The sequence below is a fragment of the Flammeovirga sp. SJP92 genome, from assembly GCF_001583495.1.
Taxonomy (GTDB): domain Bacteria; phylum Bacteroidota; class Bacteroidia; order Cytophagales; family Flammeovirgaceae; genus Flammeovirga.
This window is the reverse complement of record NZ_LQAQ01000044.1, coordinates 1-57,671: the sequence shown is the minus strand read 5'-3', so window position 1 is coordinate 57,671 and position 57,671 is coordinate 1. Positions and strand designations below refer to the sequence as shown.

Genomic DNA, 57,671 nt, shown 5'->3' with positions numbered 1-57,671 from the left:
CCCCCAATGGAATTACTAAATCAATGATAAACACTGTAAACATTAGTAATGTACATTGGATAATAGGGCTTTCTAAATAATACCTCATACAAATAATTCATCATCTATTCTAAGCTCACTTTTCAAAGTTTTTTTAAAGCTCAAAATAATCGTTGTTTTTTGGGTTACAAGTTACTAAGCGTCTTGGCTACAATCGAATGAGTAATAGAATGTAATTTTCGTTAATTCTTTCACGATATATTTGAAGATAACATTGAATACTAGATATTCCTAATTTTCACCAACTAACTATTGTACAATTCATAAAGGTTCTTTAATTACTCTTTCTTTGTATTGAAATAATCCTAAAAGAGGGCTTTTTTCACTGTTTTGTTTAAAATAAAAAATAATTACAGCGATATAGTCGCATTTTGAGGAGCTTTTATTGAGTATGATTAAACAAAAAAATAGAGTATCGAAAATAACTCTACAAGTATTTTATTATAAATTTATTAGAATAATTCAATTTATTAAATTGACTTTCTCTTGATTTTAGTAATTAGGATGTAAGTTATAATTCAGAATAATATAAAAACAGCTCATAAAATGAATTATGAGCTGTTTTAATTATATTAAAGGCAGTTTCAACAAATTACTTTGTTTTTTCAGCTACCCAATTTTTAGCATTTACAAATGCCTCGATCCAAGGTGATACCTCATCAGTTCTGTCTGATGGATAGTGTGCCCAGTTCCAAGGGAAAATTGCTCTTTCTAAGTGAGGCATCATTACTAAATGACGACCGTCTTCAGAAGCTAACGCTGCAGTATTGTAATCAGATCCGTTAGGGTTGGCAGGGTAAGAAGTATAACCGTATTTACCTACGATATTGTATTTCTCCTCTGCATAAGGGAAGTTGAATTTACCTTCACCATGTGCAATCCAAACACCTAAACGAGTATCTGCTAATGAGTTCAACATTACAGTGTTGTTTTCAGGAATCACCATATTTACGAAACCTGACTCAAATTTATGAGAGTTGTTATGCAACATCTTAGGTTTTTCATCATGACCTTTCGTCACTAAACCTAATTCAACCATCAATTGACATCCGTTACAAACACCTAAACTCAATGTATCTTCTCTAGCGTAGAAGTTATCTAAAGCTTGTTTTGCTTTCTCATTGTATAAGAATGCTCCAGCCCATCCTTTTGCTGATCCTAATACGTCTGAGTTAGAGAAACCACCTACGAAAACGATAAAGTTTACGTCAGTTAAATCTTCTCTCCCTGAGATCAAGTCAGTCATATGAACGTCTTTCACATCAAAACCAGCTAAGTGCATAGAGTAAGCCATTTCTCTATCACCATTCACACCTTTCTCACGGATGATTGCCGCTTTGATTCCAGAACGCTCTTTACGATCAGGGTTGATACCCAATGAAGAAAGCTTTCCTTCAAATCCTTCAGGGAATGAATAATGTAATGGAGCATTTTTGTAGCTCTCATAACGCTCTTTCGCTAATTCCTCACCACTTTGCTTTTGATCTAATAAGTAGGAAGTTTTCGACCAAACGTCTCTTAACTCTTCTGTATTAAATGCCAAAGTAGTTCCGTTGTAAGTCACTTCAGTTTGAGCACCTTCTACAGCTTGACCGATTACGTGGTAAGTAACACCCGCTTCTTTCATTACTGATTCTAAAGCTGCTTCGTCTTCCACTTGGAAGATTACTGAAGGAGTTTCAGAGAACAATACATTTGTCAAGTCCGCAGTAGAGATTGCTGATAAATCTACTTTGTACGCTACGTTTTGCTCAGGGAAAGTCATTTCCAATAAAGCAGTAATTAAACCACCTGCTGAAACGTCATGACCTGAAACTACGTTACCTGCTTTAATTGAAGTTTGAATTGCTTCGAAACCGTTCTTAAAGAAATCAGGTTTTGTTACTGTAGAAACTTTATCACCTACTTTATTTAATACCTGCGCTAATGATGAACCACCTAATTCATGACCACCTTGTGCAAGGTCTACATAAACCAATGATTTACCTACTTTAGCTACTGGCTCAACTACGTTTTTCAAATCGTCTACCTCACCTACTGTAGAAATAATCACAGTACCTGGAGAGTACACTTTTTCGTCACCGTACTTTTGCGTCATCGAAAGTGAATCTTTACCCGTTGGGATATTCACTCCTAATGCTACCGCAAAATCAGAACAAGCTTCCACCGCATCGTATAAACGAGCATCTTCACCTTCGTTCTTACAAGGCCACATCCAGTTCGCTGATAATGAAACATTACCTAAACCGTGTGCCAATGGTGCCCATACTAAGTTGGTTAATGACTCCGCAATTGCGTTGATTGAACCTGCAGCAGGATCGATCAATGCGGCTACTGGTGAATGACCAATTGTTGTAGCGATACCTGCTTTTCCTCTGTAATCACAAGCCATCACTGAAACGTTGTTCAATGGTAACTGAAGACTACCTGCTGTTTGTTGTTTTGCTACACGACCTGTTACAGAACGGTCCACTTTGTTCGTTAACCAATCTTTTGAAGCAACAGATTCTAACTGCAATACATCATTTAAGTACTCATGTACTTTTGAAGCTTCCACTTCAACAGCGGAGAAATTAGGAGCTACTTTTGTATCCTTCATGATTGTTTTTGGTGCTTTACCAAACATATAATCTAAAGGCATATCAATAGGAGCATTCCCTGTAGTTGTGTCTTTAAAAGTGAATTGCATATCGCCTGTCGTCTCACCTACTACGTAGAAAGGAGCACGCTCACGCTCAGAAACTCTCTTTAAAGTCTCAATATTTTTCTCGTTGATGACTAATCCCATTCTTTCTTGAGATTCGTTACCCACGATTTCTTTATTCGATAACGTTGGATCACCTACTGGCAATTTGTCCACATCGATCTGTGCTCCTGTTTCTTCTACTAATTCAGAAAGACAGTTCAAGTGACCACCTGCACCGTGATCGTGAATCAATACAATTGGGTTTTCGTCCGCCTCTGACATTGCACGAACCGCATTGTATACACGCTTCTGCATTTCAGGGTTTGAACGTTGGATTGCATTTAATTCAATAGAGTTAGAGAACTCACCTGTTGCTACAGAAGAAACGGCTCCACCGCCCATTCCGATACGGTAGTTATCACCACCCATCACAACAACTTTGTCACCTTTCTCTGGAGTATCTTTTAAGGCATCTCTTCTCTTACCGTATCCGATACCACCTGCCATCATGATTACTTTGTCGAAGCCATGTTTTTTAGCTTCTTCCTCATGCTCGAAAGTAAGTACAGAACCAGCAATAAGTGGCATACCGAATTTGTTACCAAAATCAGATGCACCGTTTGATGCTTTAATTAAGATTTCCATTGGAGTTTGATAAAGCCATGGTCTCTCAGCCATACCTTTTTCCCACTGACGGTTTTCTTCTAATCTTGAGTAAGAAGTCATATAAACCGCAGTACCTGCCAATGGCATAGAACCTTTACCACCTGCCATACGATCTCTGATTTCACCACCAGCGCCTGTAGCGGCACCGTTAAATGGTTCAACCGTAGTTGGGAAGTTGTGTGTCTCTGCTTTTAAAGAGATCACTGATTCGAAATCTTTCGTTTCAAAGAAATCCGGTTTGTCTTGCGTTGCTGGAGCAAATTGCTCTGCTACAGGACCTTTAATAAATGCTACGTTGTCTTTGTAAGCAGATACTAAGTTATCTGGAGTTTCGTCAGAAGTTTTACGGATCAATTGGAATAACGAAGTAGGTTTTTCCTCTCCATCAATCACAAAAATACCGTTAAAGATTTTGTGTCTACAGTGCTCTGAGTTTACTTGAGCGAAGCCATAAACTTCAGAATCTGTTAAAGGACGGTTTAATTTTTCACTTACTTCTTTTAAGTAAGTAACCTCGTCCTCACTCAATGCCAATCCCTCCTCTTCATTATAAGAAGCGATATCTTCGATATGACGAATTGGTTCTGGCTCTACATCAATTGTGTAGATCGAACCGTCTAATCCTTCATACAAAGCTTGTAGCATTGGATCAAAATCCGCAGATTTTTCAGATTCAACGTGAAGGAATTCCTCGATACGGATTATTCCCTCAATACCCATATTTTGAGTAATTTCAACTGCGTTTGTACTCCAAGGAGTTAACATTTCTTTGCGTGGTCCTACGTACCAGCCGTCCAAAGATGTTTTTTCTGACAATTTCGCATTGCCAAATAACCAAGAAAGTTTTTCTAGATTTTCTTTTGAAAGTGCCTGACCGGCGTGTACTGCAAATACATTGTCTGTATTGCCTTGGAAAAAGAGTACCATTTTGCCCAATTGATTTTTCAGAAGCCCAATAATGCCCCCAAAAGTAAGGGTTAATTTGCGATTTCTACACATTTGGACAAAAAAGTCACTAAAAAATTAAGTTAATATGAAGTTTTAGGTCTATTTAATAAAAAAATACATCCATTTACGAGGAAACGGATGTATTATTAACCTTCATTTATTATCGTTACTAAGTAATTAGTGTACTTTCAACTAATTTAGAACAATATCTACATTAGCAATTGATACTGCTTTTTCAGATTCTAAAAAGCGTATCAATTTGAAATTATCATTGGCAGGGTCTTTAATATCTTGTAAATATTGATTGGTGAAATGCTCAGCATGAACAATATTTCCATTGATATCTTTCCATTTAATAAATACGCCATTGATGGCTTTATCAGACTTCATTATTTCTCCTTGTAATACTAAAGCCGCTTTTCTTTCGAAAATTTTGATAATGTTGTCATTCACTCTAAAATAACTGTTATTGTATTCAGCATTTAGGAAGTGTACATCAGGTTTAAACTCGGTGGTTCTGATTTCTACCGTTTCGGCAGTATAAGGTATTGTTGTCACAACAATATCTGAAAATGATAAATAAGCTAGTGCAGTAAAAATAATTGCTCCAAAAGAACAGGCGACTATCAGTGTTTTAAGAGATTCTTTCTCAATGACTCTTCTTTGTCTTTCTTCCTTTTTTAAAGAACTCAATAATTGTAATGCTTTTTCGTCAAGAGGATTAACCTCTAGGCATTTGTTAGCAAAGCTGATAGATAGGTCTCTGTCTTCTTTTCTTTCTTCCTCGTAGTACTTGTTAGCATAACAAGAAGAAATCATAAATAGGGTTTTTGAATCAAAAGGGTTAATTGTAAGTGCTTGATCAAGTTCGAAAATTGCATCGTCCCAATTTTTGTATTTATGATATCCGATTGCCCTTGCTAAATGCGAAGAAAAAAGGTCCTGTAATTTTACCCACTCCCTATCTGTCACTCCAATTTCTTTTGCTGCAGCTTTCAGATCGCTTTGGGTAATTACGTTAGCACGACTTTCTTTTATTTCATAAATCCGTTGGATAAACCTGGATAAATGATCTGAACTCATTATAGTATCTCGCATAAGGATCGTTTTGGGTATTAGTAACGTACTTTATCTAAATAAATATAAACATTGTAGCGATGAGTTAATAATTATCTTATTGAACTTGCTTCTTCAATGAATTATATTCTTAGAATAGTATAATTTTCTTGCCGTAATTTATATTTCTAACAAAGAATGAAGAAAATTTATCCCTAATATTCTATTTTTGATAAAATTTAATGGAATTAATCAATTTTAATTATGGATCTATCTCCCATCAATGATTTACCTGAAAAAGGAGAAAAAATATTTCAAGTTTGGAAAAGGTATGCCAAAGAACACTTCCCCTATACTGACTTGTATATTGAAGATCTTAAAAATGACATCCTTCAGGCACTCGCAAAATCACTGAAAGATATTGAAAGAAAAGGGTATCATAAACATAGAGAAAAGAAGAGCTGGGTTGTGGGTGTTTTTATGGAAATCTTAGCTAAAAACATCAACCAATACTGGCATAACATTTTCATTATCAGAGATAACAAAGATTTTAGTGGCTTACTTTGGTTGAAAGCAATGTTGACACATTTAAGTGAAAGTCAACAAGGACAAATTGAAGTCAACCGTATTTACAAGCACTTATTGGATAAGCATTATCCTTTTGATCAATATGATGTTCCTTCAAGTGAAGAGGCCGATCAAAATAATCTTATTGCAGATTTAAATTATCAATCTAACTGGACTGAGTCTGAGCAGTATCTCACTTCATTATTGAAAGACAGGTTGGCTGTGACAATAGATAATAGAGGTCCAAGGCTCATTACAGCTGAGAAATTATATGATATTTTTTCAGTAGATGAAATCTATAATTTCACAGAGTTGAATCTATACATCTAAGTATAAATACCATGTATTCAATACTTTGCAACACTAAAGATAAATTCTTTTGATTGTATATTTTGAAATTAAAATAAAAATAATCTAACTTTGTGTCATCATCAAGAATCCTTGAATGGATACCAACCGAGTATAATCCACGGTGGTAAAAACGATGTGGTCCGTAGGAAGGACAAAAACCTACCCCCACTTAATTTTCACGTTTTTTCTTGATGTCATTCAATGATTATTCACTTTATAATCTGAAAAAAATGACATTAAAAGAAGAATTCTACACTCAGAAAGTCAAAGAACTTTCAACACTACGTAACGAAGCATTAATTGATACATTCAATGCTGAAGTTGGAAATACCACTTGGAGTAATCCAAGAGGAGAGTTTCTTGGTGCCCTCAATGATGAAATCAGTAAAAGAAATTTTAAGGATGACCGTTTGATCATAAAAAACGGAAGACTCTCTATCAAAAGGAGAGTAAAACTAATTGATAATCAACTTTCAACCCTTTAATTTTCTATTACCATGAGTTTAGCACAAGACATTTACATCCAATTCGTAGATCATTATTCAACTTTAGATGATCAGTCTCTAGTTCGAATTTTCAAAAAAGTGGGACATAAGGTTTCTCACCACAATCAAAGTCTAATTGCCGCTCTAAAAGATGTTTTAGAAGCAAGAGGATTAGTGGTCGCATAATTTATTCCTTTTTGGGGAGGAACATACCGTTCCTCCCTATTTGTTGAATATCATTATAAAAAAGGAGCTAACGTTACCATAGACCTGAAAATTATTCTTCATTCAACTTTACTTCACAAGTTTTGATCAATTTATTTCTTTACTTTTTTAATCACTTAACCAATATCTTTTATTCTTAATTCAAGACAATCATATTGATAATTTTACAATTGTCTATATTCAACCTACATATTTACAACACCTGATTTTATAAATACAAATAGCCATGAGATCAGCTTATCTTCTTTTTATTTTTACTATTTATTGTACTCAACAATCTTTTGCTCAAACTACATTTACTCCAAATCAAGAAGAATATTTGTCGCTTGAAGATTGGAAAAATGAGGAGAATTGGACCTATGTTGAAGGTGATAAAAATAATAACTGGCCTTCTGATAAGGATGTCATACTTGTTAATAACACAAAGCTCAAGCTTGAATATTTAAAAATTGACTTTGATCTTGATGAAATCAGCAGTCAGCTTACCTACGCTTTAATCAGACAAAACTTTCGTTTAGAAATCGGTAAAAATGGAAGTGCCTCTTTCAAGATTGTATTACAAGGTAATGTCACTACTGGCTTTGATGTTGATGGTGAGTTAAACATAAAAGAAGGTGTTGCTTTTGATGGTAGCCTTATCAAGTTCAATGTAAACGGTACATTGAACGTTGAAAATGATCTTACCTTTAACAATGCAAATAATCAATTTGTTGTAAATGAAGGAGGTGTTTCCAAGATTGGAGGAGATTTGAACTCATTGAATGGCGGAAACAGTACTTATTATTCAGATGGTGAACTTGTCATTGATGGTGATTTTAGAAATGAAGGCAAAGCAATATTAGAAATTGGAGAACATGGAAACGGTCGTATCAAAGGCAATGTCACTTCTGATAACGGTGGTGGTGGAACAATAAATGTTTACGGCATTTTACTCATTGAACAGTCTGTCGATTTTTTTGGAAAAGAAACAATTTACGTAGACGAAACAGGTTGTTTGATCATATCCGGAAATGTTTTTCTGACCTGTAACAAAAATATCAACCCCACTATAAATGGTAAACTTCAGTTTGGACCAGACACCAAGTGTACGATTAGTGACGATAGTAAATGCAGAGAAAATTCCCCTAATAATCAAATCTGTAAATTGATCAATGAAGAAGACCTCCCTGTTGAATTAACTCAGTTTTATGGTGTCGCCTCCTCGGGACGAAATACGTTATATTGGGAAACTGCTACTGAAATCAATAATAAACACTTTGAAATCCAGAACTCTGTAAACAATGACTTGTGGGTTACAATAGATACTGTAAAAGGAGCCGGAAATATTAGTACGCCCACATCTTATTCTTATGTCGATTCCATATCTCTTCTCCCTTATTACCGTTTAAAACAAGTTGATTTTGATGGAAATTCTACAATCTACGGCCCGATCAATATCTCGAACAATAGTGGGCAAATTTCTGCCAGAATGTATCCTAATGTTGTTACCAAAGGAACAAACATCAAGATTGAAATATTTGGTGTAAAAACGAATCAAACTGTAAAAGCTTTTATTATTTCATCAAGTGGTAAAATTATGGATGAAATAATACTAACTGTAGACCTTGAAGGTGATTTTATTACGAGTTACACCTTACCGCAATCTCCACCTGTTGGAATCTATGTTTTTAGAGTTATTACTGTTGATGAAGCAGTGGATATGAAATTTTATGTTTATTGATTTCACAACAAATTATATTATAGGTATTTCTCCATCATCTCTTTATGTTTCTTAAATACTTTTACTTTTTGCTTCCTCTCCTCTATCAAATCGGCTCTATTTAAAACAATCTCTTCTTCACAAACAGGAGGGTTGCCACAAGCCAATTTTTTCTCCCCATTTATTTCCACTAAACAGGAGTTACAAGTTCCAAATTGTCTTAAAGTTCTGTAACAAGGTGCTGTAATGCTTTTTTTTGCACTTCTAATAGTATCTACCAATGTCTTATCCCGATCATTAATTTCAACTTTCTCGCCATCAATCCATAAAAATTTCATTTCACAAAAATATACTAAAAAATGGAAATAAAACTTCAAAATAATTAATCATTTGAATAGTTATTACATACTTACATATTTTATAAAACGGTTATTTAACTATTACATTAATTCATATAATCGATTAAATATATATTAAATGAATATTTAATATATCATAGGATATTTACTTCAATATAGTTTATCAAAATAAAACCCTCACTGTGACCTTAACAAAAACGGATAGTGAGGATTTTATTATTTTAAAAATATTAAATATTGAAAAGTTTTAATTCAATAGAAGAAAATTTAAACTATTAGATTGATATTAAACAACACCTCCAAAACACAGGTATTTGATTTCTAGAAAGTCATCCATTCCATATTTTGATCCCTCTCTCCCATTACCACTTTCTTTAATACCACCAAAAGGAGCAACTGCGGTAGAGATCATTCCAGTATTAATGCCTACCATTCCATATTCTAGACTTTCGGCTACCTTCCAAATTCTCTTCATATTATTACCATAAAAATAGGATGCCAAACCATATTCAGTATTATTGGCGGCTTTAATTACTTCTTCGTCTGTTTCGAATTTAAAAATAGGAGCAACAGGACCAAAGATTTCTTCGTGTGCAAGTTTCATTTCAGAAGTTGCGCCACTAATAATAACTGGAGGGTAAAGCGTATTGGGTTTTGATTCACTTTTCGCACCTAATATTATTTTTCCTCCTTTACTTAGGGCATCATCAATCAAATGATTCACCTTACTTACCGCTTTCGAATTAATTAAAGGTCCAATTTCAACACCTTCATCCAATCCATTTCCTACTTTCAATAGACGAACTTGCTTGGTAAATTTATCAACAAATGCTTCATAAATTCCATCTTGAACATAAATTCTATTAGCACAAACACAAGTCTGTCCAGCATTTCTATATTTTGATGCAATTGCTCCCTGTACAGCATCTTCTAAGTCTGCATCATCAAAAACGATAAAAGGAGCATTTCCTCCCAATTCAAGAGATACTTTCTTCACAGTATCAGCAGATTGACGCATAAGTTGCTTCCCAACAGCTGTTGAACCTGTAAAAGATAATTTCTTAATGATTGGACTATCAGTCAAAACCTGCCCTACTTTTGATGCGTTTGTTGTTGTGATGATATTGAAGACTCCTTTTGGTATGCCAGCTTGCTCTGCTAAAACCGCTAAAGCTAATGCTGATAATGGCGTTTCTTCTGAAGGCTTTATGATTACAGAACAACCTGCTGCTAATGCGGGAGCAACTTTTCTTGTAATCATCGCATTTGGAAAATTCCATGGTGTGATAGCCACCACTACACCAATTGGTTGTTTAATGACAACTATTCTTTTATCCTCCCCATGACCAGGAATAACGTCTCCATAAACTCTACGGGCTTCTTCAGCAAACCATTCTACAAATGAAGCCCCATACTTAATTTCTCCTAAAGCTTCAGCTAATGGTTTACCTTGTTCAGCAGTTAAAATCTTCGCTAAGTCCTCCGCATTTTCTAATTGAAGTTCATACCATTTTCTAAGAATTGAAGCTCTTTCAGCAACCGTTTTATTTTTCCATTCTTGAAAAGCGTGATTTGCCGTATCTACTACCAAGGGTATATCTTCTACCTCTAAATCAGCCACATCTGCTAGTTTTTCTTGATTAAATGGATTGGTAACTTCAAAAGTGTGACTGTTTTTTGCTTTCACCCAATCTCCATTAATATATGCCTTGTCCTTTAATAAGGATGTGTTTTCTAAATTAATCATTCTCGAATTTAAGAATTAATGAGTAAAGTTTGTTTATAATGACCGTAAAGATTTATGCATTACTATTTATCTAAAAGTGGTCATAAGGATCTGCCCCACTTCTTCTACTTTCAATTATTTTATATAAATTATTAGTTGCAACTTGCAACTTATATGTATTATACTTCAACAATACAATAGTATTATAAAAGGTAGTTATATAATTCTACATTCAATACTTAAACTATTGTCAAAAAAAAACTATTATTTAGGTAGTTATCACTCTTTATGACCTTTACTATTGAAAAAGCTATTACCATTTTTAAATAAGTATCCATTTATCACCACCTATTCACTAACAGTTTCAGAGTTGTTATTTGGATACATCCTTCTATTTTTTATTACAAGGGAATATAGTGCAGAAGATGTGGGTTTATGGTTTATATTTTTCTCTATTTTTAATTTTTCAATCAACATTAGAGAAGGTGTTACCTATGTAGCTTTAGTAAAATTTTCATCTGGTAAAGAAAATGAAAAAGCTTACCAAACCTATAAAACGGTAATTATAGCAATACTTATCATTGAAACGTGTATTGGTTTACTGATTGTACTGACAGGGTTTCTTGATATTTTTCCCGACATTTCTTATTTCTTGATGGTCTACCCTATCTTTTCCATCACAAACAATTGTTTGAAGTGGGTTGAGAATATACATAAGAGTAGACATACCCTTTACAGGGCAGTCATCATTAATCTTATTTCATTAACCCTATTAGGACTGGGACTTTACTATGTTCATTATAATGCTTTAAATATACAAGAGCTTGTACTTGTGATTGTAGCAGTCTATGGTATTTCTTTCTTGATTGCCTTAACCACTATTCCATTTAAAGCCATATTTTTAAGTCCTTTTGATAAAAAGACATTTAAGGAAATAATGCATTATGCTAAACAAGGTACTTTGAAAGCATTGTTTGGGACAGCTTCATCAAAAATGACACTTTTCCTTTCTGCAGGAATAATTTCTTTAAAAATCACGGCCATGCTCGGTCTGGCACAACGTTACTTAGTAATTATTCTTTCCATCTCCAATGCAATTCAGCTGAGCTTCTATCCTAAAATTGTAGAGCTTTATGAAAGAGGTGATATGGAAGAATTTAAAAAATACTTTCTCCAAACACTTGGCAAAGTATATTTGATTATTCTACCCATATCAATTGGCTTTTTAGTTCTGATTAAACCCTTTATTGTTTTACTGCATGGAGATCAATATTCTGATTCATTTCACTTACTTGTCATATTAGTAATTACCTCTTTATTTGCTCCATTAGGTGCCTTTTTTGCAAGTTATACTAATGCCAAAGGTAAGCCTCAGTTGAGTACCAATATAGTTGTCATGAATAGTATTATCTTGATTGTTCTTTCTTATTTCATGGTTGCTTATATGGGCGAAATTGGAACTGTGTTACCTGCATTAGTAACTGAGATTATTGGGGCTGTAGTAATTTTCATCTTCTATTTAAGAAATGAGAATGTAAACCTATTAAAAATAATACCATTAATGCGACTAGAAGCAATCAACTTATTCTATCAATTCAGAAATAAGATATTACGAAATGCTTGAGATAAAAAAGAATAAATTCAAATAATAAATATTGAACCATCAAATAGGTGAATATGAAGAGACTCATGTTCACCTATTTTTTTTGCACCCTATTATGACTAACTAAAATAAGGTTCCCATTCCACAAAAAAGCCAAGTAACATTCATTGATTCTTGACAAGAAATAAGTTCTATTCTAAGAATTATTTAATAGACCTTACATAGGATATTGAGGGTTTTAGCATAAAAAAAGGGAATCTTTACTATACTTAATGTGTTTTTAAGGTTGAAAGAAGTTTTTTAAGTAAAACCAAATCTCATTTTTAATTTAAATCTTACATGACAACCTAAAAACAGCATGTGAATATCTAACTTTTTTATCCTTTTTATATTTGCTTTATTTTTTGAGGCCTGTACTGTGGTCAAAGATGATTCGCAATCAAATCCAACACCTGTTGCTACAACAAACAGTACCTTCGAAGAAATTAATGTACCTAGTTCTTTTGAATATAAAACGGTGAAGGCATTGACAGTTGATGTGAAGTCAAAATTTAATCCAATCCAAAGTGTGATCACTTTTTATATAGTGAGTAATAATGGTGATTACATTAGAGTAGGTCGAGCTCTTTCGGATGTAACTGGAAATTTAAATCATACGCTGACCATTCCATCTTTTGTTGATAAAATATACATCACTAAAAGTGCTAAAGGAGTAGAGTGGTACGAGATCAATACCATTTCTGACGATGAAACTACCGTTACATTTGATAGATTGAGCCAAAAATCATCTATTGCTCAAAGTTCAAACGCAAGAATTAATTCTTGTGAAGATATCTTCTTTTCCGTTAATGGTAGTGGTGAAGCTTTTGCAATTAATTTTGAAAGTAATTACAGTATAACGGACTACAGTAATCTAGTCGGAAAAAGTTTTGCGAATGGGTACGATCAGGAAAACGATATCATTTATTATGACAATACTGGAGATCTTTATGCTTTTGATAGAACCTCAGGTACATCCACTTTTATTGCATCATTGAATACAGCAAGTTCAAGTTTTCATAATGGGTACCCTAGAATGGCCTATGAACGGGGAAGATTATTTATTGCTTCCAACCAACATCTGGCCATTGTAAACCCGATAGATGGTACGGTATTGAAAAATTTAATTATTTCAGGTATTCCAACCGATAAACATGGTGCTGGAGACCTTGCATTCAGTTCAACTGGAGCTTTATACCAAGCTTGTAAAGGTGGCCTTTATCATCTAACATTCAATGCGGACTCTACGGCAGTATCTGCTTCAAGAATTAGTGCAGATGATTTTCCTTATTCTATTACAGGGGTTACTTTTGACCGTTTTGATAATTTATATCTGTCTACCAATGGTAGTAATTCTACAATCATCCAGATGGATATTAATGATGGTTCATATACTATTGCTCAGCAACTCAACAGAAAAGTAAATGACTTGAGTACTTTTAGATGTTCTGAAGATGATTTTGGTGGTGCTGATGCGGATGGAGATGGCGTAGTAGATGGTTTTGATGAATATCCAAATGATCCCGCTAGAGCCTTCAATAATTATAATCCAGGGAAAAATGGTTTTGGTACTTACGCTTTTGAAGATTTATATCCTGAAAAAGGGGATTATGATTTTAATGATATTATGATTCATTACAGACACAATTATGTTTCAAATGCAAGTAACAAGGTTGTTGAAGTTCTTTCTAAATATGAAGTCAGCACTGTTGAAGCCGCAATGCCTTCTGGGTTTGGTATTGAATTGCCAATTCATAGTGATTCCATCAGTGGTGTTAGTGGTAGTACTATTGCAAGTGGAGTCACTTCATTAAATATCAAAGGGCTGGAAAGTGGAATTGATGATGATAAACCAGTTGTAATTGTTTTTGATAATCATTTTGGACTTGTGCAAGGAAGCGGTCCTATTAGAACAAGTAACGAAATGGATATTGTCATCTCTTTTGTGAATCCAATACCTTTTGAAGATTTACCTGTAGCTGATTTTAATCCTTTCATTTTTGTCAATCAAAATAGAGCAAGGGAAGTGCATATGACGAATGGATCACCTACTCAGAAGTTTGATGTATCATTAAGATCTAGTGGTTCTGATAGTGGCAACTATACCACTTCAGCAGGTCATCCATGGGCATTACATATGCCTCATAAATTCCACCCACCTCATGAGAATATTGACATTACAAATGCTTATCTCAACTTCAGAACTTTTGTTGAAAGTGGCGGAACTTCAAATTCAGATTGGTATACAGATGATTCTGGGAATAGAGAAAGTACTCTGATCCACTTACAGGATTAAGTGCTTTTGTCCTAGACAATAAAATATATACTCAGACAAACTCTTTATCTTATTTATTAAAAAATGACCTCGCATTTAACAGTGCGAGGTCTTAAAAAATACCAATAATTAAATTGGTCCTTAACTGACAAATTTATATACATCCTTAGTTTTTCTAACACTTTCTTCCCATGTGAATTTTTTGACCCACAAACTTCCTCTCTTGATAAGGTCTTGTCTATAAACTTCGTCCTCTATTACATTTGATATTTTCATACTTAAATCATTGACTTCATACTCAAAAAAGTCTCCTCCATCTCCTACAACTTCTCTGAGTGAGCCACCTTTTGCACTCAATACAGGCACACTACTTGCCATTGCCTCTAATGGTGCAAATCCAAACCCTTCATACAAAGAAGGAAAAACAAGCAAATCACCTTCATGATAAAAATTGATCAATTGCTCATCTGGAATATACCCTTCAAAAATGACATTTTTGAGCTTCAAATCTTCTGCAATTTGAGGATATACAGTCCGTTCAGGATACATACCCGCAATTCTAAGTTTTACAAAAGGAAATTTTTTTTCTATGTTTTGAAAGGCTTCTAATAGCAACTGTAGGTTTTTCCTTTCCCCTAATCCACCTGTATAGATAATATTAAACTGATCTTCTTTTCTTTCTGTATTTTCTGAAGGGTAAAATTGATCGAAATTGATTCCATTATGAATTACATGAACTAATTCTTCTGGGTATTTGGCATGGATGATCGTATCTTTTTTGGCACTTTCAGAGACCACAATGATGGGTACTCGTCTTTCCTTAAAACGATTGATGGCCCATTTATAGTACTTCATAAACCATTGATCACCTTCATGAACATGAAGTAATGAAACATCATGCATAGTGACAACAAATCGAGCATCTTTAAAATATGACAACGCTAAGCCAGATAAGAACCAATGTGCATGGTAAATTTTATTGGGATTGAAAGATTGATTTAGGGCCTGTTTTATAAAAAGAGGCAATACATAAGGGTGTAGATTTCTGAAGGATTTGTAGAAATACCCCTTGATCCAATCGTATTGATTTTCATAAAAATGATCCGCATTACTTGGTTTAGAAGGCTTATAAAGCTGTATTGGAGCTGATTTGTACATTTCCTCTCCTAATTCAAAACTATACCGTCCTATTCCTGAAAAGAAATGCTGACAGCTCACTAAATTGATATGATCTTCCATTAGTAATCTAGAATTTTAAATTCAGTTCTTCTATTCAATTGATGTTGAGATTCTGTACATGAAATACAGTCTACAGCATTCACTTTTTCTCCATAGAATTGATAAACAAGTCTCCTCGTTTTTATTCCTTTTGCATTCAAATAACTGATCACTGACTCCGCTCTTCTTCTTGATAAATCAATATTATAATCATCACTACCTCTGATATCACAATGTGAACCAAGCTCAACTATCAAAGAGGGATTATTGACCATTATTCTATGTAAATCATTTAATATTACCTTCGCTTCAGGCGTTAAATAGGCTTTATCGAAGGGATAATAAATATTCTCAATTTCAAGGAGATCGTTTTTGATCATTCTCTTGAGATAAACATCCCTGCGAATCACTCCGTCTAAACTTACATTATTAGCATTTACACTAGCATCTTTTGCTAAATAGCCTGAAGCTGACACATTTAAATTTAAGGTTTGATCGGGTGCTTTATCACCAAAAATAAACTGATAATGACCGAATTGGTTTGATGAAGTTTTATTGAGATGGATGTATTTACTATCCTGCAATGCAATGGTAGCATTTGGTATCTTCTCCTTTGTATTTTCATCAATAATATCTCCCTCCATTCTGATTTGATTTCCTTTCACGAGATCAATGATGACATACATTCCACCAAACTCTTTTTCCAAGTATTCAGTATTGATAATTTTTGGGATATAACCCATCTGCATCGCTTCCACTTGACAAAAATCATGTAAGTCGATGGAGGTAGCATAAAAGCCTTTATCATCTGTAACTCCATTTGATATTTCTTCCTTTGCACAGTCAAATAAAATAACAGAAGAATTTGGCAATGGTTCTTTGGTTAAACTATCAACTACTAAGACAGATATGTTATCAGGTACCTCTCTGAATCGGTAAATATCATCTGCTCCTGTTCCTCCATCTCTATTGGAAGAGAAATAACCATTAAATTCTTCGATGTCATGATCTATAGCTAAACCGAAATCATCTTTTGAAGAGTTAAAAGGATAGCCCATATTCTCTACGGAAACTACCCTGTTATTTCTAATATTAGCTTTATAAATATCTAAACCTCCTAATCCAATATGTCTATCAGAAGAGAAAAATAATGTACTATCATTGTATATAAATGGAAAAACTTCATTACCAGAAGTGTTGATCATTTCACCAATATTATAGGGCGGGTCCCAACCTCCTGATAGATTTCTATGACTGACATATATATCTGTTCCTCCTTTTCCATCTGACATATCTGAAATAAAATAAATGGTATTACCATCTTTAGTCAAAGTGGGGTGACCAACAGAAAATTCTTTATTATTGAGTTCAAAGTCAGACATTTTTTGAAACTGGCCATCTTTATATTTTGCCGTCCGAATCTCTAAGTGATGAATATCAAAGTTCTCTCCATCAATCACTTCATTCTTGTCCACGTTGATAGTGACGTACAACATATTAGAAGATTTATCAAAATAAGATGGACCAACGTGATGATTAGAAAAAATATCTTTGTCTAGCAATTGTACATCGGTGTAAGCTCCTAGTTTTGATTTATCTACTTTTACCAAATTGATAAAAGAATAGCCATCTCGATTGTGTACCGTAAGTTTCTTTCTTAAAGGTCTTGAAGAACAAAAAGCAATTCCGCTGTCGAAGATCAAAGGACTGAAATCTTTCTGTTCAGAATTAAAAGAAAGCCCTTCTACAATTACATTGAATCTGTTTCTTTTTAGCTTCCTTAATTGATTGGACTGACAAGACAAATAAAGGTCCCTCACTTCATGATCTCTTGGGTTTTTAAACAAATACCTTTGAAAGGCCTTTCCTGCTTTATTGTACTGTTCCAATGACTTTAACATCAGCCCATAGTTCAATAATACTTCATCAGAAAGTTCCCAATTAAAGTTGACTAGCTTTTCATATACCCTTACAGCTTCAAGATACTGTAATGTATGCTGATAGGAATAAGCCAACTTATACTCTGAGATAATGTCTAATTTATTGACTTTCTCAAAGTAATCAATGGCAAGTATGTAGTCGCTTCTTTCAAAATACTCATTTGCTTTTTTCATAAATTTAGTATCATGAGATTGAGCAAATACAATAGTTTGAGATAATAGTTGAAGCAATAGAATAAGTACAATAGTAAATTTCATATTTAAAAATATCTTGGACTCACGATTACATTATTCGTTTTTGATTTTATATTGAATCCTATTATAATTTCGTGTGAACCTGAGGTTGCAGTTTGAATATCTGTTACTGGAATATCATAACCATACCCAAGCCTAAATCTCTTTCTTACATCCAATTGAGCCATCAATGCAAAACCATCTTGTGTTCTGTACGTTGCTCCAAGCCAAAGCATTTTCTGTAAAATAAAAGTGGCAGTGAGATCTAATTGAACATCATTGTTGGTCACGTACTTCAATAATGCTGATGGTACAAAATCTACATGATCCGAGACTTGAAAATGAACTCCCCCTTTTAAGAAATAATGTCTATACTCTTGTGCTTCAGATGTATTGGTGATTTTGTTTTCAAGGATATATGGGATTGAAAAACTTACGTAATATTTATCGCTGTAGAGGTATAGACCAAAGCCAGTGTTGATATTAGTAAGGCTTTCGTTATTAGACCCGAATGTAGGATCTGATGGATTTTGGAGACTGACATTAGTCCAATCGTGCCGATATGAGGTGGCAGAAAGTGCCAAACCAAATGACAATGTCAACTTTTCATTGAGTTGCGTCATATATGAACCCGCCAATTGCATGGTATTAGTGGTAGAAACTCCAATTTTGTCATTGACAAAGTTAATTCCCATACCAAATTTGTCAGCCACTTTAAATGAAGTATTGAAGTTAAAGGTATTTGGAGCTCCTTCATAGTCTACCCATTGCCACCTGTTTAATAATAGAAAATCAATTCCATCTTTGGTTCCTGCAAATGCCGGGTTAATGGCCAATGTATTATAAGCATATTGGGTGAACATTGGTAATTGTTGAGCCTTCCCCTCATTTCCAAATATGTATATTAGTCCTAGGATTATTAATAGTTTTCTCATCTTCTTATCGCTTCAGTACCACATACCCGTTAAATGTATTGGTTTTGTTATTTAATTCAATAAGGATTACATAGAAGTAAGTACCATCAGGGAGTGGTTCTCCATTATTATTGTTACCGTTCCATTCGTTGGCGTACCCCTCTTTTTGATAGATTTCTTGTCCCCATCTATTATAGATTTTCAATTGATTGTCTTTATATCTTTCAATATTTTCTACAACAAAGAAATCATTGATTAGGTCGTCGTTTGGAGAAAATCCATTGTAAACTGTTATATCAATTTCCTCTTCTATTACTGTTCCCTCTTGATAAATATCTACAATCAACAAGCCATAACCACACTCTTCATCATCATTACAAACACTGTAATAAACGTAATCTCTTTCTCCATCTGATGCAACTGAATCTGGTGCTGTATAAAGAATATTTAAAGAATCAACAGCTTCAGCATCTGCATTTTCTAAATCTGGAGAACCGTATAAAGAAGTGGTTGGAGAAGATAGGTCTATGTCAGTGACTTTATTTACCTTTTCTTCTAATGGCAGATTATAAGTTTCTCCTTCAAATATTTTCACTGAATCAATCCAATACAATGATGAGTTTTCAGATACATAACCATCATCGCCTATCAGAATAATCCCGATGGCTTCATCTTTCTTTCTAGGACTTCCATTATCATAGACTTCATAAGTGAAAATATCTACTCCTGAATAACCTTTGTTCGGGAAATAATGAGCTACAACTGATGTATCTCCGTCTGTAATTTCACCATCGAACAAGACTGATCCATTGAGAGGAGATGTTATCAGAGCGACAGTAAAATAATCTAGATGACCGTCAGTATCGTAGTCATTATCAAGAATTGGCAACTCTACTGAAACGTCAACATCAGTGATTGCAAAATCATCTTTTGCAACAGGTGGTAGGTTTGTCCTTGGTGTAGGATCATTATCAACTACTGTAATGACAACAACAGCTTGATCACAATCTACCGGAGTTGCATTATCACAAACTTCATAAGTTAACTCATAAGTTCCTTCAAATCCTTCCGGTGGTGTATGTACTATTTCTCCATCCACAACGTCAAATTCAACACCATCGATATCCGGCTCTTCAATAATTCTTAAAGACTCGGGATCAAGATCATCTTCGGGATGAAAATCATTAGAAAGTACATCGATTATAGCTAACTCTCCATCAGGAAGATCCAATGTATCATTAACAGCCAAAAGATCATCATCAAACACTGTGATAACAACTACAGCTTGATCACAATCTGCTGGAGAAGAATTGTCGCAAATTTCGTAAGTCAATTCATAGGTACCCTCAAAACCTTCTGGTGGGGTATGCACTAGTTCTCCATTGACGACTTCAAAAGTCACTCCGTCTATATCTGGCGTTTCAATAATTTTTAATGATGCAGGATTTAGATCATCTTGAGGATGCGTATCATTGGCGAGTATATTTATATTTACAGGGTCACCATCAGGTAAACTTAATGTATCATTGACTGCCACTGGATCATCATCAAAAACGGTAATAGTCAAAACTGCTTGATCACAATCTGGTGGTGTTGATTTATCGCAAACTTCATATGTAAGATCATACGAGCCCACAAAATCTTCTGGTGGTGTGTGTACGATTTCCCCATCTACTACTTCAAACTCAACACCTTCTATATCGGGTTCTTCAATTATTCTTAAAGTAGTAGAATCTAAATCATCATCAGGGTGCGTATCATTAGCTAATACATCAATACTGATTTCATGACCATCAGGCAAGTTAACGGCATCATCCACAGCGACCGGCAATACTGGAAAATTCACTAAGAAATAACCTGTGTCGCAATATATAGGAGTACCTAAATCACAAATTTCAAAGAAGGCAGTATCAATACCACTTGCATCTAATTGAGGTACAATCTTAATATGTCCATCATCCGAAATTGTAAAGAAAATATCATTAGGTGATGAAATGACTCTCAGGTGATCTGTATTTAAATTATCATCTGGATCAGCCCCTAAAACACTTAATGGAAGACCAGTATTTGTAAGTGAAACATCATATCTAATCAATGAATCTTTTAACGCTACTGGAGGTTGGTTTATACTACCTAACGCTATATAGATGACACCTGTATCACAAAGGTTAGTAAAACTTTCATTGCAGATTCTATAATCCAACGCTAAAGTGTCGAACACTCCGTCAGTCATTCCAACAGTGAGATCTGTACCGCTAAATGAGATCAGTGAAAGGTCATCTGGGTCAACAGGTGTAAGTATTTCCAAAGATGAATAATCAATATAATTATGATCTTGAAGTAAGCTGTCAATTGAAAATGTGACTGTATCATATTGAAAAACGGTAATCAATGTATCTTCTGCTACTGGCGGAATCAAGGCCTCCGCCCTAAATTGATCCAATGCTACATCAGGAGTGGACTCTAATTTAAATACAGCATCATTATAATCGTAATCACCGGCAGAAAGATCCACATTGTCTTCCATACATAGAAGGAAATCAAATTCTGTAGCGTCTGTTAGATCATTTGCAAAAATAATAGTCATCTGATTATAAAGTGTACCTGCGGTAAATGAGGAATTGAAATCACCATTGGTAAACAACATATAATCACCATCAGTAATTCCACCATTCCATCCTTGGGCCACCAAGAAAAAACCAAACACAGTGTTTTCGGGATAAGTACCCAAACTAATCCGCATTCCATTATCTACAATATCAGGACTGTCGATATTTGGAAAGATGATTGTGAGGTCTCCTATTTCACCAGAACTCTGTGGTATATCATCAATTGTATAAGTATAAAAGCCTAATGTATTTTTCCACCCTGCATCTTCATAAAGTAGAGTCACAAAGACCTCTCCTTCTTGTTTCAGATAAACATCAGTAGCATTTCTATCCAAAAATGCATTGCCAAAGATTCTCAATGAATCTTCAATTAAAGCTCTGGTTCTATCCACAACATCAGTTGGAACAGCAATTCGTCCATCTAAATATGAAGGTACACCATTTGCATCCCATGATCCAAGTGTCAAATAATCATATTGCGTTTTTAATGGGATCATTGCGAGCAACAATGTCAGAAATGGTATAAAAAGAAGTCGATATTTTTGGGTGGTAGTATACATTTATTGTCGGTTTACTTTCTCCCAGATAGAGGAGTGATTTCCTTGCAGAAACTTGAAGAAGCCCAGCAGAACGCAGTAGTTCATAAAGGCATAGTAATAAGGAAAGAGCAGTCCTTTTATCTGTACTTTGTTTTTCTTTAAAAATCTTCCCACTAATGCGGTAGCATAAGCGAGGATTTGTATGAGGAGAGTGTATTCATAAATCCCCCTCAGTTCATATGCTAGGTATATATTTAACAGTAAAAGCAATGGTAATGCAAAAGGGACAATCAGCCATCGTAATACTCTGTGTGAAATGTATTGAAACGACACCCATCCGTACTTGAAGAAGTTAAGCATAGGAATTAAAACCAACATAATTTGGAATCCTCCTGATGCAATACGCACTTTTCGTTTCATTTCATCTTGTACTGAAGCTGATGAAGTTTCTGTAGCATAGGCATTTTTTTCATAGGCCACTTTAAAACCTTTTTGAACGATATGCATAGTAATGAAAAAGTCATCCAAAATAATTTCTTTTGGAATCGAAGGATAAAGTGAAGTTCTTATAGAAAACAGTTCTCCTGCTCCTCCCATTACACTTGTCAGTTCGGCGTCCCATTCTTTTAGTTTTGATTCATAGCGCCAATAAGCTCCTTCTCCTTCTGAGGCGGCTCCGTTTGAAGATGGAGTGATTACCTTTTTCTCTCCACAAACACCACCAACATTTGGGTTTCTATAATGGCTTGTAATGTGGATTAAAGCATCCCTATTTATCATAGTATTTGCATCACAGCATACTACAATATCTGTCTTCACATACTTCATTGCTCTGTTAAGTGCTTCAGATTTCCCACATCGCTCTGGAGAATGCAAAAGCTCAACGCCTTGATCTTGAAATTTTCTAATAATGTCTGGTGTTTCATCTGTACTTCCGTCTGTTATGAAAAGTATATTTTTCTTGTTACCTGGATATTGAAGTGCTAATGTATTCTCTACTTTTTCTTTGATAATTGAAGCTTCATTATAGGCCGGAATAATAATGGTTATTTCAGGACAAGCTTCATCTGTCCAAGCAGAAAGGTCTTTTTTCTTTTTGAAAACTCTCTTAATCAATAGAATTGAATAAAGTAATACGGGATATCCTACTGCACTGTATAAAACAACAAATAGAAGTCCCCAGAATAATAATTGGTAATTAGCAGTCATTTCTAGGTTTTTTAACTATATAAACAAAGTACAAAATTTAAGTGGTAACTCTAAGCGTATTTGAGCCCATCTTTGGGTTGTGCCATGCTTTTATTGAAAAGATACAATAGTGCAGAGAAGAGACCGGCCTTCAATGCACTATTTAGCTTTTTATCTTTGTTGAGTAAGAAGAAATATCGTTTCGGAAATGATAACATCATGAAGAATAAAAAGAACCCGATAAAATAAATAATTGAGTAATTTCTATACATAAATAAAATCCTATTCCGCGTCATATAAAACTCTTTCAATGGACTTAATTTTCCTACTGTAATAGATTCTTTGTGTAAAATCATTGCTTTGCCATTGTATTGAATCTGGTATCCTGCTTTCCGTATCTTCTTGCACCAATCCATTTCTTCATAATACAAAAAGAACGTTTCAGGAATACCGCCAACCTCATCAATCACTTTCCTTCTTACCATCATGGCGGCTCCATGTCCAAAGTAAGTTTTCTTTACATTATCATATTGTCCTTTATCCTGCTCTCTTTCTCCGATCACTCTGTTCCTTCCCGTAAATGGATTGATCTCCGTAAAACCTGAATATTGAATGGTATTGGGAGTATAATAATATTGAATTTTGGGACAAACCATACCTACCTTTTCATCTTGCATTGAATCTAATAAAGGTTGAAATGAACTTTTTGTCACTATAGTATCGTTATTGATAAAGTATAGAAAATCTCCTTTAGCTTCATTTATTCCAAGATTATTTCCACCTGCAAAACCAAGATTCTCTTCTGAGGTTATGACTTTAACTCTTGAATCCATTCGTTCTAAAAGTGCTGAAATATCTTTTTGTGATCCATTGTCCACAACAATCCATTCTGACTCTTTAGGTGCAAATTGTATTAAGGATTTAATTAGTTCTAGCGTAACGTCTAATTGTCTAAAGTTTACGGTGATAATCGAGAGCATAATAATTATTGTTTAGGTATTTTTTCCCAGTTTTTGGTTTCGAAATTATATCTTTTGACTAATCGGATAGGGTTTCCAATAGCCACATGATAGTCAGGAATATCTTTGTTTACTACACTTCCTGCTCCAATCACACAGTGTTTTCCAATATGTACACCTTGTGTGATGGTCACATTAGCACCTATCCATGAATTTTCGTCTATTGTTATTTTTTTTGTATTGACACCTTGATCCACAATTGGCACATCGGGATCTTCGAAAACATGGTTTAAAGCAGAAGCCACAATATTTTGAGCAAATAGTACATTATCCTTTATTTCTACAGGTCCAATAATAGTATTGCCCATTCCGACAATCACATTATTTCCAATGACTAAATCCCCTACGGCATTATTTAGAGTCACAAAATCCTCAATGATTGTCTTTTTCCCAATAGTAACTTTATTAAACGGAAATAAGTCCAGGCGAGCAGAAGATCTGATCACAGCTTTTCTACCCCTCTTGATATAAAAAGGAAATAAAAGTACTCGTACCCAAAACCTTGGTCTGTAATAAAGTACAAGGGATTGGTGAATAAACTGTTTCAACCAGTCATTATTCTGAACATATAGTTTTAAGCTACTGAGCATTTCTATTTATTTTATCAAGGTAAATGTTATGAAATTGACTTGCCCTGTTTTCCCACTTATTATTCTTGGCAATTTCCTTTCTTCTCGCTACTTTTTCTTTGGAGTCTTTAAGTGCTTTCTTTAATTCCACCTCAAAAGATGGTGCATCATCATAAATATGAATCACTTCCTCAAAATCTTCTAAGTTTGTAAAAGGAGTTGTAAGTACAGGTTTACCCACACTCAAATATTCATTAATTTTCAAAGGATAAATACATTGTGTAAGGTCATTGCAAAGGAATGGAATAATACAAACATCTGAATAATAGACAAGATCTGGAACATCTTCCATTTTCTGAGGCCCTAAATAATGTACATTACTATATTCCAATAATTTCTCACCTCTGAATTCTCGCTGATTAATTGGTCCTATTAAAATTAATTGTAATTCAGGGTCGCTTTTTACAATGCTTTCTAATAATTTATAATTAATTCTCAAGCCAATATTCCCTACGTAAGTCACTCTTTTTCCTTTAGGAATACTCTTTAATAAATGCGATTCAAAATAATTTTCTCTTTGGAAAAAGTCGTAATCCGCACCATTATAAACCGTCTCAATTTGTCTAGCGTAAGGTTCCAATCTATACCTCAGGTCATCTGAAGTTGTAATTACTAAATCGGCCTTCTCCGCTGCTTTTTTCTCAGCAGTAATTCCATGTTTTGCAATATACTTTTCCCCTTCTATCAAATCCACACAATGATAAATTGACATTATTGACTTTTTCTTAGAAGAAATAGAAAAATATACAGGATTAAACGAATTGATATATACGAAGTTATCTTTAACATGGAAACGATCCAATACCGAATCAATCGCTTTCCAAATTGACTTACAATTTTTTGCTTTCAATTGATTGTATATTAATCCCGGAGGAAGGAAATTGATTGGAAATACAGGTTCGGGGCAAATATTGATGAAATTTGGATAATCATCAAATGGCTGAAAGTGATGAATTCCCTTTTTCCAAAGTTCTTTTCTTTTCTTGATTTGCTCCGCGAAAGCCGGATTTGTAAGGTCTTTTAATGTATATGGATGATCAACATAAAAAACCAATCTATCTCTAGACCACTTTTTAGCTAAAGAGATAGATGTAGCACCAAACTGTTCATCAACTCTTGTTAGTGCTTGTAATACAATGGGTCTAAAAATATGCATAGTTTATGATTGAAACTGTTTTTGGTATTTAAAGTTTGAAGCAAAATATTTTGGAAATAGAAGAATTAAATCAATCCACCAATAGAAAATTAATTTTAATCCCCCTAAAAATAGCTTCGGTTTGAAGAAGTATTTGAATGTACTTTTCAGATTCATTATTTGATGATAGAAAAATACTTCCCAGTAGATCGTAATCCATGGTGATGTATTTCTGTATTTGTGATATAGGTTGGTGTTTTTATAATAAAGTAAAAATTCACTTTCTAAAATCTTCATTCTTGATTTCATTTTAGAAAATGATTCTTGACGAGGCGGATGACAGACTTTCATCTCTTCTACAAAAACAATCTCTCCTACTTCTCTCATTCTCCAGGCAAAGTCTGCATCCTCATTGTGAGCATAAGGAAAAGTTTCATCGAAACCATTCAAATGCTCAAAGGTACTTTTCCTAAATGCTACATTACAAGTAGGAACTGCTGGATTGCCATCCAAATTTTCAATTTGATGAGTAAGTGGTGTTACTTCTTTTTTATAAGTATAAGTAAGACCTTCTAAGCCTACAATATTGGGATTGCCTTCCAAGTTTAAACGAATCACTTGTAGCCAATTATTGTCAGGAATACAATCATCATCCGTAAACGCTAAAATTTCTCCTACTGCTAATCTTGCTCCTGTATTTCTTGCTTTTGCAGGACCTGCTTTTTCAACTTCTAATATTTGCCAATTCTCTTGTTGGCCATATTTTGCTTCTAATTCTTTTTTAGTATCGTCTTTACAGGAATCACAAACAACTATCACCTCATAATCAGGGTAATCGAGATTATTTAATGCTTCAGCCAATGTTAGCATAGAAGACATTCTATTGTGAGTAGGTACTATAATACTTATTTTCATAACATTAGGTTTTCATAAATACTTTCAAGATCTTTCGTCGCTTTCTCCCATGTGTACTTTTTGGCCGTTTCAATGCCCTTCAATTCGTATTCCTTTTTGAGGTTTTCATCTTCCATCAATTTAATGATATTTTCGGCCAACTCTTCTGGTGCAGAAGTGGAAAGTAAAGCACCATTTTTTAGAACTTCACCCAAAGAACCTTCATTCGAAGATACTGTTGCTGTACCGCATGCCATTGCCTCTAGTGGAGGAAAACCAAAGCCCTCAAATTTTGAAGGGTATAAAAATGCATCTGCAGTCTGTAAAAATTGCTGTAAATCTTTATCATCTACATAACCAACAAAAGAAACATTTTGGAGCTGATATTTCTCAACTAATTCAGGAAGATTGGTATAAGCCGCATTGCCACTTCCAATTTCCATACTAAAATCCAACCCTTTCTCTTCCAAAATTCTAGCTACTTCTATTAAGGCCACTGCATTTTTATGTACAACACCCAATCCTCCCAAATATCTTATTGTGAATTTTTCGTTTTGGGTTTTGAAATTTTTATCCCAATAAAATGTTGAATGATCAATTCCATTATAAACCACTTTCACTTTATCAGGAGACACATTTGTCATGTTAACTAAATCAATTTTAGAAGTCTCCGAAACAGTAATAATCAAGTCGGATTGCTTGATTGAAGTATTTAACTGGTAGAGATAATATTGATGAATGAGTGGATTTGTATTTTTAAAATGAAGTGGAATTACATCGTGAATGGTGACAATATTTTTTCCTGTTTTATTTTTGTTAGACCAATAGAACCCTGTGAAGGCATCAATGTTATCCGCATGATAAATTGAATACTCCCTATGTTGTTGATTTAATTCTCTAGACATATAAAAGGGTGCTATATAGTTTCTTAGGTTTTTTAACGAGCGATGATGGTAATGGTTAGTAAACGGAAATTCAGTTCCCTTTTTTCTAGAGAGCAATATCTCTAAACCATTTCGGTACATTCCTTGGGCTAATCTTTCTGAATATTGACCAATACCAAACTTTCCTTCTAAACATGAAAGAAATTGAATATTCATTTTCTATTGGTTTTAATGATAATAGCTAAAAGTACTAAATAATATCAGGATCTTTTCTAAAATATAGAGATTGTACAATACAATGTTATATAGTGTATATTAAAGCTTAATTGATGATTCTAATATAATTTATTCTTCTTTTTGGATCATAGCTGGAATTGTTTTCAACATCAATCCTATATCGTAAAAGATATTATACTTTCTAGCATATTTTGTATCCAATTCTATTCTTTCATCGATGGACATAAATGCTCTTTTTGATTTTTCTACTTGCCATAAACCTGTAATACCTGCTGGAGCTGAAAATCTTAAGATGGATTTATCTTTGGTCATTTGCTCTGCCTCATATATTGGTAAAGGTCTATTCCCAACAATTGACATATGCCCAAAAAGTACATTAAAAAGCTGTGGCAATTCATCAAGACTTGTCTTACGAATGAGTGCTCCAACTTTTGTGACTCTAGGGTCATTTTTTAATTTAAAGAATGAAGATTTATTTTTCTCTTTGATGTAATCTTTATAAGAAACTTGATATCCGTTATCACTATAAAGCATATGTGGATCTTTATCCAAATTTATTCCTTTTCCTGATTCTTCTTCTTCATTATTGTAGGCATTGTCTTTTTGTAAAGAACTCACCATACTATCTGCGTCTACTCGCATAGACCTGAACTTATAGAATGGAAAAATGGCGTAATATCTTCCTACTCTTTTGGCTGAGTAAATTACCTTTCCTTTAGACTCCATTCGAATAGCAACAGCTATTACTATTAGCAATGGTGAAAGTAAAATAATCAATGTTGAGGAGACCACAATATCAAAAATTCTCTTGGTGAAATCATTAAACATTACATAAAGATTCTTCTTACGTTTAATTAATTTCTGAGCTGGAAACTCTACCATTTCATAGTCCTCCAAAACTTCAAACTGATAGATCACATTTTGAATGATGATATCAAGGTTTTCAGGTACAAAAGGTTTGGTAATGTACTCACTTACTCCTGATTTCAGGAGTTCCATTTTACAGTTGACATCAATTTCAGAAGTTAATACAACTATCGGCAGATTTTTATAGGCGTCATTTTTCTTCAGTTCCCCTAAAAAATCTATCATGCTTTCATCATGAATATGTAAGTCTGATAGTAACAAAGAAATAGATAATTTAGATAAGATTTCCTGAGCCTGTTCTACACTTCTTGCTTCAATTATTTCGTACTTATGTTTTAGAACATGTTCCACAAATTCAAACATAAATCGATCGTCTTCTAGATATAGTACTTTTCTCATTGTAGTGTGTAATAATTGTTTATCAAATAACAATGAATATTGATGAATGATTCAATAATGCTTTTTATTCAAAAATATCGTTTTAAAAATCATGCATGATCTTCAAATATTTCAATTCGTTTTTATTAGATGGAGTATTTTGAGTATTTTATAGGGTACTTCTAAAGTTAACTTCAAAGGGTATTTTTATTACTCATCAAATAATTTTTTAAGGTATTTTTGTCGCTTTGCAAATTTTCTTTTTTCTCTTTCTTCAAATTCAATTTTACGTTGATCATTCAACTCGACCCATCTTCTTAATTCATCTTCCAAGGCTAATTTAATAAGACGGCAGAATATGGCGGAGAAGAACCATAAGCCAACACTGAAAGGTAAAATCCCATTAATATCCTGTGCTTGTTCTACAACCATAAAAGCACCATAAAATGAAAAGAAGGTGAGTATTAAAAGTTTGTAATCTTGGTCCTGTAAACTCCATACTTTGACTTTGAAAAATGCGGGAAGTAACAAAGCAGCATAAAATGAGAGATAAACAACCAATCCGACATAGCCTGTCTCAACCATCACACGAACGTGACCTGAATCAGGAGCAAAACCTGAGAGCATTGTACCAGGAGAAAATTTCATACCCCAAATCCCTGTGCTCCCCAAACCACCACCAATAGGGTGTTTCGCCAACCATGGTTTTATTCTTTCCTGATTTCTTTTTCTTTCTTTATACGATTCATCTTCACTTGCATTAAAAGTAGATTGAATTCTTTGTATATGATAATTATTAGAGGGTGTCACAATCACAAAAGTCATTATTGCAACTAATATTGCTCCCACGATATAAATTTTAGTGTTCCCCCAAAGTCCAATTATGATTATAAAACCAATGGGTACAATTGCAAAACCTGATCTTGTACCTGACCAAACCAACCCTAAGAAAATAATTAACAATGCTATCATCATAAATATTTTCTGAGAAAGTTTCTTGTAAACAGGAATTAGAATTGCATAGAAATTAAACATTAATCCCATTAGTACACCAAAGTGAGCAGGTGAACCTGTTGTTCCAAAAGATCTCCAGCGTCCGTTAATATATACCAAATGTTTGGCATCATTAGCCAACACCCACATCATTTCAAAATTCAAGTACCCAAATAAAAATTGATAACAGCCCCAAGCTGCACAAATTGTTGTGATTACTAAGAAAAAATGTAATACTTTTAAAATCTGTTCCTTTGTACGGAACTGATAATAAGTAAGAACAAAAATCAGAGGATAAAACACATAAGGTCGCATGGTATAAAACCAAGCTGCTCTTGACGCAGCCCATGGGTTTCCTACTTGTAAAAAATTATATCCCATCCATGCATATACAAAATAAACGGGAAAGAACTTAAAAGTAGATTTGTAATCTTTCTTTTCGTAACACCTGAAAACGTGCCCAAAAAATGTAAATAAAATGGAACTATCAAACGAAATACCTATTGGGATTGAAGTCGGGATTTTGAGAGGTACTCCAATGAAAATAGAAAGTGTAAGAAAGAAATAGATAGCAAATTCAAGTTTTACAAAGAGGGAGAAAAATATAGGCATAGCCACACATACAAAAGCAAGTGCAATCGCTGTAGCCCAATTGGTTTTCATTACCAATACGCCTACAGTTAATGCAAAAGAGATCAAGCAGAAAACACCAAAATTGGTGTTATACCGCTCTCCTATCATCTTTTTAATTACTTTTTTGGCTACGCGCATCACTGTTCTATCTATTTATCTTTTCTTTCAGTATGAATAAAATTGCCTTTTGTCTGTCCCCCTATTTTAAGTATACTTCTGATGTTACTTATGATCAAAGAAGGAAACATTTTTAGTACTTGAAATGCAGCTCTCCATAATCTCTGATTGGTTAAGAACAGGATAATACCAAAGGATAGAAATAAAAAGGATAAAAGATTCAAGATTGAAATTTTGAAAGCAGCTAATTCAATGATCAGTAATGTTGGAACAATCAATAAATGTATGCTTCTTGGCGGGCGAGATAAAGCAAAGACATAGTCCAATAATTCCAACCTCAATGATGAAATACTTTTTAATACAAGTTGACTAAAATAAGTGGCTAAAGTCTGATATTGTTCTGCAAACCATCGTGTTCTCTGTGCTCCTAAAACTTCTATATCATCTGTTTTTTCTTCATAAACTATAGTAGAATTAGAGAAGCAAGCCTTGATATCATTAAAATTCAACAACCAATTGATTAAAAGGTTCTTATCCATACCTGGGTTGTTCTCATCTAATTTATTGATGCCTTTTATGAAAAGTCTTTTATCAACTAAAAAACCACTACCACTTAATTCGGGCAACCAACCCATTTTCACTCTGTATTGTCGCATCATCATATCATTCAATGATTCTGAGATTTGGTCATAAGAAGTCACACCATTCACATGTGATAAGGGCAGCCTTTTGCCTTGAATCAAATCATATTCATTACCCCTTAAAGCATATAATTTATAGAAGAAATCAGGAGCTATAATATTATCTTTATCCAACAAAATAATATGAGTTGGGTCAAACATTTTCAATTGATTATCTGAAGTAATTTGATGACAGATAAATTTCAATGCATGTACATAGGAGTTCCCTTTTTGATTGTGAAAGCTTTTATGATTGCACAAAAAGTCCATTTTCTGGTAGCATTGATCAATGAATTTGGCATTGGTATTTTGAAATAAAACATACGTTTTCATCTCCACTGCATTCGGAGGCTGATTATCACGTATGCTTTTCAATACTTCAAAAAATGTGGAATTTGGAGCATATGCGGGCAAAACCACCAACCACCTATCTTTCATTGGGAAAGACTGGGCTTCAGGTTCTTTATAAAATGAGCCGATGAAAAGTGTCATCATCCAATAAAAACTATAGCATAAAAAGTAAAAACTTATTATTTGAAAACCATAAAGGGCTAAATCAGGGTAATTAATATTCATTATCTTCAGTAATTATAGTACCTAAAATGTTGAGATGGGACTCATACATCTCATGTTGATTTTTAGCATCATCTTCATTAAATGGATAATGCAGTTCATACATATAGTATAAATCTGAGGACAGGTCCATCCATTCTTTCCACTCTAATGAACTGTAGATTGGAGGAGGTAAAATGAAAATGTATTTATATTGCTCTTTTAATCTTTTCAGCATTTTGAACCACTTACTAGGCAATGCATAATCGTATGGAGAAGCCGCATATTTGGAAAGATCTATCATGCCAGATGCTGTGGCTGTTTCCACATCAGCAAAGCTATTTCCAATAATTGGAGCATCTTCAAAATCTACATCAGGCATATCCCAATTGGCGTAAAGGATCAAAGTTTCTACCTCCAATACACGCAAAAAATCATACAGTTTCTTTACCGTATGATATTGCATCTTATTACTCCTTACATAGTTGAATAATATAATGCCTGACTCTTTTGTGTCAATTTCCAACACTTGTTTTCTAATTGATTTGATAACATCACGCTCAAGTGCATCTAACTTCTTATTCTTTTTCTGACACCTCTTCTGAACAAATTGATTCAGCTTCGGTATTTTCTGAACAATTGCATTGACTTTATGCCTTCGGCCTGAAACGAGGGCAACAGAACTAATCATAGTTTCATGTTCAAATTGGAAAGTCTTATGGAGATTTTTATCCAATGCTACTGTTGCAACTATGGCTACAATAATGAGCAGTAAACCGCCCATAAAAGTACCAACCACCAAAAGCATTCTTTTTGAACTCTTAGGTTTCAATGGAAAATTCGCTTCTTCTATCACAAAAAGGTCTTTTCCGGCATCTTTCTCCAAGACTAAAGCAACATTGAGCTTATCCAATAATTTGAGGTAATGCTTTTCTTTAGTATTGATTTTGTGCTTTAGGTTATCTACATGAGATATAATTCCTACCAATCTTTTCCCTTCACTTTTTACAGACCATAACTGAGATTCAACGACAGGAATCATTGCCTCTTCTTTTTCATATTCTATTTCTAAAACCACCAAATCAGAAACTATACTTTGCTTTGTTGCTGATGGGTCATAAGTAGTATTGATTATGGATTCATTGAGTGAATTTTGCAAGCGGCCTTCTAAGTGTGAAATTTCATTTTCAAGATTTGCTTGATAATCAAAAGGCAACTGATCGGCTTTAAACTGGTCAAATTCTCTACTTAATTTTAATGCTTGGAGTGAATCTTTCAAATGAACAATTTGTTCATGTAATTTTTGGTTTTGATTAGCATATCCATAATCTGTTTTCACTTCCAACTGATGCTTGATATAATCAATGGCACGGCGTCTTGCAGCATGATTTTTATTTAATGTCCCTAGCATTTTCTGCAATTCCAATATCCGTTCATTGACTGCATCAGAAGAAGCCTCTACATTAAAAACATTAAAATGCTCTTGATAGTTTCTTAATGAATCAAGTAGATAGTCTAATTCCTCTTTTGCTTTGTTAGTCGTTTCTTCTATGATCATTCTTTTTCCTGTCAGCTGATGACCTATTTCATTTTTGTATTCTTGTGTCCATTCTTCTGCCATTATTTTCACATAGAAATACGCCACTTTTGCCAATTTATCTTCAGCTGTTATGGTCATATATTTACTGGAACCAATTCTTGAAATCTTAATTTTTGATTCAACAGCATCTGGAGTAATTCCATTCTTTTCTAATAATTGAAGTATCACAACGTCAATGGGACGTTGCATGTCCAATAGTTTATTTTTCTCAATGAGATAGTCTATTCTCTGAATAATTTCATTCGGACCATAAAGGTTTTCATCTACAGCAAAATCAAAATACTTTTTATTGCCTACTCCATCTTTTAAAATACGAAGCTGAATTCTTTGTGTAACGTGCTGTAATCGAGCCACCTCAATAACATCACTAAATAAGAATCCATACTCAAACAGTTTGATTGATTTACTGTTTAAAGTCAAGTTCTCGTCACTGGTCAGTTCAAACTGAAGTTTGGATTTGGACTCGAAGCTTTTAAAGTCTGCTGTTTTGGTATAGACAAATACTGCGGCTATTGCCGGAGGAATAGTCCACAAGTACCATCTTTTTAAGACCTCAAATAATATGTAATATATAGTTTGCACTTAATATATTCTCGGTTACTCGGTGGTTAGAATTTGTAATTCCTTGTAGGCCATTTCAGAAGCGACTTCTGCTTCTATTTTGGCAATTCGCGTTTTCTCTAGGAGTTCCTCAATGGCGAGATAATCATCAATTTTAGCCTCACCCCGCAGGAACTTTTCTTTGACTAAGTTTAATATTTCAAGTTGATTGGACTCTTGGCTCGTTAACAATTTGAGTTTTTCTACAGCAAGTAAATAGGTGGAATAAACGCCTACTAATTCTCTTTCAAGTGCTTTCTGCTGACTGAAATATTGAAGTTCTTTTTTTCTTAGTTCATGCCTAGCAATTCTAATCCTATTGTTGAGTGATGCAAATGAAAAAAGATCTAAAGAAAGAGTCACTCCTATATCTGAAAAAGCAGAAATCTGTGTTGCAACACCATCAGAGGAGTATCTAAAACTACTTACGCCAATGGTAAAAGAAGCCAGCCAGCTTTTTTGAGTAGAATGTAATGCTTCTTTTGCGGCAAAAATATCCTCTTGCTGTATTTTTAATGAATAGGCGACGTCATATCTTAATTCCTTAAGTGAATCGAGTAGTTTATAATTTATATTAGTTTCAAACTGTGCATAAGTTTGAATTGAATATAGCATAAATAGTAATGATAATATGGTGGTCTTTTTGATATTCATTAATAAATGATAAAAGTTTAGGCTAAATTTCTAGGACCTCTTTTCTAATTGTTTAGTTGATTATAGAATTTGAGTACTATAAGAGTGACGCACATGTTTTGTGCTTTAATTAATTTAGCAAACTTTTAAATGAATATATACTCTATGCTGTATTTCAGTTTTATTAGAACATAGATTATTAGAAAAATACTATTTTCAGTATTACAGAAAAATTCTTATCCATTTTTTTAGGCATTAAATTTCTTTTTCAACCTTAAGAATGGCTTTTCAAAATAGAAAAATGAGAAATGCGAGAGAATTACTGTCAAAATAATACAAGTAAAGTTTATCAGTAAAATCAAAGAAAAATCACTTAAACCCAACTTATTTTCTAGCTTCATGACCAAAAACAATACAAAATTAATTGCAATCATATGATACATATAGACACCATAAGAGATTGTTCCTAGATAGTTCAAGAGTTTGTTATTGATGATAAATAATTTTTCATTTGAAATATTCAGAATAAATATTCCAAAAAATGGAAAGCTAAACAAGTGAACAAATACATCTTGGTTAAATACAAAAGCATCTGTAAAAAAGTATCCGAAAAACATAAAATAATAAACCAAACGTAGGATATCATTCTTAATGATCAAGTAATTGATCTTGCCTTCGTAATGAAGTACCGATAATAGTCCACCGAATGACATATAAAAATAAATAAAATGATATTTTCTAAGGAAATCGAACCCTGGAAGGAAAAAGAGAATAAAGCTGACAATAGTAAATACAATTAGGCCAATAATGAATGGTCTAGGTTTTGATATTTTTGCCAATGGTGCCACCATTAAGTAAAATTGCTCTTCAATACCGATAGACCATAAAACGAGTAAAATTGCTCCAGGGGCATACAGTACTTTAAATACATTTGGTAAAAATCCAATACACCAAGCTAAACCTTCTACGATGGAATATTCTACAGGATATTCAATATTGAATGCTGGAAGAATTAAGCTATAATACGTAAAGCCAAAAAGGAGCACCACATAATAGACGGGATAAATCCTCAATATTCTCCGAACATAAAACTTACGTATGGCCACATCACCCTTCTTCAACTCTTTATACAATTGGCCAATAATTAAATAGCCACTTAGTGTGAAAAATACCCAAACGGCTTCTTCCCCTTTATGAAAAATGGGCCAATCTGAAAAGGAAACTATATTGACAGTTTTAGAAATTTCGGGGATATGAAAAATTACAACACACAATGCAAGAAAACCTCTTAGGGGTTGTAAATTGGGCATTATTTTCTGATTACTCATTCTATTCTTAGCTAGTGAAATAGAAAGATAGAAACAATTATAAAAAATGACGGGTAAACGCAGTTGATACAGTATAATTATGCAATAGTTTCTACAAATAAACTAAACAGCACTTCTTTTGTCAGTATAATACCTTGGTAAGTTTCTTCATTACTTTTTTGCTTCTTGACTTCAAAGCAGGTCCGTAATAGGGCAAGTTATCCTCTAATATAAGATACAACTCATTAGCCAATTCAGGGTATCGTATTACATATTTTGAAAGAATTTCAATAGCATGGACTTTTACGGCAATATCTGTTTCTGTGTTTTGAGTCAATTCAAAAAGATAATCCACCCACTCTCCTTCTTTTTCTACTGAAAGTGGCAGTGGAACCACAGATCTCAGCACTGAACGTTTTATCCCTTGAGTTTTAACATTTGGCAACCAAACTACAATATCATCCCTGTGCTTTTCAAACCATTGATTTTCTCTATCACAAACTGCAGATAAGGCCCATGCAAGTTGATTACCATGTGGGTTATCATGCTTTTTCAGCTCTTCATAAAGCCAATCACACCTGCCCTCTTTTAAAATATTATTTACAAACTGATCTCTGTCTTCTTTTGAACTAAAAAGCCTTTCCATCTTTTTTAGGGTTTATCTTTGTGAATTTGCATTCATTTCTGTGTTAATTAACATCAACATTAGTATTTATTAAGTTAATACATCTTTACAGCTTACTTTTCTATGCTTGTTTAAGGAAATGAGGTTTTTATATTTGAAATAGGATATGTGAATTATGACTCATTTATCAAATCAAACAAGAAAAAACATATCTGCGAAATAATTGATTTGTTGTTGTTTTTGCAAGCCTGATTTTCGATATACAATAAATATCAATAATTAATTCTAGCAAACAATATTAATAATAGACTTAACTAGCATTCACCTTGAGAAAATTTGAAGAAATACCCGGTTTTCCAGATTACATGATTAACATGGACGGTCTCGTTTTGTTAAAACAAGACTATGAAGAAGGTAATTTTAACTTTTTAAAAGCTTATAAATGTAATGTTACACAAAAACTTAAAGTTACTCTAAAGAAGGAAAAAGAAGGAAAAAAAATTAAAAGTACTGCTTACTTGCATACGCTGGTTGGACGAACGTTTTTGCCTATTTTCAATCCCAAAGGAAAAAAAGTTTGGCACATCAACAGAGACATTTATGACAACAGTGTTGAAAACTTAAAGTGGGTTCCATTAAAAGGAAAACAGGAATTTAACTATGCTCCTGAAAAATATGTAAAGAATAACAGACTCTACATTCCAATACCAAAACTTCCGTTTTTGAGTATAAACTCGAAGGGAGATGTTTTGTCTTTTAAAAGTGGAAACCCTAAACCAATCAAACAAAGATTGAATGGAAAAATCTCTTTCTTTGACACAGAAGACTATGAAGGTAAACGACACACAGTATACCCTCATGTAATCATCAGAGAACTATTTGGTAAAAAGAAACCAGAAAAAGAGGCTCCGTCAGTTTAGTAGTTTGAGTACTATTAAATGAAGCATGTTATTCTTCTGAATGAAGTTGAATAACATGCTTTTCTTATTTTTATCCTTTTAAAAAAGACGTAAATTGTGCCTATGAAAGAAATTAGTATTACTATAATTTTTTTATTACAGGTCGTATTTTGCTTTAGTCAACCCGTCATTCCTTCCGTTACCTCCTATGATAGAATCAATTATGGTGCAGGAAGACAGAATTGGGATATTGCTAAGGATAAAAATGATATTATCTACATTGCAAACAACCAAGGTCTCCTTGTCAATATCAATGACACCTGGGAACTAATTCCAACTGAAAATAATGATGTGATCATCACATTGAAAGTCGAAGATGACATCATTTGGTCTGGAGGTAATATTGAGTTTGGTTATTATTATAAAAACGACAATGGCACTTTAAAATACAAACGCTGCGGTGCTGTGAATGGCGGTCAGATTTGGAATATTGAAACCACAAAGGAACTGGTCTATTTCAGAACAGAAGAGCAAGTAATTGTCTACGATAAGAAAACTGAGAAAGAGATCAGAGTCAGAACCAAAGGAGGCTTTTCAAGCTTGAAGAAGTGGAACAATACCATTTGGGCCACTGACAATGAGAATCACCTAGGACATATCATTGAAAATCAATTTATAGCTGTAGATTCTTTAACTGAAAACCAAAAAGTAAGAACTCTTTTTACTCATAAAAACGAACTCTATATACTCTATACTAATGGCTCCATTCATTCTTTTAATGGCGGTATTTTTCAAAAAGTGATTGACCTTCCTGAGGAAATTTACAAAGAAGGAATATTCTGTATCAAATCATATAATAGTGAAAATTTACTCATTGGAACCATTTCTTCAGGGCTGTTTATTTATTCATTAAATAAGAAAAAAATTATACAACATATTTCTTCAAAAGATGGACTGAAAGACAATACGATTTTAACCGTCTTCAATGATGAAAATGGAGATATTTGGTGTGGTTTGGATTATGGGGTATCAAAAATTGAATTACAAAGAGAAATTAAAACTATTTTCAACAGTGGTGCTACTTATAAAATCCTTAATGTTACAAGAAATAATATTTTACTTGCTACAAATAAAGGACTTTATCAATCTAAAAATAATGAACCGTTTCAGATCATCCCCAATTCGCAAGGGCAAGTTTGGAACATTAAAAAACTCAATAATATCTTATATGTATGTCATGACAAAGGGCTTTTCCAACTTAAAAACAACCAATTAATACCGCTCTATACGGCAGTGGGTGTTATGGATATTTCCATGATAGAAACAAATTACTTTTTGTCCACTTATTCAGGGCTTTATCTTTCTAAAATACAAAAAGGAAAACTGAATATTGAAGAACACTTGAAACACCCCGGCAGTCCAAAATTATATCATGATCAAGAGCATAAATGCATTTGGGCAAAGACCAACAATGGTATTTTACATCAATATCAATACAATTCAAATCATGCATTTTCTGTACTACAGCATCCATCTGTTCAAAGAATATTTCCTCAAAACAATGGTGAATTATTATTTTTAGTAGATGGAAAGGTTACCTCATTCAATCAGGGCCAATTTGAAGCCATCAAAATACCTTCATTCAATAACCTAATAGATCATCAAATGACTGCTTTACAAATTATTGATAAAGGATTGACATATGCATACATCAGTAATGAAAAACTGCATATGAGAATCAATATTGTAAACGGAAATTTCTATGATTACAGCAACCTTTTTAAATCCCTACAAAATCAATTTTTGAAGGATCATGAATTTATTTCTTTTTATGAAGGTGAACTCCAAATAGCTACTGAAAGAGGAGTCAAAACTTTTGATCCAAACTCAAAGTACAGATCAATAGATCTTCCAGAACCAGTCATTTCTAAAGTGATAGTATCAGATAAAATGAATGTAAGTCAAAAGCTGATGTATCCTTTTATTGACAAAATAATTAAGTTGAAAAAAAATGAAAACAATATCAAGTTCATTTTTGGTGTAGCAAAAGACAAAAATGATATTGTAGAATACAGAACGAAACTTATTCCTTTTGATGATCAATGGTCGGATTGGGGGATTACTAATGAAAGAGAATATACTTTGCTTTCTGGTGGTCATTATGATTATGTTGTGGAAGCTAAAATCAATAATAGCGCACCTATTGTCACTTCCCTTCCCATTGAAATACAAAAAACGTGGTATCAAACTTTCTGGGTTACCTTACCCCTGATTTTTGCACTTTTCCTACTTTATGTTATTGTTATGAACGCCTGGAAAATCATGAATCAAAAGGCGGCTGTAAAACAGAAAAAACAGCAAAAAATTGACCTTGATAAAAAAACACTTGAAATAAAAAATGAACAATTAATAAAGTACGCGGAAGAACTTTCAAGAAAAAATGATTTCTTAAGACAGCTAAGTGATGGTTTATCCATCATCAAACATAAAAATGCAAAGCTATGGATAGATAGAATTGATGATGAGATGAACAATGACAAGAAAAACTTCATTTTCTATAAACTATTTTCTGAACTTCACCATGATTTTATCGTTCTGCTCAACGAAAAATATCCTCAGCTAACTTCACATGATCACCGATTAATTGCCCTTATCCGTTTTAATTTGAATAACAATGAAATTGCCAATATCATGAATATTACCAACCGAAGTGTAATCATGAACAGGTACCGTTTAAGAAAGAAAATGGGATTAGATAAAGAGGTGGACCTCGATAAGTTTATCAAAGACTTAAAATAATTCTATCTAAGACCAAGCCTACTCTAATTTTATATTAAAAATACCAACTTGTGGGTATTTCATTCCATCTATAATTGCACTAACTTTCAGTGTCTATATTGTATTCATGCAACTTATCTAAAATGTACAAATTCCTTATTATTGACGATCACGAGTTATTTAGTAACGGGTTGAAACAAATAATAGAAAAATATATACCATCAGAAATAATAACCATTCATGATCCTATACTCTCTTTGTCTTACAATTTCAATGACTATGATTTAGTCTTTGTGGATATGGATATGCCGAATATGAAGGGGTTAGAATTAATTGAAAAAGTGATAAAAAGAGGAGAAGTCACTAAATACCTTATTATATCTATGCACAATAAACCTTCTTTGATCAGAAAGGCCAAAAAGCTGGGTGTACAAGGTTATATGCTTAAGGATGATAATGTAGAAGACATCATAACAGCAACGGAGGCAGTGCTGAAAGACAAGGTATATATGAGCCCGAAAATCGAGCACGAAAATGTAGATATTAATAAAAATTTCACTCCCATTTCACCAAGAGAAGAGGAAGTGCTAAAGTATATCGCAAAAGGGAAAACAATGAAAGAGATTGGGGAGTTATTAAACATAAGCCCCGATACTGCCATTACTCATGGCAAAAAAATCAAACAAAAATTAAAAATTGATTCAAAAGCCGGTTTAATAAAATACGCCGTGGAAAACCTTTTAACTTAATAATGTATATTCTTTTCACTAACATATTGCTACTACTTTTTACGTTTAATATTTACGCACAAACGGACACCAACTTAATTGTATCTCATTGTACTTTATCTGGCTTTGATATTGAAAACTTGTCAACCGCTGAATGTTCTGACGAAAATTATGGGTTTTTAGACACTCAATATCACAAGATTACAATTCATAGTACCGTAGCAGAAAATTACGTCTTAAGGTTTAATTATATCCTTTTCGAAGACTTGGAATTATGGAAAGTTGACAGAAGTGGTACAACACTTTTGGTTGACATGAAAAATAACTCCAAACCTACAACATATGACAGAAGCTTAGGGCTTCCTATATTGTTCAAAATGAACGGAACAGAAGTTGTAAATTTTTATTACCGTATCAATAATAAAGGATTTCCTGTTGACAACCTCTTTTGGGTAATGACAGAGAAAAATTTTCTGCAGGAAGTTGAATATGAAGAAAGCATTAAACTAACTACAAGGACTATCGTGATTAGTTTGTTGTTTATTGGAGCAATACTTGGCTTAATTATCAAGGAAAAACTTTTCATCTTTTATACTTTAAGTGCTGTTAGTGCATTCCTCTTTTTTGAAACTGAAAGTGGTCTTATTACTAATTATTTGAGTCATGAGTATTTTGACTTTACAAAATACCTCCTCATTACAAGTTCATATGCTTATGCTATTTTCACATTTTATTTTTATGTGTATTTGATTTTTAATAACACTAAAAAAATCCCAAAATATACTTTCAAGATCATTCATGTGATTGGCGTAATGGGAATTGTTAGCTTCTTGATGTATCCTTTTACTTCTTATTACCCCAACACTGTAAATTTCATAGTTGCACAATTATCAATCTTAGCTCCGCTTGTTGTTACCTTTTTATACCTTATTGTAATTGTAATTGGGATTAAAGAAAAAGAAAGTCTAGCTATTCCTACATTAGTGATATTTGTAGTGACCTCCCTTTTTGTTATTATCTTTTCAGTGTTACCCAACATGGGTGCTTACCAGAAATTCAATATTACGAGAACACTTTATTTTATCATCTTCACCATCAATATAATTTATTATCTCTTATTGATACTAAAGAAAACATCTTCCATTATTCAAGAGAGAAATGATTTACAGATACAAAATCAACTGATTCAGCAAAAGTATTCTTTGGCTGTTATCAAAGGTCAAGAAGATGAAAGAAACAGGATTGGAAGGGAACTTCATGATCATGTGGGCGGTAACTTAGCATTGATCAATAAATCTAAGGACCTGGACAATGATAATGTTAAAGAGATTTTGAAACATACTATTAAGAGTGTTAGAAGCTTAAGTCATGGGTTGGTTTCTCCTGAATATGACAAAGAGGATTTTGAAGATATTTTACTCGATATGTGTGCAAAATACAAAAGTAATGGTTTGAATATTCATGTCAACTATTCAATTGATATACCTATAAAATCCCAAATGGTCAAAAATCATTGCTATAGAATCTTGCAAGAACTTTTCAGCAATGCTATCAAACACAGTAAATCAACAGACGTATTCATTGACTTAATGCTTGATAATGAAACACACAAAATGAGTATTTTCTATGAAGATAATGGTGTGGGCTTCAACACATGTGATGTTAATGAAGGCATAGGTTTGAAAAATATTAAATTTAGGGTAAATGCTTTAAATGCAAATGTAGCTTTCTCTTCAGAAGACAAAGGAACTTTTATTACAATTTCAAATATCTATATCTATCAATAAATTCTACTTTTTTATCTTTAAAATCAAATAATTTCTGTCTTCAAACATAGTTTACAGAAAGTTGGTATGATGTTTTCAATGTGTAATGTGGTTATTCATTAAAATTATAATTGATTGATTTCTTGTTCTTTACACACTATTTCTAAAGAAATCCTTCTTATTAACTCATAATCATGCTACACTTTAAAATAAATAAAATAACAGGTTTCCTGTTCTTTGCTCTACTACACTTTAATATTTTTGCCCAATCCATACAACAGCAAAAATGGACCAATACATCTTGCGGTACATTAAGTTTTTTTGAAGATAGCTTATTGCTTCATATTCAAGAGAACTCATTTAATTTAAATGAGTTCAATACTGATGAAGTAGACATCACAGTAAAATTATATGCCAATTATTATGACATGCTTTCTGATGATATTCAAATGAAAGATCAAAATGGCATCTATATTTCAGGTGGTATGTATGATATACAAGTGACTGCCAAAGGGAAAAAAGTCAATTACCAAAAAGAAATAAAAGTTTCATACATCTCTGATGGAACAGACCATTTTAATGGTTATCAATTTGATGCTATCAAAAAAAGATGGAATAATCTTAATTCACCAGTTTTGGATTATGCTTCAACAAATACAACTTCTGATGATTGGGGAGCACTACAACCTAGAGCAACTAATTTTGAAGGATTCATTGAAGGTGAAGATGACTGGGGTGATGAATGGTCTGAGGGGTATGCTGAATCTCAATGGCTTTACAAAACAATGAATATCAAAGGTAATGGGTTGTTTAACTATGACTACCTTATTGGGCAAAGTGAATTGATTACTTATCAAGTAAAAGTCACGAATAAAGAACTAAAGAAAATTTATGTTTATTATCCTCACCTCAATACAGTCATTTATTATTATATCAATTCAGATAATATTGTGGAAGATTTTGCCTTAGTAGATACTGACTTGTCTAATATTAGAATTTTCACTTTTGATCCACTCAAAGAAAAAGATAAAGTGAAAATTGGAGAAATCAATAAGTCTCAACTTTTGAAGTTATCTAAAGAAAAATTGAATACCATTGAGTTTGAGGTGTCAGAACACCCATTATCTAAAGCAACTCTCGATCAAAAATTTGCTTCTATTTAATATGAGATTTATTGCATACCTAATTATTCTTTTTGTTTCGATTCCTTCTTTCTCACAAGTGAAATATAAAGAAGTACATATCAATACTACTTTTAAAGGTAATGAGGCTTATAAAAGTATGGCTTATATTATTTTAGAAGCAGTAAAAGAAGGAAAATTACCCATCTACACTCCACTTAATAAGAACAAAAGAACTACTTTTGAAACGTTGATGTATCAACTTAGAGGATGGACATTTATAGAAATTGATCCTACTTCAGAATTCTGTAACACTACAGATCTCACTGAAGCTTCACTTCTTTTTGAACAAGATTACATCTTATATTACGATGACTCCAATGTGATGAAAGATTTTAGTCCTTCTCCCGCATATATTCAGTTTGTCATATTGCAAGACGCTTCCAATTATTCTTTTGATGTATTGGGACCAATTTTTCATTTTGATGATATCAAAAAAGCAAAGTTGAAGCTGAAAGGAAATTCTCAATTTTTACATGACATGATACAAAATAACCAATATCAAGGGTATGAAGTAATGAATAACGGCCAACATGTTCCTTTCCACTTTAGTAAACAGTAAAAAAATATTTTAACAACCAACTTCAACTATTACTTCTACCCTACTTATTATTTTCAATTGCGGGATTTTTGAGCTCTTTTGAAATAGTAAAATAAACCTTTGAACCTTTATCAAGAACGGACTCAATCCAAATTTTACCATAATGGAGTTCTACAATTTTCTTGCAGAATGCTAGCCCAATACCACTGCCATTATATTCCGTTGATCTATGAATTTTAGTAAACATTTGGAAGACTTCTTTTAGCTTATTTTCCTTAATTCCAATTCCATTATCTGAAATGCAAAAACGCCAATGCGTAGCATGTTCTTGCTGACTTATTTCTATTATTGGTTTCACATTTGGATGCTGAAACTTTATGGCATTTGAAATCAAATTTTGGAAAACTTGTCGAAGTTCCAAAGGCATACATTCAATTTTTTGTAAATGAGTTTTATGAATATTCACCTTATTTTCTTCTATTAATTTCCCAAGGTCTTGTTCTACCAATTCAATCATCTGATAAATATCTACACGTCTAAAATCAGTTACTTGACCCAGTTTTGAGTAGGCAAGGAGACTGTCAATCATAGAATGCATTCTTTCAGAAGATTGTTGAATAAATGAAAAGTAAATATTGATGGCTTCATCATCAGGGTTGTGGTATTCTTCTTTTATAATATCAATAAAACTATCCATAGTTCGAATAGGCTCATTTAGATTATGAGAAGCGATGTAGGCAAAATGATTCAATTCTTCATTCAGTGTTTCCAATTGTTGTTTTTGATGATCAATTTCAGAGATATGATTATTGATTTCATCGTTGAAAAACTTGATCATAAAGAAGAGCAATATCACTGCCATTGGTGCCATCACCACAGAAAGCATTGTTCTAATAGAACTATCAATTTCAATTGTAAATGATGACCAATCCTGATAGCCAATAATCAGCAGTAGCACACAAATCACTAAATAGATATAACTGAAATAAGGCGAGTCTTGTGGTTTTATTAAATAGGACAAAGCAATGACTACGAAAAAGAACATTTCAACCCCCACTCCATCTCCTAAGAACAGTAAGAAATAAAAAATACCAGAAATAAAGCCAATCATAAGAAAATGTCTGGCGAGTATGATTTCTCCTTTATATGAAAATACCATTCCCACGGGGTAAATAAAAAGTGGAAACAAGAAGCCCCAACTCTTTTTCAAAATTGAAATATCAATAATATAAAAAGTGATAAAATAAAAGGGAACAGCTCCGAACATCACAATTAAGAATAAATTGGTAAGTTGGACTTTTGATTGTTCCTCTTTGGACTGATTTTCAGAAACTCCAAAGTTTATCACTTTCTTTATATTATTCATTTTAATGGCACTATTAGTTTTTCAAAGTCTTTAAATTTACTTTTTATAGCGGTAATGCCCTATAATTTCATAATCAAAAAGTATATCTTCTTCAACTTGGCCACTTCCCATATTATGGATAATCATGGGAATTTGTTTAAAAAATGTTTTGTTTGCTGATACAATTCCTATATGAGTTAACCCACCACCGAAAGACCAGCAAACTATATCACCTGCTTTATAATCAATTGCTTTTTCAGAAATAGGTAATACAGTGCCGAATCTACTAAAAAAGGTCATTAAGTTGGGAACCCTTCTATGATCAATATTTTTATCTGTTCTTGTTAAGCCCCAGTTCTTTGGGTATTTACTAAAGTGAGCTTTCATGTCTTCATGCACTTCTTTCTGCAAATCAATTCCCATTTTTCTATAAGCCCTAATCACTACATCCGTACAAACTCCTTTATTGGCAGGAACATCTCCATTCGGGTAATCTAAACTAAAGTAAGAAGGGTCATAAACTACATACTGTTTTGTTAGCGTTAGTGTTGAATCTGCAAGTTCTTTATAAAAGTCAGTTTGACTAAAAGCAGATCCAGAAGAAAAAATAAATAAAATTAGGTGAAGCAATTTTGATTTCATGACGTAATATAAAACAGAGATCCAATAATTTAATTTAGAGTATATAAGTACTAATACAAAAGTATTTTTGGCTTAGTACTTATCACAATTTGCAACTCTTGTTCCAAATTGCTACGCCCTTTTACATACATAATAACCTTAATTGAAGAAAAATTGAGTTCGGAATAAAGTTCACTCTATTAAAAAGCTAAAGATAAAATGAAGATTAAATTTTCACGTTTTTAGTAGTTGCAATTTGATATTAAAAAGAAATTTCACTTTAAATAGCTATCATTTGCCTTACACCAATAAAAAAGACTTCACTTTTAAAAAATGAAGTCTCTTCTACTATTTCTGATCAATTAAATGTATCAAGGAAACTTAGGGAATTTAGAGAAATCTCTTTTCCTTTTCTCCAAGAAAGCATTTCTACCTTCAACAGCTTCTTCAGTTCCATATGCTAAACGTGTCGCTTCACCTGCATATACTTGTTGTCCTACCAATCCATCATCAATTAAGTTGAAACCAAATTTCAACATTTTGATTGCAGTTGGACTTTTTGTCATAATTTCCTGAGCCCAGTCATAAGCTTCTTGTTCCAACTCATCATGCGGAACTACTTTATTGACCATTCCCATTTCATAAGCTTCTTGAGCAGTATAAGTTGCACCTAAGAAGAAAATCTCTCTAGCTCTTTTTTGACCAACCTGTCTTGCCAAGTAAGCCGAACCAAATCCACCATCAAAACTTGCTACATCAGCATCAGTTTGTTTGAACTGAGCATGCTCTTTACTAGCAAGCGTCATATCACAAACTACATGCAAACTGTGACCACCACCTACGCACCATCCTGGTACAACAGCAATTACAACTTTATTCATAAAACGAATCTGACGTTGAACATCTAAGATGTTGAAACGGTTTACTCCGTTTGTTCCTTTATAACCAGTATTTGATCTTACGCGTTGGTCACCACCTGAACAGAAAGCCCAACCTCCATCTTTTGGAGAAGGTCCTTCACCTGTGATCAACACAACCCCAATTTCTTGACTTTCATGGCAAATAATTAATGCTTCCCATATTTCATCAACTGTTTTTGGTGTAAATGCGTTACGGCATTCCGGTCTATTGATCGCAATACGAGCAACTCCATTCAACTCCTTGAATGTGATTTCTTCGTATTCTTTAATTGTTTTCCACTCTAAATTTGCCATTGCTATATGTTTGTTTTTAAAGTGATGCTAATTTAAGAACTATAGTAGATAGAACTATACAATAAGGAATGAAAAATAGAGGATAGAATATATTTTTCACTATTTTTTCGATATGTACAGAACTTCAGTTCAATATTATCTAAGTAATACCCTTTCAAGTAAATGTTTATTTCATTTTTATTCCTTCCTCTTCCATCACATTTCTTAAACGCTTAGGAAAATCAGTGATGATACCATCAACATTTAATTGTATCATTTCTAACATATCCTCCTCCTCATTCACTGTCCATGGAATCAGCTGAATTCCTTTATCATGACACTTCTTAACGAGGTCAGCTTTGACATATTCAAAATAAGGGCTATAAATTTGAGGCTCAAAACCCAATAATTGAAGGTTTTCTTCAAAAGACTTTTTATTTTCTACAAGTAATACTGTTATCATATCAGGGGCCACACGATGGACTTCCTGCAAGGACTCAATATCAAATGATTGAATACACACCCTTTCCTTAATATCAAATTGACTAATTACTGTCAGCACTAACCCAACAAATTCTTTTACTGGCGGATGAAATTGATTATCATATTTAGGGTGTCTTTTTATTTCAATGTTATAGAGGGGCTTTTTAATACCTTTGGATTGAGCATAGTCTTCTGACTTTAAGATCATATCACTTAAAAGGGGTTTATGTGTCTTCATCTTTTTCTGAAGAGGAAACCTCGGATGAACTCTTGTTCCAACATCATATTTTTTTACTTCATCATAATTCATTTTATAGATATTATGATCATGTTCGTTCTCCTTTGTGATCTTCTCCCCATCAGGAGAAATGGTAATTTCATGAGAAAAAAAAGGTTCATGTGATACAACTACTTTTTTGTCTTTCGTAATAACGACATCTAATTCTAAAGTAGTCACACCTATTTCTAAAGCTTTTGTAAATGCTTCAATGGTGTTTTCAGGATAAATTCCTCGACATCCTCTATGACCTTGAACATCCAAAGTTTGAGGCTTATTGTTACACGCGGACAATAAAAAAAGGAATAGTAGTGATAGTTTTAGTTGTTTCATATTTAAAGTTAAACATATGGTTTTAAGATTTGGAGTTTTAATTCGAAATCCTGTAAGGTTTACCTTTTTTTAATAATGAATTGATGAAAAATTCACCCAAAAAGAGCTTCCTTTCTACACTCTTCATGTAGATGATGTAACCTTACAATATCCTTTTTTATGACGTATTAGACAATTTTTAATATAATTTGATGGCAGTAAATGTATTTCATAAATGTTATTATTCATTTATTACATAAAAAAAATCAAGTAATTTATTTTCGTATTTTGAACTAAAATAAACTCTTGATTGTTGAGTATGATGTAAACTTTTTAAACCAAGTACTACATAGATGTTCAAATTATTACCCCTTATTGTTTGCTCTATTTTTATTTCCAATATCTCAACTGCCACTACCATTCCCGACAGTCTTATGGTTGCAAACCAACTAATTGTAATCGATGATGATGGAAAGAAAAGAATTCTTCAAAAGTATCTTTCGTTGACAAAGTCGACTAAGTTTTACCATGAATACCTTAGTCAAATCAATCAATCCATTTTTAATATAAATGGGATATTATCAAAGTATAAATTGCATACTGATTTAAAATATGTGGCTGCTTTAGAAAGTCATATGAATCCTAATGCAGTAAGTCGGTCTGGAGCTAAGGGTGTCTGGCAATTCAAGCATGATACCGCGAAAGAATTAGGTTTAATCTATGAAAACTCTGATAAGAGAGGGTGTGTTACGGCTAGTACACATGCAGTCGCACAGTATTTTATGCATCACCTCAATTACCTTGAAGACGATTATTTGAAAGTTATTTTAGCTCATCATTTAGGTTTGCAAGGTACAATCAATTACATGAAAAGTCAGAGAGTAGAAAAACTTAATAAAATTAACAAGAACACACATACTTATTTGATTCATTACTTAGCCCATTATATGGCTTTGAATAAGTATTTTGATTAAAACTTACATATACTATAAACATTAAAATCCTCCCCATTTCTATTCATGAGGAGGATTTTATTTAGAAATAATCTAAGCACTTTTCTTTACAGATTTTTTCTTGGCTTTTACTTTCTTTTTGGTAGATTTCTTTTTCGCCTTTACTTTTTCTTTCTTCTTTGCTACCTTTTTATCAGCCTTTTTCTTTGCTTTGGCCTTCACTTTTTTCTTCGCTTCTTTTTTGGCGGCTTTCTTTTTTGCTTTGATTTTTTCTTCTTTCTTCTTGTTTTTCAACTTTGCCTCTTTCTTTTTAGAAGCTAGCTTTTTGTTCTTTTTCTTTAATGCGGAAGCTTTTAGTTTAATTACTTTGGTCTTTTTTTTCTTCTCTTTTTTCATCTTTATTAGTTTTTGCGTGAATGATTATTACGTTATAAAATTTAAACTCTCTATTCGACATATTTAAATAATTGGGTACCCAATCAGTTCACAATTAAGAAATTTTATTAACAATATGTTAATTTATAGGTAATTATTAAGAAATACTAATTAAATCTTAAAGTTTAAGGTTCATGGATAATTTTATAACAAAAAGGCCAATCATTTTTAGAAGAAATCAATTAGAGTATCTTCTAAATAATGATTGGTCTTGAAATTTTATATTATTGATAAAGTTTTAACTTATTTCCAAATTATGTTATTTCTGCTTTGGACGGAAGACTTTCATTTCCTCCTCTTTGGTCGTGATATAAGCCCCCTCTATTAAATCAATACAGTATGGAATTGCAGGAAAAACTACTTCAAGGCATTCCTTAATAGACTTAGGTTTACCAGGAAGGTTTACAATTAAAGCACTCCCTCGTGTTCCTGCTGTTTGACGAGAAAGAATTGCTGTTGGCACGTACTGTAAGCTTACTTGTCTCATTAACTCACCAAAACCAGGAAGCATTTTCTCACACACCACCTCAGTTGCCTCTGGAGTAACATCTCTTACCGCAGGGCCTGTACCTCCTGTGGTGACGATTAAACTACAACCTTTATTATCAGACATGTCAATCATTTCTTTTTCTAACAAGTCTTGCTCATCTGGAACAACTGCATAAACTTCTTCCCATGGAGTGGAAAGCCAAAGGTTCATTAATCGTCGAACTTCTTTTCCAGGAAGATCTTCATATTCACCTCTACTTGCTCTATCTGAAACATTGATAATTCCGATTTTTAATTTCTTTTCGCTCATTTGTATATTTTGTAATTTCTAAAAGTCGTTGAATGGCCCATTACATTATTCTAGGGTTATATTTCTTACCCGTGTTGATGTAAGTACTCAGAAGGTGAGCAACCAAATTTCCTTTTGAATGTAGTGGAAAAATGCTGTACATGAGTATAACCAAATTCTGTAGCAATTTCTGAAATTGATTGATTATTATTCAAAACCGCAATTCGGATTAATTCCATTTTATAGTTAGAATAATAAGTTGTAATCGAATGACCGAAAACGGCTTCAAATTGTTCTTCAATTTCTTCGGGTTTCCCTTTCACCTTTTGAATCAAATTCTCAACATCAGGTTTTACAGTCCAATTTTCTATCAGTTTATTTCTGAGTTTGAACAAATCATTCAAACTACTTTCATTAAAACTCACCTCATGACTTGGAACAGTAATTTTTTTCAAAGTATTCAAAAATAAATAATACAATTCCTGAATTTTCACAGGAAGTATTTTTGCTTTTAGTTTTTCAGAAAAGTGATTTACCTCTTGAAGACTATTTTTGAATAAGATAATATCACGATTTTCCTCAAAATAATTAAAGAAATGTTCCTTACTTAAATAATACTCTCCAATATCCTTGTCATCAATTTCAGTAAAAGATGCTTCTGAAAAATAAATATTGATGTTATAAAGCTTTTGTCCTTTCGGTATTTGATTAACAATTGAAATTTTCTTTGAACATGTATAAAAGCCATTGCTCTCTAACGACTGCAATGTATTTTGATATTTATCTCGAACACAAATAGTATTATTGAAAAAAGAAGCAAAATATTGAAAGTAGGAAGCATTACTGTAATCTAGATCAAGAATGATATCTCGATTTGCTACAACATTGTAATATATAAAATAGATGCTTGGGTGAATTTTATAAAAAAAGATAAACCCTTCTCCTTTATCACTGTCTACTTTTAATAAGTTGGGATGAATAAATTCTCCCTCAAAAAAATCTTTCAACCACTGTTTGTGCTGATTGTAGTCGTGTATCGTATTTGTATACATGCTGATAAAGTTTGAATTGTTTTTTAGTACCAAAATACAATCGAAATTAAAAAGAATTACAGACTATATAAAATGTATACTGAATAAAAGTCTGCTTAAGTTCAAAATAAAAATCAATACTTCCCACACTTTAAAATCTTCTTCAAATGTACTTCGCATTATCAAGGACAAGAAAAAACGCTCTATTTTTATATCAAATAAAGCGTTTTCCAGTATAAAATTCTTTAATTAGTAAGAAAGTGTAGCGTCCTTTGTCTCTCCTTTATTAATGGTCAATTCTGTTTTTCCTAAAACATTTTCAGCTTCATCAAATACAATAAAGTAAAGCGTAGTTTCAGAAGAATTAAGACTTAAATCAAAGTCTCCATTTAATTCAAAAACCGCTATTCCCTCAGTTCCTGTAGTTACATTTTTATCTGCGAAAAAAGGATCAAATGAAGTTACCCCTTGATCTAATTTCTTAAATAGATATACATCTACATCAGCGACAGGTTGTTCTTCTTTTTCCACTGTTAAGTTTACTTGAGTGGATACGTTTTCAAGTTTCTCATCCTCCTTACTACAAGAAAATAAACCTATTAGTAATACAAAAATGAAAAGAATTGAAGAAAGAAATTTGTTTTTCATTATTATTAATTTGCTTTACGACCTACTCACTTACGCTTTTCGGAAAACTCGCCTTGTGTTTCATTCAAAAAGTCCAAGGTTCTTTTTATATAAAAAAATTCTCATCGTAATCACCTGATTTGTGTTTTGAGGTGAATTAAGACAAAATTATGCTTTTTCAAGTGTAAAAATTGTAATTTCTGGTCGAACATTAAAGCGAACTTGCCATTTAAAACCTAATGCCCGATTAATATATAATGTTCTTCCATCAAATAAATCAATTTCACCTTGAGTATACCTTTTATTTAAAGTAGGTAACACTGATGCATTAAGAAATGGTGGTTTACATTGTCCTCCATGTGTGTGTCCCGCCAGAATCCAACCTTGATAACCGTTCCATACATCTAAATCACAAACATCAAGATTGTGACATAATACAATATTAGCTTTAGATTTATCATAATTTTGCATAACATCTTGAGGTTTAAAATTCACTCCTAGATAATCATCAAAACCGATAAAGTTTAACCCCTCTATTTCTTTTTGGTCATTATTTAAAACGTTAATCCCATTTTGAGAGAGTTTCATCGATACTTTTTCTGCAATAATTTTATCTGACCAATTCCTGCCATAATCATGATTCCCTAAAATACCAACTGAAGCAATTTTACCTTTTACAGCATATTTTAATACTTCTTCCAACTGATTCAGTTGATTATCATTATCATAATGAATATAATCACTAGTGTATGCTACATAATCAGGAGATAATTTTTGAGCTTTCTTAAATGAATCAATAATATAATTATAATTGAAGTGGTCACCAATATGAATATCACTAATTTGCATTAATGTTTTACCTACAAGTTCTTCAGGTAAATTTGAAATTGACATTTTCTTTTTTACATATTCAGCCCAAAAAGGTTCAACCTGCCATGTGTATAGTCCTTTAATTAATCCTGTACCGAAAACACCTAACAAACTTTTCTTGATAAACTTCCTCCTATTCATATACTTGCAATTAGTAACTATCTCTTAATATAGTTGGGCTATTTATGTAAAGTTATCTAGTATAGTTTAAATTTTAAATCAAAAAATTGATTTCTAAAGGTTAATTAACAATAAAGAAATCTTGTGAATTTGACACTTTTAATTATTTTTATTTATAAAAAATGAACTATTTATGCTCTTCATCAAGAAAAAATTTCTTTCTACTACTCTTTCTTTTTTCCTTATAATTCATGGATTATATGCCCAAAAAGAAATATTCCTTCGGTTAAATAATGAAATGCATTTGGAGGAAATTACAGATGTTTGCCAATCCAAGAAGTATTATTTTACTACTTCACAAGATAAAACTATTAAGGTATGGGATATAAAGAATGGGATGCTTATAAAAACATTAAGAATTCCAATTGGTGAAGTATTGAATGGTAAACTTTTCGCTTGTGCAATCTCAAATAATGAAAGATTGTTAGCTGTAGGTGGTTATACAGGTAAAAGTGGGCAACATAAGAATATTTATATTTTTGATCTGGAAAATTGGGAAATCAAACAAGTCATTTCCGGTTTGCCCAATGTAATTAGTGAAATAACATTTCATCCAGCAAATAATGATTTAATTGTAGGGTTCTATAGTAATTCTCAAATTGCAATTTATGGTGTAAAAAGTGGGATTTATTATAAGAAAAAGGTCTTAAATCAGCTGGAAGATGAAACTAGAAGTATTTTATTTGGTCCTAAAAATCAATTATTTATTGCTTCGTTGGATGGATATATTTATATCTATGATTTAGAATATAACTTAAAGAAAAAACTTAAAACTAAATATGATGCTCCAAGAGGATTAATTCTTAATAAAGAGAAAAATACAGCTTCAATAGTTTACCTCAATAGTCCAATAATTTCTCAGTATCAGCTATCCCAAAATGGGGAATTTAAATTCAAGAAAGATATTCAAATTAAGGATGCACATAGGATAAATACACTACTCTCGACAAAAAACAATGAATTAATTATCTCTTTTTCTGATAGTATTTCTAAGTACAAACAAAATATTGCAATACAGCATCCAGAAAAAGGAATTATCAAAAAAATACTTGTGGGTAATGGAAATATTACTCATATCAGACGAATTGAAGATCAATATTTATGTATCAGTAATCTTCCTGAAATCATTGTTTTAGATAATCAATTCAAAACTATATACCATAAAGAAAGCCATCATTTAGATTACTTCAACAGCAAAATGCACGATTTTGGTATTAATGAAACTGCCAATATAATAACTATCAAATCGAAGTCAGAAAAAATTAGTTTTGACATTAATACAAGAAGTTTTATTGCCCCTGAAGAATCTTTTTATTTTGCAAAAGAGCAACGAAAACATACTACCGTTAGCGATTGGAATTACTCTATGTTCCCTTTGATCAATGAGGATACTGTAAAGTTTATCAATGATTATGAATTCTGCCAAGCTGTTGATGTTTCTCAAGATGGTAAATTTGTTGCATTAGGTACACACAGAGGTATATATTATATGACTGACCAAAATGAATTATTATGGAATATTGATGTTCCTTCTCCTATTGTCAATATCATTATCACTCAAGATCAGAAAAAGATAGTAACTTTTGCTCAAGACGGTAGTATAAGATGGTACAATACTGAATTTAAAGCCATAAATGGTGTAAAATTAAACACTGTAAAAACAACAGGTCTTGCTTATAGTTCTGGTATTCGGAAAGGTGATATCATCCTCTCTGTCAATGGGTATCCCGTTTCAAATAGTAAAGAACTCTCCCTCTTGATTCAACGAAAAGGAAGCTATAGATTTAGCATTCAAAGAGGTAGTGAGATAAAGAATATTATTATCAATAAAACCACCTCGAAATTTGGATTCCAATATGCTCCAAAAGTCAAAAATGACTATCTGCTTTCTTTATTCATTGATCCTACTTCTCAAAAGTGGATGTTTTATACAAAAGACGGCTATTATGACACTTCAGTTGGTGCAGAAAAATATTTAGGTTGGCATGTCAATGTTTCCAAGAAAAGTACTCACTTCTATGATGTTTCCCGCTTGAGAGAGGCCTATTATCATCCTGATACTATTAATACTTTTATCACACCATCAACTGTACCTTTTAAAACTAGATCAATCAATAATGAAGATTTAATTGATAAACTCCCTCCTTTTGTAAAAATAAAATACCCAAGTATGGGTGAAACTGTTTCTAGCTCTAATCTCAAATTAGAATACACAGCAAAATCGTTAAACGGATCTGCAATTGAAGAGGTTAAAGTATTGGTCAACGGTGAGACGATTGACCAAAGTAGAGGATTACATTTGAAAAAAGATGAAGTGAGCTTGATAGATGTCTCACTTCCAAAGATGGACTGTTTTCTTCAAGTCATTGCCAAAAATGAAAATGGTTGGAGTGAACCGTCATCAGTGATGATAAAATGGAGCGGAGAGAAAGAAACTGCACCTAAACCTAACCTTTATCTTCTCTCGATTGGTGTGAGTGATTATTTAAATTCTGGACTTAATTTGAAATACGGGGCTAAAGACGCTAATGATTTTAAGACTGCCATCCAAACACAACAAGGTGGACTTTATCAGAATATTTATCATAAGTTGCTAACTGATAGTGAAGCTACAAAAGGGAATATATTGGATGCTTTGGAATGGATTCAAAATGAAACTACTAGTAAAGATGTAGCTATGATTTTTATAGCTGGCCACGGTATGAATGATAGAAATGGAGCATTTTATTACCTTCCGCATGATTCAGATTTAAACAGCATTCGAAGAACTTGCTTATTTTTTGGTGAGTTTCAATATACTATTTCTACCATTCCTGGAAAGGTTGTTTTATTCATTGACACCTGTCATTCTGGAAATGTGATTAATGGAGCACGTTCAACAGGATTGAATCTCACCAAAACTATCAATGAATTATCGGATGCTGAAAATGGAGCAATAGTTTTTACCTCATCTACAGGTAATCAACTTTCTGTAGAAAGTGATCAATGGAAAAATGGTGCATTTACAGAGGCTCTAATTGAAGGACTTAAAGGTAAAGCTGATCAAGACCAAAAAGGTGTTATTTATATAAAATCCTTAGATTGGTATCTTTCTAGAAGAGTAAAAGAATTGACTTCTGGCAAGCAATCTCCTACTTCAATCATACCTTATGGAGTGCCGGATTTCCCTATTTTTGTAGATTAATACAATTCATATTCCTTTATTCTTGTAAAGAGTACTAAGCCAAAATTAATTTTTGTTTATTTTTAGCTTAGTACTTATTACACTGTAAACTAAGTTTTTGTTATTTGTGGTATTTAGAAATCTGGAGATTTCTGATGATATGAAGGACACGAATGACGCTTACGCTTAACATTCGCGCCAGTGGGCTTTCTACCATTATAGTCTGGTAGTACTCCCACTGGCATTGAAGGGAAAAGCGTTAAGAATTTCATGAATTGAGCCGTTTAAAAATGATTTTCTTGTCTGAGCAAAGCGAGTTTAAAATCATTGAGGCGAGTGGAATGAAATTTAGCTTTTGACT

General features: G+C 32.9%; 46 protein-coding genes and 1 riboswitch (1 of these 47 running past the window's edge). Of the genes, 14 read left to right on the top strand and 32 right to left on the bottom strand.

The window, feature by feature from the left end; genetic code table 11:
- The 3 genes from AVL50_RS11560 to AVL50_RS11550 all read right to left on the bottom strand — a co-directional run.
- A protein-coding gene (locus AVL50_RS11560) for an ATP-binding protein (RefSeq protein ID WP_082795767.1) crosses the window boundary here: on the bottom strand, positions 1 to 88 show its beginning. Its footprint begins 926 nt before the window's first position; the window shows 88 of its 1,014 coding nt (coding positions 1-88); the start codon lies at positions 86 to 88; its stop codon lies off the left edge, out of view.
- Positions 89 to 631: 543 nt separating this feature from the next.
- On the bottom strand, positions 632 to 4,318 hold the full coding sequence (purL, locus tag AVL50_RS11555; RefSeq protein ID WP_062616675.1) for a phosphoribosylformylglycinamidine synthase: 3,687 nt from the start codon (positions 4,316 to 4,318) through the stop codon (positions 632 to 634).
- 213 nt (positions 4,319 to 4,531) lie between these two features.
- On the bottom strand, positions 4,532 to 5,437 hold the full coding sequence (locus tag AVL50_RS11550) for a hypothetical protein (RefSeq protein ID WP_157491289.1): 906 nt from the start codon (positions 5,435 to 5,437) through the stop codon (positions 4,532 to 4,534).
- Positions 5,438 to 5,659: 222 nt separating this feature from the next.
- Here AVL50_RS11550 and AVL50_RS11545 point away from each other — a divergent pair, with 222 nt between their 5' ends.
- The 4 genes from AVL50_RS11545 to AVL50_RS11535 all read left to right on the top strand — a co-directional run bounded on the left by AVL50_RS11545 (position 5,660) and on the right by AVL50_RS11535 (position 8,743).
- The gene (locus AVL50_RS11545) at positions 5,660 to 6,292 is read left to right on the top strand and encodes a hypothetical protein (RefSeq protein WP_062616660.1); all 633 of its coding nucleotides are present in this window, start codon (positions 5,660 to 5,662) and stop codon (positions 6,290 to 6,292) included.
- A 93-nt stretch (positions 6,293 to 6,385) separates the two neighbouring features.
- Positions 6,386 to 6,482, top strand: a riboswitch (SAM-I-IV-variant riboswitch).
- 61 nt (positions 6,483 to 6,543) lie between these two features.
- The gene (locus AVL50_RS11540; RefSeq protein WP_157491288.1) at positions 6,544 to 6,798 is read left to right on the top strand and encodes a hypothetical protein; all 255 of its coding nucleotides are present in this window, start codon (positions 6,544 to 6,546) and stop codon (positions 6,796 to 6,798) included.
- Between the two features lie 12 nt (positions 6,799 to 6,810).
- Entirely contained in the window at positions 6,811 to 6,984 is a 174-nt protein-coding gene (locus tag AVL50_RS32970) for a hypothetical protein (RefSeq protein WP_157491287.1), read from the top strand.
- Positions 6,985 to 7,249: 265 nt separating this feature from the next.
- Positions 7,250 to 8,743: a hypothetical protein gene (locus AVL50_RS11535; protein WP_062616658.1), complete on the top strand. Its 1,494-nt coding sequence runs from the start codon at positions 7,250 to 7,252 to the stop codon at positions 8,741 to 8,743.
- A gap of 17 nt (positions 8,744 to 8,760) precedes the next feature.
- Here the strand turns inward: AVL50_RS11535 and AVL50_RS11530 are convergent, their stop codons facing one another.
- Together AVL50_RS11530 and AVL50_RS11525 are read right to left on the bottom strand one after the other, a co-directional pair.
- Positions 8,761 to 9,060, bottom strand: a complete 300-nt coding sequence (locus tag AVL50_RS11530) for a 2Fe-2S iron-sulfur cluster-binding protein (RefSeq protein ID WP_062616657.1) — start codon at positions 9,058 to 9,060, stop codon at positions 8,761 to 8,763.
- A gap of 307 nt (positions 9,061 to 9,367) precedes the next feature.
- Positions 9,368 to 10,828, bottom strand: a complete 1,461-nt coding sequence (locus AVL50_RS11525; protein ID WP_062616656.1) for an NAD-dependent succinate-semialdehyde dehydrogenase — start codon at positions 10,826 to 10,828, stop codon at positions 9,368 to 9,370.
- Between the two features lie 280 nt (positions 10,829 to 11,108).
- Between AVL50_RS11525 and AVL50_RS11520 the strand changes: the two genes are divergently transcribed.
- Both AVL50_RS11520 and AVL50_RS11515 read left to right on the top strand, forming a co-directional pair.
- Positions 11,109 to 12,431 (top strand): lipopolysaccharide biosynthesis protein, encoded by a 1,323-nt coding sequence (locus AVL50_RS11520; RefSeq protein WP_062616655.1) that lies wholly within the window; start codon positions 11,109 to 11,111, stop codon positions 12,429 to 12,431.
- Positions 12,432 to 12,828: 397 nt separating this feature from the next.
- On the top strand, positions 12,829 to 14,745 hold the full coding sequence (locus AVL50_RS11515) for an LruC domain-containing protein (protein WP_062616654.1): 1,917 nt from the start codon (positions 12,829 to 12,831) through the stop codon (positions 14,743 to 14,745).
- A 120-nt stretch (positions 14,746 to 14,865) separates the two neighbouring features.
- Here AVL50_RS11515 and AVL50_RS11510 read toward each other — a convergent pair whose 3' ends face one another.
- The 17 genes from AVL50_RS11510 to AVL50_RS11430 all read right to left on the bottom strand — a co-directional run bounded on the left by AVL50_RS11510 (position 14,866) and on the right by AVL50_RS11430 (position 37,170).
- Complete coding sequence (locus AVL50_RS11510; protein ID WP_062616653.1) at positions 14,866 to 15,963, bottom strand: glycosyltransferase family 1 protein; 1,098 nt, start codon at positions 15,961 to 15,963, stop codon at positions 14,866 to 14,868.
- Complete coding sequence (locus tag AVL50_RS11505; RefSeq protein WP_062616652.1) at positions 15,963 to 18,140, bottom strand: OmpA family protein; 2,178 nt, start codon at positions 18,138 to 18,140, stop codon at positions 15,963 to 15,965. Before AVL50_RS11505 ends, AVL50_RS11510 begins: the two co-directional genes overlap by 1 nt.
- Before the next feature lie 2 nt (positions 18,141 to 18,142).
- The gene (locus tag AVL50_RS11500) at positions 18,143 to 19,051 is read right to left on the bottom strand and encodes a type IX secretion system membrane protein PorP/SprF (RefSeq protein ID WP_082795766.1); all 909 of its coding nucleotides are present in this window, start codon (positions 19,049 to 19,051) and stop codon (positions 18,143 to 18,145) included.
- 4 nt (positions 19,052 to 19,055) lie between these two features.
- On the bottom strand, positions 19,056 to 22,136 hold the full coding sequence (locus AVL50_RS11495; RefSeq protein WP_062616650.1) for an Ig-like domain-containing protein: 3,081 nt from the start codon (positions 22,134 to 22,136) through the stop codon (positions 19,056 to 19,058).
- A 63-nt stretch (positions 22,137 to 22,199) separates the two neighbouring features.
- Complete coding sequence (locus tag AVL50_RS11490; RefSeq protein WP_062616649.1) at positions 22,200 to 23,387, bottom strand: glycosyltransferase family 2 protein; 1,188 nt, start codon at positions 23,385 to 23,387, stop codon at positions 22,200 to 22,202.
- 50 nt (positions 23,388 to 23,437) lie between these two features.
- Complete coding sequence (locus tag AVL50_RS11485; RefSeq protein WP_063850676.1) at positions 23,438 to 24,346, bottom strand: glycosyltransferase family 2 protein; 909 nt, start codon at positions 24,344 to 24,346, stop codon at positions 23,438 to 23,440.
- Positions 24,347 to 24,351: 5 nt separating this feature from the next.
- Positions 24,352 to 24,975, bottom strand: a complete 624-nt coding sequence (locus AVL50_RS11480) for a DapH/DapD/GlmU-related protein (RefSeq protein WP_062616647.1) — start codon at positions 24,973 to 24,975, stop codon at positions 24,352 to 24,354.
- Positions 24,965 to 26,170 (bottom strand): glycosyltransferase, encoded by a 1,206-nt coding sequence (locus tag AVL50_RS11475; RefSeq protein ID WP_062616646.1) that lies wholly within the window; start codon positions 26,168 to 26,170, stop codon positions 24,965 to 24,967. Before AVL50_RS11475 ends, AVL50_RS11480 begins: the two co-directional genes overlap by 11 nt.
- 3 nt (positions 26,171 to 26,173) lie before the next feature.
- Positions 26,174 to 27,064: a glycosyltransferase family 2 protein gene (locus AVL50_RS11470; protein WP_062616645.1), complete on the bottom strand. Its 891-nt coding sequence runs from the start codon at positions 27,062 to 27,064 to the stop codon at positions 26,174 to 26,176.
- Positions 27,061 to 28,143, bottom strand: coding sequence for a glycosyltransferase family 1 protein (locus AVL50_RS11465; RefSeq protein ID WP_062616644.1), 1,083 nt, complete (start codon positions 28,141 to 28,143; stop codon positions 27,061 to 27,063). Before AVL50_RS11465 ends, AVL50_RS11470 begins: the two co-directional genes overlap by 4 nt.
- A 129-nt stretch (positions 28,144 to 28,272) precedes the next feature.
- Positions 28,273 to 29,430 (bottom strand): sugar transferase, encoded by a 1,158-nt coding sequence (locus AVL50_RS33780; RefSeq protein ID WP_062616643.1) that lies wholly within the window; start codon positions 29,428 to 29,430, stop codon positions 28,273 to 28,275.
- A 189-nt stretch (positions 29,431 to 29,619) separates the two neighbouring features.
- Positions 29,620 to 31,143, bottom strand: coding sequence for an O-antigen ligase (locus tag AVL50_RS11455; RefSeq protein ID WP_172826819.1), 1,524 nt, complete (start codon positions 31,141 to 31,143; stop codon positions 29,620 to 29,622).
- A 41-nt stretch (positions 31,144 to 31,184) separates the two neighbouring features.
- Entirely contained in the window at positions 31,185 to 32,408 is a 1,224-nt protein-coding gene (locus AVL50_RS11450) for a glycosyltransferase (RefSeq protein ID WP_062616641.1), read from the bottom strand.
- Complete coding sequence (locus AVL50_RS11445; RefSeq protein WP_157491286.1) at positions 32,398 to 34,566, bottom strand: hypothetical protein; 2,169 nt, start codon at positions 34,564 to 34,566, stop codon at positions 32,398 to 32,400. The genes AVL50_RS11450 and AVL50_RS11445 overlap by 11 nt, the downstream gene beginning before the upstream one ends.
- 15 nt (positions 34,567 to 34,581) lie before the next feature.
- Entirely contained in the window at positions 34,582 to 35,199 is a 618-nt protein-coding gene (locus AVL50_RS11440) for a TolC family protein (protein WP_062616639.1), read from the bottom strand.
- A gap of 266 nt (positions 35,200 to 35,465) precedes the next feature.
- A complete protein-coding gene (locus tag AVL50_RS11435; protein WP_062616638.1) occupies positions 35,466 to 36,545 on the bottom strand; it encodes an acyltransferase in 1,080 nt (359 codons plus the stop codon).
- A 121-nt stretch (positions 36,546 to 36,666) separates the two neighbouring features.
- Entirely contained in the window at positions 36,667 to 37,170 is a 504-nt protein-coding gene (locus tag AVL50_RS11430) for a hypothetical protein (protein ID WP_062616637.1), read from the bottom strand.
- A 305-nt stretch (positions 37,171 to 37,475) separates the two neighbouring features.
- Here AVL50_RS11430 and AVL50_RS11425 point away from each other — a divergent pair, with 305 nt between their 5' ends.
- The 6 genes from AVL50_RS11425 to AVL50_RS11400 all read left to right on the top strand — a co-directional run bounded on the left by AVL50_RS11425 (position 37,476) and on the right by AVL50_RS11400 (position 45,063).
- Complete coding sequence (locus AVL50_RS11425; RefSeq protein ID WP_062616636.1) at positions 37,476 to 38,069, top strand: HNH endonuclease; 594 nt, start codon at positions 37,476 to 37,478, stop codon at positions 38,067 to 38,069.
- A gap of 102 nt (positions 38,070 to 38,171) precedes the next feature.
- Positions 38,172 to 40,847: a hypothetical protein gene (locus AVL50_RS11420; protein ID WP_062616635.1), complete on the top strand. Its 2,676-nt coding sequence runs from the start codon at positions 38,172 to 38,174 to the stop codon at positions 40,845 to 40,847.
- 122 nt (positions 40,848 to 40,969) lie between these two features.
- A complete protein-coding gene (locus AVL50_RS11415) occupies positions 40,970 to 41,575 on the top strand; it encodes a response regulator transcription factor (RefSeq protein WP_062616634.1) in 606 nt (201 codons plus the stop codon).
- 2 nt (positions 41,576 to 41,577) lie between these two features.
- Positions 41,578 to 43,341: an ATP-binding protein gene (locus tag AVL50_RS11410; protein ID WP_062616633.1), complete on the top strand. Its 1,764-nt coding sequence runs from the start codon at positions 41,578 to 41,580 to the stop codon at positions 43,339 to 43,341.
- Between the two features lie 173 nt (positions 43,342 to 43,514).
- A complete protein-coding gene (locus AVL50_RS11405) occupies positions 43,515 to 44,483 on the top strand; it encodes a hypothetical protein (protein ID WP_062616632.1) in 969 nt (322 codons plus the stop codon).
- A gap of 1 nt (position 44,484) precedes the next feature.
- Positions 44,485 to 45,063 (top strand): hypothetical protein, encoded by a 579-nt coding sequence (locus AVL50_RS11400; RefSeq protein ID WP_062616631.1) that lies wholly within the window; start codon positions 44,485 to 44,487, stop codon positions 45,061 to 45,063.
- 40 nt (positions 45,064 to 45,103) lie between these two features.
- Here the strand turns inward: AVL50_RS11400 and AVL50_RS11395 are convergent, their stop codons facing one another.
- The 4 genes from AVL50_RS11395 to AVL50_RS11380 all read right to left on the bottom strand — a co-directional run bounded on the left by AVL50_RS11395 (position 45,104) and on the right by AVL50_RS11380 (position 49,294).
- Positions 45,104 to 46,408 carry an ATP-binding protein gene (locus AVL50_RS11395; RefSeq protein ID WP_062616630.1) on the bottom strand — a complete coding sequence of 435 codons (1,305 nt, stop codon included), beginning with the start codon at positions 46,406 to 46,408 and terminating at the stop codon, positions 45,104 to 45,106.
- 36 nt (positions 46,409 to 46,444) lie between these two features.
- Positions 46,445 to 47,029 carry a DUF1287 domain-containing protein gene (locus AVL50_RS11390; protein ID WP_062616629.1) on the bottom strand — a complete coding sequence of 195 codons (585 nt, stop codon included), beginning with the start codon at positions 47,027 to 47,029 and terminating at the stop codon, positions 46,445 to 46,447.
- A gap of 350 nt (positions 47,030 to 47,379) precedes the next feature.
- Positions 47,380 to 48,222 carry a 1,4-dihydroxy-2-naphthoyl-CoA synthase gene (locus tag AVL50_RS11385; RefSeq protein WP_062616628.1) on the bottom strand — a complete coding sequence of 281 codons (843 nt, stop codon included), beginning with the start codon at positions 48,220 to 48,222 and terminating at the stop codon, positions 47,380 to 47,382.
- 166 nt (positions 48,223 to 48,388) lie between these two features.
- On the bottom strand, positions 48,389 to 49,294 hold the full coding sequence (locus AVL50_RS11380) for a glycerophosphodiester phosphodiesterase (protein WP_062616627.1): 906 nt from the start codon (positions 49,292 to 49,294) through the stop codon (positions 48,389 to 48,391).
- A gap of 332 nt (positions 49,295 to 49,626) precedes the next feature.
- Here AVL50_RS11380 and AVL50_RS11370 point away from each other — a divergent pair, with 332 nt between their 5' ends.
- Complete coding sequence (locus tag AVL50_RS11370; RefSeq protein WP_082795762.1) at positions 49,627 to 50,247, top strand: transglycosylase SLT domain-containing protein; 621 nt, start codon at positions 49,627 to 49,629, stop codon at positions 50,245 to 50,247.
- Between the two features lie 72 nt (positions 50,248 to 50,319).
- On the opposite strand, the gene AVL50_RS32965 is transcribed toward AVL50_RS11370, so the two are convergent.
- From AVL50_RS32965 to AVL50_RS11340, 5 genes are all read right to left on the bottom strand, one after another.
- On the bottom strand, positions 50,320 to 50,622 hold the full coding sequence (locus AVL50_RS32965; RefSeq protein ID WP_062616624.1) for a hypothetical protein: 303 nt from the start codon (positions 50,620 to 50,622) through the stop codon (positions 50,320 to 50,322).
- Between the two features lie 298 nt (positions 50,623 to 50,920).
- Positions 50,921 to 51,460: a molybdopterin adenylyltransferase gene (gene mog, locus AVL50_RS11360; protein ID WP_062616623.1), complete on the bottom strand. Its 540-nt coding sequence runs from the start codon at positions 51,458 to 51,460 to the stop codon at positions 50,921 to 50,923.
- A gap of 65 nt (positions 51,461 to 51,525) precedes the next feature.
- Entirely contained in the window at positions 51,526 to 52,491 is a 966-nt protein-coding gene (locus tag AVL50_RS11355) for a helix-turn-helix domain-containing protein (protein WP_062616622.1), read from the bottom strand.
- A gap of 228 nt (positions 52,492 to 52,719) precedes the next feature.
- Positions 52,720 to 53,118 (bottom strand): hypothetical protein, encoded by a 399-nt coding sequence (locus AVL50_RS11345; protein WP_062616620.1) that lies wholly within the window; start codon positions 53,116 to 53,118, stop codon positions 52,720 to 52,722.
- A 147-nt stretch (positions 53,119 to 53,265) separates the two neighbouring features.
- The gene (locus tag AVL50_RS11340) at positions 53,266 to 54,078 is read right to left on the bottom strand and encodes a metallophosphoesterase (RefSeq protein ID WP_216639038.1); all 813 of its coding nucleotides are present in this window, start codon (positions 54,076 to 54,078) and stop codon (positions 53,266 to 53,268) included.
- Between the two features lie 307 nt (positions 54,079 to 54,385).
- Here AVL50_RS11340 and AVL50_RS11335 point away from each other — a divergent pair, with 307 nt between their 5' ends.
- The gene (locus tag AVL50_RS11335; RefSeq protein WP_172826818.1) at positions 54,386 to 57,331 is read left to right on the top strand and encodes a caspase family protein; all 2,946 of its coding nucleotides are present in this window, start codon (positions 54,386 to 54,388) and stop codon (positions 57,329 to 57,331) included.
- A 113-nt stretch (positions 57,332 to 57,444) separates the two neighbouring features.
- Here AVL50_RS11335 and AVL50_RS32960 read toward each other — a convergent pair whose 3' ends face one another.
- Entirely contained in the window at positions 57,445 to 57,582 is a 138-nt protein-coding gene (locus AVL50_RS32960) for a hypothetical protein (protein WP_157491284.1), read from the bottom strand.
- Between the last annotated feature and the right edge of the window lie 89 nt (positions 57,583 to 57,671).

Bases quoted from the DNA above. Each gene is read 5' to 3' on its own strand.
- purL (WP_062616675.1), bottom strand. From the start codon at position 4,318: ATGGTACTCTTTTTCCAAGGCAATACAGACAATGTATTTGCAGTACAC.
- AVL50_RS11550 (WP_157491289.1), bottom strand. From the start codon at position 5,437: ATGCGAGATACTATAATGAGTTCAGATCATTTATCCAGGTTTATCCAA.
- AVL50_RS11545 (WP_062616660.1), top strand. From the start codon at position 5,660: ATGGATCTATCTCCCATCAATGATTTACCTGAAAAAGGAGAAAAAATA.
- AVL50_RS11540 (WP_157491288.1), top strand. From the start codon at position 6,544: ATGACATTAAAAGAAGAATTCTACACTCAGAAAGTCAAAGAACTTTCA.
- AVL50_RS32970 (WP_157491287.1), top strand. From the start codon at position 6,811: ATGAGTTTAGCACAAGACATTTACATCCAATTCGTAGATCATTATTCA.
- AVL50_RS11535 (WP_062616658.1), top strand. From the start codon at position 7,250: ATGAGATCAGCTTATCTTCTTTTTATTTTTACTATTTATTGTACTCAA.
- AVL50_RS11530 (WP_062616657.1), bottom strand. From the start codon at position 9,060: ATGAAATTTTTATGGATTGATGGCGAGAAAGTTGAAATTAATGATCGG.
- AVL50_RS11525 (WP_062616656.1), bottom strand. From the start codon at position 10,828: ATGATTAATTTAGAAAACACATCCTTATTAAAGGACAAGGCATATATT.
- AVL50_RS11510 (WP_062616653.1), bottom strand. From the start codon at position 15,963: ATGGAAGATCATATCAATTTAGTGAGCTGTCAGCATTTCTTTTCAGGA.
- AVL50_RS11505 (WP_062616652.1), bottom strand. From the start codon at position 18,140: ATGAAATTTACTATTGTACTTATTCTATTGCTTCAACTATTATCTCAA.
- AVL50_RS11500 (WP_082795766.1), bottom strand. From the start codon at position 19,051: ATGAGAAAACTATTAATAATCCTAGGACTAATATACATATTTGGAAAT.
- AVL50_RS11495 (WP_062616650.1), bottom strand. From the start codon at position 22,136: ATGATCCCATTAAAAACGCAATATGATTATTTGACACTTGGATCATGG.
- AVL50_RS11490 (WP_062616649.1), bottom strand. From the start codon at position 23,387: ATGACTGCTAATTACCAATTATTATTCTGGGGACTTCTATTTGTTGTT.
- AVL50_RS11485 (WP_063850676.1), bottom strand. From the start codon at position 24,346: ATGCTCTCGATTATCACCGTAAACTTTAGACAATTAGACGTTACGCTA.
- AVL50_RS11480 (WP_062616647.1), bottom strand. From the start codon at position 24,975: ATGCTCAGTAGCTTAAAACTATATGTTCAGAATAATGACTGGTTGAAA.
- AVL50_RS11475 (WP_062616646.1), bottom strand. From the start codon at position 26,170: ATGCATATTTTTAGACCCATTGTATTACAAGCACTAACAAGAGTTGAT.
- AVL50_RS11470 (WP_062616645.1), bottom strand. From the start codon at position 27,064: ATGAAAATAAGTATTATAGTACCTACTCACAATAGAATGTCTTCTATG.
- AVL50_RS11465 (WP_062616644.1), bottom strand. From the start codon at position 28,143: ATGAATATTCAATTTCTTTCATGTTTAGAAGGAAAGTTTGGTATTGGT.
- AVL50_RS33780 (WP_062616643.1), bottom strand. From the start codon at position 29,430: ATGAGAAAAGTACTATATCTAGAAGACGATCGATTTATGTTTGAATTT.
- AVL50_RS11455 (WP_172826819.1), bottom strand. From the start codon at position 31,143: ATGATAGGAGAGCGGTATAACACCAATTTTGGTGTTTTCTGCTTGATC.
- AVL50_RS11450 (WP_062616641.1), bottom strand. From the start codon at position 32,408: ATGAATATTAATTACCCTGATTTAGCCCTTTATGGTTTTCAAATAATA.
- AVL50_RS11440 (WP_062616639.1), bottom strand. From the start codon at position 35,199: ATGCTATATTCAATTCAAACTTATGCACAGTTTGAAACTAATATAAAT.
- AVL50_RS11435 (WP_062616638.1), bottom strand. From the start codon at position 36,545: ATGAGTAATCAGAAAATAATGCCCAATTTACAACCCCTAAGAGGTTTT.
- AVL50_RS11430 (WP_062616637.1), bottom strand. From the start codon at position 37,170: ATGGAAAGGCTTTTTAGTTCAAAAGAAGACAGAGATCAGTTTGTAAAT.
- AVL50_RS11420 (WP_062616635.1), top strand. From the start codon at position 38,172: ATGAAAGAAATTAGTATTACTATAATTTTTTTATTACAGGTCGTATTT.
- AVL50_RS11415 (WP_062616634.1), top strand. From the start codon at position 40,970: ATGTACAAATTCCTTATTATTGACGATCACGAGTTATTTAGTAACGGG.
- AVL50_RS11410 (WP_062616633.1), top strand. From the start codon at position 41,578: ATGTATATTCTTTTCACTAACATATTGCTACTACTTTTTACGTTTAAT.
- AVL50_RS11405 (WP_062616632.1), top strand. From the start codon at position 43,515: ATGCTACACTTTAAAATAAATAAAATAACAGGTTTCCTGTTCTTTGCT.
- AVL50_RS11400 (WP_062616631.1), top strand. From the start codon at position 44,485: ATGAGATTTATTGCATACCTAATTATTCTTTTTGTTTCGATTCCTTCT.
- AVL50_RS11395 (WP_062616630.1), bottom strand. From the start codon at position 46,408: ATGAATAATATAAAGAAAGTGATAAACTTTGGAGTTTCTGAAAATCAG.
- AVL50_RS11390 (WP_062616629.1), bottom strand. From the start codon at position 47,029: ATGAAATCAAAATTGCTTCACCTAATTTTATTTATTTTTTCTTCTGGA.
- AVL50_RS11385 (WP_062616628.1), bottom strand. From the start codon at position 48,222: ATGGCAAATTTAGAGTGGAAAACAATTAAAGAATACGAAGAAATCACA.
- AVL50_RS11380 (WP_062616627.1), bottom strand. From the start codon at position 49,294: ATGAAACAACTAAAACTATCACTACTATTCCTTTTTTTATTGTCCGCG.
- AVL50_RS11370 (WP_082795762.1), top strand. From the start codon at position 49,627: ATGTTCAAATTATTACCCCTTATTGTTTGCTCTATTTTTATTTCCAAT.
- AVL50_RS32965 (WP_062616624.1), bottom strand. From the start codon at position 50,622: ATGAAAAAAGAGAAGAAAAAAAAGACCAAAGTAATTAAACTAAAAGCT.
- mog (WP_062616623.1), bottom strand. From the start codon at position 51,460: ATGAGCGAAAAGAAATTAAAAATCGGAATTATCAATGTTTCAGATAGA.
- AVL50_RS11355 (WP_062616622.1), bottom strand. From the start codon at position 52,491: ATGTATACAAATACGATACACGACTACAATCAGCACAAACAGTGGTTG.
- AVL50_RS11345 (WP_062616620.1), bottom strand. From the start codon at position 53,118: ATGAAAAACAAATTTCTTTCTTCAATTCTTTTCATTTTTGTATTACTA.
- AVL50_RS11335 (WP_172826818.1), top strand. From the start codon at position 54,386: ATGCATTTGGAGGAAATTACAGATGTTTGCCAATCCAAGAAGTATTAT.
- AVL50_RS32960 (WP_157491284.1), bottom strand. From the start codon at position 57,582: ATGAAATTCTTAACGCTTTTCCCTTCAATGCCAGTGGGAGTACTACCA.